This window comes from Actinobacillus capsulatus DSM 19761, assembly GCF_000374285.1.
GTDB lineage: Bacteria > Pseudomonadota > Gammaproteobacteria > Enterobacterales > Pasteurellaceae > Actinobacillus > Actinobacillus capsulatus.
This window is the reverse complement of sequence record NZ_KB893931.1, coordinates 115,344-173,014: the sequence shown is the minus strand read 5'-3', so window position 1 is coordinate 173,014 and position 57,671 is coordinate 115,344. Positions and strand designations below refer to the sequence as shown.

The following is a 57,671-nucleotide window of genomic DNA, read 5'->3' as shown; positions in this document are numbered from 1 at the left end:
CGAAAAATGGTTATACAGATTTAGGCGACCCAGCGCAACATTTGACCCCGCAAGACAAATTAACCGCAGAAACTCCGTTGTTTGTGCGTGAATACTCAAATTTCTACAAAACCAAACGCGGCTTCCACCCACGTTCAGTTAATTCAAATTCAGCGTGGACGACCACAGGTTTCTTACCGTTTGTCAATATGCCGATTTTGCAATATGCGGTAGAATTAAAAACACCTGCGTTGGTGGTACACGGCGAAAAAGCGCACTCACGTTACTTCGGCGAAGATGCCTTCAAAGCCTTGGGCAGCCAAGACAAAGAACTGGTGATTGTACCGAATGCGTCGCACACGGATTTATATGACGATGTAGCAGGCAAAATTCCATACGATAAATTTGAAGCGTTTTTTAAAGCGAAGTTGAAGTAAGGCGAAGTGGTCGTCTGAAACCGTTTCAGACGACCTGATGACCTCGCTGGGCAGCGGCGCACAGTAGTTGAAATACTGCGTTAAAAATGCTCGTTCATCAACGCATAACCAGAAGGTAAAAATCATGCCAACATTCAGACAATTTTTTCAACTCTTGACTGGCACATTTGCCTTGGGCTTTGCATTACCCAGTTGTGCCGAACAACCGTCTCAACCCAAAAAGGAACATACTATGAATATTCTTATCACAGCCCCCAATCAAGCACCGATTAAAGCAACCCTAGCTGATAATGCCGCAGCGCGTGATTTTTACACACTGCTGCCACTGACTGTGCAGATGGAAGACTATGCTAGCAAAGAAAAAGTGGCTCACAACTTGCCACGCAAGCTCAACACCACAGGCACGCTCAGCGAGCATAATGGTAAAAGAGGCGATATTACCTATTACGCGCCATGGGGTAATCTTGCCGTGTTCTACCGCGACCACGGTAGTGCAGCGTCAGGCTTAGTGTATTTGGGAAACATCAGCGAAGATGTGGACGCGATTAATAATCTGAACGGACAAGTTCATATCAGCATAGACAACCAGTAAAACGAGTAAAGAAGAAACGCAACATGAAAGATGTATTAATTCTAGGTATAGTGGGATTGAGTACCGCCGCCATCATCCCCCCGTCTGCTGCAACAGGCAGACGTTAAACTCACTCTGTTTGTCCGCTCCAATAAGAAACTGCCGCTACAGGAAAATGAACGCATTCGTATAAAAAAAGAAGCCGTTAAAGGCTTCTTTTTGTTGGAATGGAACTCAGAACGGGATATCGTCGTCGAAGTTATCCATCGGTGGCTCTGCTTGAGCTGGTTTCGCTGCTTGTGGAGCAGGGCGACTTGCTGTTTGGTCATAGCCGTAACCGCTGTTACCTTGATTGTAACTTTGTTGTGGGGCAGGTGCTGAATTTCCCCAACCGCCTTGGTTACCGCCGAAATCACCGCCTTGATTACGTCCGCCTAACATTTGTAAAACGTCACCTTGGATTTCGGTAGTATAACGGTCTTGACCGTTTTGATCTTGCCATTTACGTGTTTTTAAACGGCCTTCAACATAAACTTGCGAACCTTTACGTAAGTATTGACCGGCAATTTCCGCTTGGCGACGATAAAATACGATACGGTGCCATTCGGTAACTTCACGGCGCTCGCCTGTATTTTTGTCTGTCCAACTTTCACTGGTTGCTACGCTAATATTTGCAACTGCTTCGCCGTTTGGCATTGTACGCATTTCAGGATCGTTACCTAAATTGCCCACGATGATAACTTTATTAATACCTGCCATAAAATCCTCTGTGAATTGATTAAGTGCTGTAAAATTTTATGCAGTATTCTACCTGAAATTCAAAAAAATGCACGCATTAAAACTGATATTTTGTACAGTTACTTAAAATATGCGATAATAAAAAATATTTTTTTATTGAGAGCAACCGATTATGCAGAACATTGATGTTCGTGGCGCAAGAACCCACAACCTTAAAAATATCAACTTAATTCTCCCTCGAGATAAATTTATTGTGATTACCGGATTATCCGGATCGGGTAAGTCTTCCTTAGCTTTCGATACGCTATATGCGGAAGGGCAACGCCGTTATGTGGAATCCCTTTCAGCCTATGCACGCCAATTCCTTTCATTGATGGAAAAACCGGATGTTGACCATATTGAAGGGCTTTCACCGGCAATTTCGATTGAGCAAAAATCCACCTCGCATAACCCTCGTTCCACAGTTGGGACGGTAACCGAAATCCACGACTATTTACGTCTATTGTTCGCTCGTGTCGGTGAGCCTCGTTGTCCGGATCACGATTTACCATTGGCGGCACAAACCATTTCACAAATGGTGGATAGAGTAATGGAAGAACCGAAAGGCAAACGTTTGATGTTACTTGCACCAGTGATCAAAGATCGTAAAGGCGAACACGTAAAATTATTGGAAAATTTGACCGCTTCTGGTTATATCCGAGCCAGAATTGACGGCGAAATCTGCGATTTATCTGATCCGCCGGCATTAGAATTACAGAAAAAGCACACGATTGAAGTGGTGGTCGATCGTTTTAAAGTGAGAAGTGATATTGCAACACGTTTAGCGGAATCCTTTGAAACAGCATTAGATTTATCCGGTTCGACTGCGATTATTGCCGATATGGACGATCCGAATGCGGAAGAAATTGTGTTTTCGTCCAACTTTGCTTGTCCGCATTGCGGCTATTCGTTACACGAATTAGAGCCTCGTTTGTTCTCATTTAATAACCCGGCCGGTGCTTGCCCGACATGTGACGGTTTGGGGGTAGAGCAGTATTTTGACTCGAATAAGGTGGTTCAAAATCCGGACATTTCGTTAGCAAGTGGTGCGATTAAAGGTTGGGATCGCCGTAGTTTTTATTATTTCGGTTTGTTGAAATCGGTGGCAGAACACAATGATTTTTCACTGGATACACCATTTAAAGAACTGACTAAAAAACAACGTGAAATTATTCTGAACGGCTCAAAAGACGAAATCGAATTTGTTTATGTCAATGATCGCGGCGATAAAGTAAAACGTAAGCATACCTTTGAAGGTGTGTTAAATAATATGGCTCGCCGTTATAAAGAAACCGAATCAAATTCGGTTCGTGAGGAATTAGCTAAATATATCAATAATCGCCCGTGTTTGGAGTGTGAAGGTTCTCGCTTACGTCGAGAAGCTCGCTATGTGTTTTTAGATAAAACCAATTTGCCGATGGTGTCGGAAAAATCGATTGGTGAGGCGTTAGAGTTTTTTGAACAGTTAGATCTTGCCGGTCAAAAAGCAAAGATCGCAGAGAAAATTTTAAAAGAAATTCGTGAACGTTTGCAGTTCTTAGTGAATGTCGGTTTGAATTACCTCTCGCTTTCTCGTTCGGCTGAAACCTTATCCGGTGGTGAAGCTCAACGTATTCGTTTAGCCAGCCAAATTGGGGCAGGCTTAGTGGGGGTGATGTATGTGTTAGATGAGCCTTCTATTGGCTTACATCAACGTGATAACGAACGCTTGCTTAATACGCTTATCCATTTACGTAACTTAGGCAACACTGTGATTGTAGTAGAGCACGATGAAGATGCAATCCGTGCGGCGGATCATATTGTGGATATCGGTCCGGGAGCGGGTGTGCACGGTGGGCAAGTTATTGCACAAGGTACAGCGGAAGAAATTATGCAGGTGGAAGAGTCGATCACCGGACAATTCCTTTCCGGTAAGCAGAAAATTGAAATTCCGGCAAAACGAGTACTTTATGACGCTACAAAATTGCTAACCTTAAAAGGTGCGAGTGGTAATAACTTAAAACAAGTACAGTTGGATATTCCAGTTGGCTTGTTTACTTGTATCACAGGGGTATCGGGATCGGGTAAATCGACTTTGATCAACGATACCTTATTCCCATTGGCACAAAATGCGTTAAACCGTGCTGAAAATAGTGATGTTGCCTCTTATGAATCGATTGACGGCTTGTCACATTTCGACAAAGTGATTGATATTGACCAGAGCCCGATTGGACGTACACCTCGTTCAAATCCAGCGACTTATACCGGTTTATTCACGCCGATTCGTGAATTATTTGCCGGCACGCAAGAGGCGAGAGCGAGAGGCTATAATGTAGGACGCTTTAGTTTTAACGTGCGTGGCGGACGTTGTGAAGCCTGTCAAGGTGATGGCGTGATTAAGGTAGAAATGCACTTCCTACCGGATGTGTATGTGCCGTGTGATCACTGTAAAGGTAAACGTTATAACCGAGAAACCTTGGAAATTCGTTATAAAGGCAAAACGATTCATCAAGTGTTGGATATGACGGTAGAAGAGGCGAGAGAATTCTTTGCGCCGGTGCCAGCGATTGCTCGTAAATTGCAGACGTTAATGGATGTCGGTTTATCGTATATTCGTTTAGGACAGTCTTCGACTACGCTTTCTGGCGGTGAAGCGCAGCGTGTTAAATTAGCGACCGAGCTTTCCAAACGTGATACCGGTAAAACGCTGTATATCTTAGATGAACCGACCACAGGTTTGCATTTTGCTGATATTAAACAGCTACTTTCGGTGTTACATAAATTGCGTGACCAAGGCAACACGATTGTGGTGATCGAGCATAATTTAGATGTGATTAAAACCGCCGACTGGATTGTTGATTTAGGCCCTGAAGGTGGCTCGGGCGGCGGACAAATTATTGCGACCGGTACACCGGAAGACGTGGCGAAAGACAAACACTCGCACACGGCAAGATTCTTAAAAGATATTTTAGCCAAAGGCTAAAGCTAATCATTCAACAAGCGGTTAAATTTCCAGAAAAATTTGCAAAATTTAAAGGGGATTTAACCGCTTGTTTTCGTTATAATAGATTATAAATTTTTAACAAAAGAGATTTTATTTAATGGCTACAATTGCTCAAAATCCGCTCGTTCTTGTGGACGGTTCTTCTTATCTTTATCGTGCGTTTCATGCGTTTCCGCCGTTGACTAATAAAAATGGTGAGCCGACGGGAGCGATGTATGGCGTGTTAAATATGCTGAAAAGTTTGATTACTCAGGTCGAGCCGAGCCATATTGCGGTGGTTTTTGATGCGAAGGGTAAGACTTTCCGTGACGAGTTGTTCGAACAATATAAATCGCATCGTCCGCCGATGCCGGATGATTTGCGTGCACAAGTGCAACCGTTACATACAATTATTAAAGCATTAGGTATCCCGTTGATTTCAATTGAAGGTGTGGAAGCGGATGACGTGATCGGTACGCTTGCGGTGCAGGCGGCAAATGACGGCAAAAATGTGTTAATCAGTACCGGCGATAAAGATATGGCACAACTGGTGAACGATCACATTATGCTAATTAACACGATGAACAATACCTTGCTTGATCGTGAAGGTGTGATTGAGAAATACGGCATTCCACCTGAATTAATTATTGATTATTTGGCTTTGCAAGGCGACGCTTCGGATAATATTCCCGGAGTAAAAGGCGTGGGCGAGAAAACCGCATTAGGTCTATTGCAAGGAATCGGTTCTCTGAAAGAAATTTATGCGAACTTGGATCAAGTGGCTACGCTTTCATTCCGTGGTGCTAAAACACTTGCACCGAAATTAGAAGCGGAGAAAGAAGCAGCATATCTATCTTATTTGCTTGCGACGATTAAGACCGATGTTGAATTGGAAGTAACGCATGAACAATTAGTTGTACAACCACAAAAACGTGACGAATTAGTTGAGTTATTTGGGCGTTATGAATTCAAGCGTTGGCTGAATGAAGTCATGAATGACGCTACCCCCGTCACGCAGAATTCAGCAGAAAAAATCCCTAACAATTATCAAGCGACTGCTTCGGTATCACAAGCGGTTGAAACCGAGCAAACTTTTGCAAAAGTGGAGATTGATCGTAGCCGATATGAAACGGTAACTACAATGGAACAGTTGCAGAGTTGGATTAAAAAGATCAACCAAGCAAAATTAGTGGCGGTGGATACCGAAACTGATAGTTTAGATTCCATGTCGGCAAATTTAGTCGGAATTTCATTTGGTTTGGCTAACGGCGAAGCATGCTATATTCCGTTAACGCACAAAGAACAGGTAACACTTGAGCCTCAGCAAAGCGATCTGTTCGCCGAGCCGGTAGAAGTAGAGACTATTACAAGTTTTGAACTTGCAAAAAATCAGCTAAATTTGACCGCTTGTTTAACCGAACTTAAGCCGTTATTAGAAAGTGAGGATGTACAAAAGATCGGGCAAAACATTAAATACGATCTGACCATTTTCGCAAATCACGGCGTGCAGGTGGCAGGTGTTGCATTTGATACGATGCTGGAATCTTATACGCTAAATAGTACCGGTCGTCATAATATGGACGAATTGGCAGATCGTTACTTAGGGCATAAGACAATTGAGTTTGAAGAAATTGCCGGTAAAGGTAAAAATCAGCTGACATTCGATAAAATTGCGATTGATGTCGCATCTAAATATGCGGCAGAAGATGCGGATGTGACGATGAAATTACATCAAGTGCTTGCGCCGGAATTAGATAAAGCGCCGACACTGGTTAAGTTGTTTAATGAAATTGAAATGCCGTTGGTTGAAGTGCTTTCTCGTATTGAGCGTAACGGTGTATTGATTGATCCGGAAAAATTACTGGTGCAATCGGCAGAAATTGAACAGCGTTTAGCTGAATTGGAACAGTTTGTGCATACTGAAGCGGGTGAAGTCTTTAATCTTGCTTCTACCAAACAATTACAGGAAATTTTGTTTACTAAACTTGGTTTACCTGTCTTGAAAAAAACACCGAAAGGTGCGCCTTCCACCAATGAAGAAGTGTTAGATGAATTAGCAGGACAAGGGCATTTAGTACCGAAATTACTAATGGAACATCGTGGTTTAAGTAAGTTGAAATCGACGTATACCGATAAGTTACCGTTAATGATTAATCAAAAAACGGGGCGCGTGCATACTTCTTATCATCAGGCGGTAACGGCGACCGGTCGTCTTTCATCAAGCGATCCGAATTTACAAAATATTCCGATCCGCAATGAAGAAGGCAGACGCATTCGCCAAGCGTTTATTGCCAACAAAGGTTATAAAATTGTCGCAGCTGACTATTCACAAATTGAGTTACGTATTATGGCGCATTTGGCAAATGATGAAGGTATGATTACCGCTTTCGCTGAAGGTAAAGATATTCACCGCGCAACGGCAGCAGAAATTTTCGGTTTACCGTTGGATCAAGTAACAAGTGAGCAACGCCGTAGTGCTAAAGCGATTAATTTCGGTTTAATTTACGGCATGTCGGAATTCGGTTTATCAAACCAATTAGGCATTTCACGAGCGGATGCGAAAAAATATATGGAACGTTATTTCCAACGTTATCCGGCGGTTCAACAATTTATGACCGATATTCGTGAAAGTGCGAGTGAAAAAGGTTATGTGGAAACCTTATTCGGCAGGCGTTTATATCTACCGGAAATTAAATCCAGTAATGCAATGCGCCGTAAAGCGGCGGAACGTGTGGCGATCAATGCACCAATGCAAGGTACCGCAGCGGATATTATTAAAGTCGCAATGATTGGCATTGATAAAGCGATTCGAGGCGATGAAAATATCAAAATGATTATGCAAGTGCATGATGAATTGGTGTTTGAAGTGAAAGAAGAGCGAGTGGAACACTACAGCCAATTAATTAAAGCGGAAATGGAAAGAGCGATTCAGCTTAAAGTGCCTTTAATTGCCGAAGTCGGCGTTGGCGATAACTGGGACGAAGCGCATTAATTTTGTGAAAAATGATTAATCAATAAAATAAAAGCCAAATGCTTCTTGGTGTTTGGCTTATTTTATTGTATCGTTACGCTAGTACGGGGCTTGTGAAACTTTTACAGAATAGGTTGTCAAAGAGGGACTTGATTCTCTTTGATAGAAGGAAAAAAGATGAAAAAATTAGTTAAGCAATCATTACTTGGTTTGGCGTTATTTTCTATGACAGGTGCAGCATTTGCCGATGCACAGTCTGTTGCCGAATTACAACGTCGTTTAGAGCAAGTCAGCCAATATAGTGCGGATTTTGATCAAACAGTACGTTCTGGCAAAGGTAAACAAATTCAATCGGGTAAGGGTAAATTCCAAGTGAAACGCCCGAATCTGTTCCGTATGGACACTAAATCACCGCAAGAAAATTTAATTGTTTCTGATGGTGCGAATTTATGGTTTTATGATCCGTTTGTGTCACAAGTGACGGTGAATACAGTGCAAGATGCAGTAAATAATACGCCGTTCGTATTATTAACCAGCAGTGATAAAAGCCACTGGGATCAATATGATGTGACGCAAAATGCAGATATTTTTGTATTAAAACCGAAATCGAAAAAAAGTAATTTAAAACAGTTTGATGTGCGTATTGATCAAAGTGGCATGTTAAAAGGTTTCAGCACCATTGAACGAGACGGACAGAGTAATTTATACGTATTACGTAATATTACCGGTGGTGGCGTATCGTCTGATTTGTTCAAATTTAGCGTACCGAAAGGCGCTGAGTTAGACGACCAACGTGGTGGTAAAAAATCTAAGAAATAATCTATTTTACTAGCGGTTTTATTTTCGCAAAATTTTGCCAAAATCAGACCGCTTTCCTTATTTTGGAGATTCAATGAAAATTCTTTATAGTCAACGTGATCCGCAAGAGTGGCAACAGTTTATGGTTTTATTGAAACAGGCGGTGGCAGAAGATAAATTGGAACAGTTTTTTACCTCGTTTTTAACGGCAGACGAACGCAACTCTTTAGGCTTACGTGTGCAAATTGTTGCTGAGCTATTAAAAGGTGAAGTGCCGCAAAGAGAAATTCAACAAAACTTGAACACCAGTGCCGCAACCATTACGCGCGCTTCTAATATGCTGAAAACATTAGAGCCGCAATTTATTGAGTGGTTAAACGAGAAACTTAATGGTAAAGCGTAAACGAAAACGCAAAAAGAAGTCAGTTACAATGTTTAGTTTGATCAAAGGCTTATGCCGTAAAGTTATCAAGTTTTTTATTCCGCAGGAAATTGGCTCAAGAGCTGGTTGGTTGTGGTTCGGCTCAAGCCGTTTAGGGGCGGGACTCGGTGGTGCTTTCGTTACATTTTTGATAGTTTTCTCAGTGTTACCTGTGCCGTTTTCCGCTTATATGGCGCAGAAAAAAGTTGAGCATTTGATTGCCGGTGAGAATTATAAAATTCAATATGATTGGATTAGTTTAGATAAAATTGCTTGGCAAATGCAGATAGCGGTGATTGCTTCGGAAGATCAAAAATTCGAAAGCCATTTCGGGATAGATTTACAGGCTATCGAAATCGCATTGCAGCGCAATGCTAAATCGAAAAAAGTGCGAGGTGCTTCCACTATTTCTCAACAAACCGTCAAAAATATGTTTTTATGGCACGGACAAAGTTGGTTACGAAAAGGCATTGAATTACCGCTAACTTTTGTGATAGAAAATACTTGGGGCAAACGCCGTATTTTGGAAGTGTATTTGAATATCGCCGAATTTGGTGATGGTATTTTTGGCGTGGAAGCGGCAGCGAAGCACTTCTTTAAAAAACATGCGAAAGATCTGACTTTACAGGAATCGGCTTTATTAGCCGCTTCGTTACCTAATCCGTTAGTGTTTCGGGTGAATAAACCGGGGCCGACTATGCGTAAGCGTCAGGCGTGGATAATGCACCAAGTAACGGCATTAGGAGGTCGTCATTATTTGGAAAAGTTGTAGAACAAGCGGTGAAATTTGCAAAAAAATTTGCAATTTCGACCGCTTATTTTTTTATCTTTTTTATCGGGGGCAATATGATTAGCAAACCAACGCTAGAAACCATTCTTTCTCACCGTTCGATTCGTAAATTTACGGAACAACCTATCTCGGAAGAACTATTTCAAACCTTAATTCAGGCTGGGCAACAAGCCTCGACCTCTAATCATTTACAATGTGTCAGTGTAATTCGTGTAAAAGATCAAATCATTCGCCAAGAATTGCGCGAGGTATCGGGTATGGCGTATGTAACTGAATGTGCAGAATTTTTGATTTTTTGCATTGATTTTCATAAACATAAACAGCTTGTACCGGATTCGCAATTAGATTGGGCGGAAGTGAGTGTTATCGGTGCGGTGGATACTGGAATTTTTGCACAAAACGTGTTATTGGCGGCCGAATCGGTCGGCTTAGGCGGCGTATATATTGGTGCATTACGTAATGATGTCGCTAAAGTAGCAGAAGTGTTAGGACTACCGCAATATTGTGTGCCATTAGTCGGTATGTGTTTAGGCTATCCGGCACAAGATCCGGCACTTAAACCTCGTTTACCGGCAACATTAGTTTGCTATGAAGATCAATATCAGCCGTTAGATCAAGCTGAGCTTGCAAAATATAACGAAATTCTGACCGCTTATTATCAGGAGAGAACCGGTGAAGGGCAGCAGTGGCAGGCTGCGATCGATAAAACCTTAAATAAAGCGGTGCGTCCGCATATGTTACCGTTTTTCCAACAACAAGGATTGTTGAAGCGATGAGATTTCTAATGTTGTGCCGAGAGCCTTGTTTATACAGTTGCCAACGTTTACAACAGGCTTGTGAGCAGCGAGGTATCGACTTAGATATTCTCGACCCGAATCGAATGTTAATAAAGTTAGCGGTGGAGCAAGGTCAATCCGTATTGCAGCTCTATTATCAAACGGGTGAAACTTACGATAAAAACCGACCGCTTCCGCAATTATTACCTGATTATGACGCGGTATTGCCTCGTTTCGGTACAACTAGTACGGAAATGGGCTGTCGAGTTTTGCGTTACTTTGAAGCGAAACAGGTAAAAGTATTAAATAATTCGATCGCTTTCACTTTGGCAAGAGACAAATGGCTAAGTTTACAAGCCTTAGTTGCTGCACGAATTGCTGTGCCGGCAAGTTCGTTGGCAGGTGAACTGTGTTCGCTAGACGGACATTTAGCCCAACACTCTATTCCATTAATCACTAAAACGTTATCTGGTTCGCAAGGTGTGGGAGTAATGTTGGCGGAGAGCAAACAAAATGCCCAAAGTGTCTTGGCGGTATTACAGCAAGCGAAACTCGCTTATTTGTTGCAAGACTTTGTCGCAGAATCAAAAGGGCAGGATATTCGAGCGTTTGTCATTGGAGAACGTGTCGTGGCGGTAATGCAACGCTCTGGCAATGAGGGGGAGTTTCGGGCCAATCTTCATTTAGGCGGCAAAGTTCAAAGGATAGTATTAACTGAAGAGGAACAGCAGCTTGCAGTGAAAGCGGCAAAAGCAATCGGACTTAGCGTGGCAGGCGTTGATCTGATTCGTTCTGATAGCGGATTGCTGGTGTTAGAAGTGAATGCCAGCCCGGGGTTAGAAGGGATTGAGCAGGCAAGCGGCATTGATATTGCCGGTTTGATGATCGATAATCTCATTCATTCACTTTAATGCGAAAGCCCCAATGGGGCTTTGTTATTTATCCGATAAATTTTTCTTTCCAATAACCAATCCACTCTTTGAGGGCAATGCTACTATTTTGTAGCGCTTGTGCTTGCGGAATAAACGGTAGAATTCCGATATCAAGCGCTTGATGAGCGGTGGTACTGGCTGCAAGCACGTTAAATCCTTCTCGCTCAAACAGCATTTTTGCGCGTTTCATGTGCCATTGGTTAGTCACCAAAACAATATGTTGAATACCGGCTTGCATCAGAATTGGTTTGCTGAATGTTGCATTTTCTTCGGTAACATTTGATTTTGCCTCAACCCACGTGACGGGAACATGGAAAAAATCGTTCAACTCTTGCGCCATAATTTTTGCTTCCGGCTCCCGTCCTTCCGGACTTCCGCCAGTGACTAAAATAGGTAAACCGGTCTGCTTATGTAAATAAGCCGCATAGCGCATACGTTCTAACGGTGCGGCGGCAATCGCATAATTACCGAATAGCTCATTACTGTCACGCAATCCCCCGCCTAATACCACAATCGCTTGGGCTTTTTTGTAATCTTCAATGGTAAGTTTTTGGGTAAAAGTGACCGCTTGAATTAACTGATGTGAGAAATAGGGCGTGCTACAAATATAGAGAATCGTAATGCCTAACAACGTACAAAAGTAGCTTAATTTTTTAAAGTGTAATTTATGGAGAAATAAAGAAAAAAACCATAAAATCAAAGCGTTAAATGGTGGTAGGATAATGGCGGTAATCAGTTTGGTTAAAAATAGCATAAGTAAACAGGACAATTATTCAATAAGAATATTGTCCGTTATTTGTACATTATTGTCTAGTGTTTATGGACGAACGCCGAGTGTATGACAAATGGCGTAAGTAAGTTCGGAGCGATTTAAAGTATAAAAATGGAAATCTTTCACACCTTCTTTTGAGAGAATTTTGACCATATCCATCGCAATGCTTGCACCGACCAAATTGCGAGTCGTTTGATCATCTTCCAGACCTTGATACATTTTTTGCATCCAACTTGGGATTCGCACATTGGTTACTTTTGCCATTTTTTCTAATTGTTTAAAATTGGAAACAGGCAGAATCCCCGGCACGATTTCAACATCAATACCGACGGTGGCACAGCGGTCACGAAATCTAAGATAGCTATCAATATCAAAGAAAAATTGGGTAATAGCACGATTCGCTCCCGCTTCAATTTTTTGTTTTAAGTAAATTAAGTCAGCTTGTGTCGATTTTGCTTCCGGATGTACTTCGGGGTAAGCGGCAACTGAAATATCAAAATCGGCGACTTCTTTTAATAATCTCACTAAATCTGCTGCATAAAACGGTTTTTTAGCATAGCCTGCCGGTTCGTCTCCTCGTAGCGCAACAATATTGCGAATACCGTTATCCCAATAATCCTGAGCGATTAATCGTAATTCATCGGGGCTGGCATCAATGCCGGTTAAATGCGGTGCAGCTAAAATGCCGGTTTCTTGTTGGATATTTTTTACAATGGAGTGAGTGCGTGTGCGTTCGCCGGAGTTTGCACCATAAGTGACAGAGACAAATTTAGGCTTTAATGCTTTTAAGCGATGAATAGAATCCCATAGCATGGTTTCTATTTTTTCATTTTTTGGTGGAAAAAATTCAAATGAAACGTTAATTTGACCGTTTAAGTCTGCAACACTTTGATTTAAATGATCAATTTCTTTGGCATAGCTCATATGTTGTCCCTCTTATGAATTGTTATTATTAGAATGATGTTGAATTTGTCAGTAGTCTGCTGAATAGCTGTTAAGGAACATTCTATTTTTATCTCTCATTTTGCGTCAATTTCATAATTTTCAGGTTAAATATGAAATTTATTCATAATTTGATGGCTTTGCTCAATGTTGGTTGATCCATATCAACAATACCTCTTTCTAATTAGCAAAATTGTGAAAATTCGTTAGAATGCAGTTATTGAGGTAATATTTTTTTCTTAAAATAATTAACATATGGCTATAAAACATACCATCAGACAGACTCAAATGCAGTGGCGAAAAGCCTCAGTTAGTTCGTCTATCGGTTATATTACTTGCTATCCGTTTTTACAAGCGGTCAAATTTCTTCCTTTTTTACTTACCTTAATTTATTTTCTTTATTTCTATTTTTACCACCGATCACAGCCAGTTACCAATGGAGAAGGGAGTACAAGCGGTCGCATCTTCCAATTTATTTGTAATCTTTTGTCCATTAGTAATTCGTTTATTAGCAAAAAATAAGGAATCCATTATGCAGATAACTAAAATCGCAGTGGCAGGCACACTAGAATCTAGTGATGCGCAAGTCCGCATTGAGCCTGCGAATACGTTAAACATTGAGTTAAATAGCTCGGTGAGAAAACAATTTGGTGATGACATTTTAGCCACCATCAAAGAGGTACTCGCTCAGTTTGATGTAAACGCAGCACAAGTGACGGTAGAAGATAAAGGTGCATTAGATTGTGTACTGCGTGCGAGATTAAAAGCCGCATTATTGCGTGCAACTGACGAACAAATCGATTGGGGGAAAGTTCTATGAGCCAAAAAAGCAAATTACGCAGAAGTATGCTCTTCGTGCCAGGCTCAAATGCGGCAATGATCAGTAATACCTTTATCTATAAACCCGATTCAATCATGTTTGACCTTGAAGATGCGGTGGCGTTAAAAGAAAAAGATTCTGCACGCATTTTGGTGGCTCATGCGTTACAACATCCGCTTTACCAAGAGATTGAAACCGTAGTTCGTGTAAATCCGCTTGATTCGGAATTCGGTTTAGCTGACTTAAATGCTGTAGTACGTGCGGGTGTTAATGTGGTACGTATGCCAAAAACAGAAACCGCGCAAGATGTAGTTGAAATGGACAAAGCGATTACGGAAATTGAAAAAGCCTGCGGTCGTGAAGTCGGTAGTACGTTAATGTTAGCGGCAATTGAATCTCCGCTAGGTATTACGCAAGCAAACCAAATTGCAACGGCATCAAATCGTTTAATCGGTATTGCGTTAGGTGCGGAAGACTATGTGCGCAATCTCAAAACCGAACGTTCACCAGAAGGTATTGAATTATTATTTGCACGTTGTTCAATTTTACAAGCGGCTCGTGCGGCAGGCATTCAAGCGTTTGATACTGTTTATTCAAATGCAAATAATGAGGAAGGTTTCTTAGCGGAAGCGGCATTAATTAAACAGCTTGGTTTTGACGGTAAATCGCTTGTAAATCCTCGCCAGATCGAGTTGTTACATAACTTATTTGCACCAACGCAAAAAGATGTGGATCAAGCGAAACGCATTATTGAAGCGGCAGAAGAAGCGGAACGTAACGGCTTAGGTGTGGTTTCACTTAACGGTAAAATGATCGATGCACCGATTATCGATCGTGCAAAATTAGTGCTTGAACGTGCTAAATCAGGTATTCGTGAAGAGTAGGGGGATAACATGACAACAAGAGAACAGCGTGTTGAAAAGTTCAACGCAGGCAGACCAGTTTATCAAGCAGTACCGAAAGCGGAATCCCTCGTACGTACCGCTAAAGACCGTAAAGTGTGTGATAGCCTAGAAGATGCTATTCGCCGCTCAGGGTTAAAAGACGGTATGACTATTTCATTCCATCACGCATTCCGTGCCGGCGACTTCGTAGTGAATATGGTAATGGAAAAAATCGCGGCAATGGGTTTTAAAAACTTAACGCTTGCGTCAAGTTCATTAATTGACAGCCATTTCCCTCTGATTGAACATATCAAAAACGGTGTGGTAACGAAAATTTACTCATCAGGTATTCGTGGTAAATTAGCAGACGAAATCTCAAAAGGGATTTTAAAAGAGCCGGTAAATATCCATTCGCACGGTGGTCGTGTTCACTTAGTAAAATCGGGTGAATTAAAAATCGATGTGGCATTCTTAGGTGTGCCGATGTGTGATAAATTCGGTAATGCAAACGGCTTTAGCGGTAAAAGCAAATGCGGTTCATTAGGTTATGCACGTATTGATGCGGAATATGCGGATAAAGTCGTGCTTTTAACCGAAGAATTCGGTGAGTATCCATTAAATCCGGCAAGTATTACCCAAGACCAAGTGGATTTTATCGTACAAGTGGACGAAGTGGGCGATCCGAAAAAAATCGGTGGTGGAGCGACCCGTATGACCACAAACCCTCGTGAGCTTTTAATTGCTCGTAAATGTGCGGAAGTGATTTTCGGCTCTGGTTATTTCAAAGACGGCTTCTCATTCCAAACTGGTACTGGTGGTGCATCGCTTGCGGTAACACGTTTCTTAGAAGATAAAATGCGTCGTGAAAATATTACGGCAAGTTTTGGTTTAGGCGGTATCACTTCAACGATGGTGGCATTGCACGAAGCGGGATTAATCAAAAAATTAATCGACGTACAATCATTTGATAAAGACGCGGCAGAATCATTAGCGCGTAACCCAAATCATATCGAAGTATCGGCAAACCAATATGCAAACTACAGTTCAAAAGGGGCATCGGTCGAACGTTTAGATATCGTGGTACTTTCAGCACTTGAAATTGACACTAAATTCAACGTTAACGTATTAACCGGTTCAGACGGCGTGATTCGTGGTGCGTCAGGCGGTCACTGTGATACGGCCTCATCAGCGCAAGTGGCAATCATTGTAGCACCGTTAGTACGAGGTCGTATTCCTTGCGTGGTAGAAAACGTATTAACTTGCGTCACACCGGGTGAAAATATTGATATTTTAGTGACTGATCACGGTGTTGCAGTGAACCCGAAACGCCCGGATTTGATTGAAAAATTAACCGAAGTGGGCGTGGAATTATTCACTATTGAGCAACTTTGTGAATGTGCATACAGCATCACCGGTAAGCCGAAAGAAATTGAAGTAACGGATCAACCTGTTGCGATAGTACGTTATCGTGACGGTTCGGTGATCGATACGGTATATGCAGTGAAAGAATAATTGATATACTATTGTCATTATTGTAGGGCGTGCCGAGCACGCCTTTTTTATTCCTATTTATTGATAAGTAATAAGCGGTATGATTTTTCAAAAATTTTGCAAAACCTTTTCTCTTGAAGGGAAAGAAATTCCTCTCGAACAGCTATTAACGGCACGTGAGGAACGTGCATTCTTACAACAAGAATGCCTTGAAAAATATCAGCAAACGTTATTGTCTGTCACTTTAACCGCCGTAGGTGGAGTGAAGAAAAACGAATTGCTTGACTATATTTTTGCAAGATGTTTGGAAAATCTAAGCGCTTTATTCAAAAAATTGAATATTTCACCAACTGTAGAGTTTATTCGTCCGCTCGTTACAGGGCATGAAGCACTATTTGTGTTGCCGATTGACGCGGTAATGTTAAAAAAAGCTTGTATTGAATTAGAAGACAGTTCATCGCTTACTCGTTTGTGGGATATTGATGTTATTTCTCCAAATGGAGCGTTGTTAAGTCGTGCAGACTTAGGTTTCGCAGCACGTTCATGCCTATGTTGTGCTGAAAACGCCAAACATTGTGCCAGATTACGCAAACACTCTATTGAGCAAATCGTAGCACAAATGCAACAACGCGCTTCAGATGATTTTTTTTCACAGCAGATATCAGAAGCAGTTTACCAAGCGCTATTACAAGAAGTGTATCTTACTCCAAAACCTGGCTTGGTCGATCGCCGAAATAATGGCTCACATAAGGATATGAATGTACAGGCCTTTGAACGTAGTGCATTTACTTTGCGTCCATTTTTTGCTCAATTTGTCTTAAAGGGAATTGAAACAAAAGCGTTACCTGAATCGCAAATTTTGACAGAAATTCGACCGATTGGTATGGCTGCCGAAAATGCGATGTTACAGGTAACTAATGGAGTAAATACGCATAAAGGTGCAATTTTTGCTTTTGGTCTGGTCTGCTGTGCTATCGGACGGTTGTATATTAGACATGCTCCAGACAAAGTAGGATTTTCACAACTATTTGATCTGGTTAGGCAATTTTCAAAAGGGCTAACCACAGAATTACAAAATTATCCTGAAAATTTACCGCTTACTCACGGGGTAAAATTGTATCGAACATATGGATTAACCGGTGCGAGAGGCGAGGCCGAAAACGGTTTAAGCACGGTTGCGAAATGTTTAGCGCAATTTGAAACCCAAGAACAGCCCGATTTACACCAAATCTTATTATGGCTGATGGCATATAATGATGATACGAATGTTGTTCACCGAGGGGGTATAGAAGGTTTAACCTTTGTGAAGCAGCAAGCGGCTGAAATTTTACGAAATGTGGCTACTAAATCAGAAATGATTTCCGCTTTAGAAAAACTTGATAACGAATGTATCCGGCGAAATATTACTTGTGGAGGTAGTGCGGATTTACTTGCATTAATGATATTTTTCCTTTGCATTAAAGGCATAGAGTACAATTGATTATTTAATAAAAAATTTGCAAAACTTAGAGAAATATCAAGGTTTTTAGCATTAAATTGTGTTAAAAATAGCAATGTTACTCTTTAGAGGTATAAGAATTTCTTTTTATATATTTCAATCTTTACACAGAGGTGAATCTATGGCTTTATCAAAAGCACAGAAATTAGCGGTGTTAGTGGCAATACCGATTATATTTTTCTTATTACCCGCACCGGAAGGTCTGCCACTTATTGCATGGCGCTTATTAGGTATTTATATTGCAACGATTGTCGGTCTTGTAATGAAACCTTATGGTGAGCCGGTATTATTACTTGCCGCTGTGGCCGCTTCTGCAGCGACTATCGGTAATACTGAAGGTGCAAGTGAGTTTGTGAAAGTAAGCCACACTTTAGCCGGTTACCAATCTGGCACGACTTGGTTAATTTTTACGGCGTTTACGTTAAGTTCTGCATTTGTGATTACTGGTTTAGGTAAACGTATTGCTTACCATATGATTAGCTGGTTAGGCAGTACGACACTTCGTTTAGGTTATGTGACCGTTTTCCTTGATTTATTACTTTCTCCAGCAACCCCGTCAAATACTGCTCGTGCCGGTGGTATTGTGTTCCCTATCATTAACAGTGTTGCGGTTGCACTAGGTTCAGATCCTGAAAAATCGCCTAAGTTAGCCGGTCGTTATCTTTTATTAAATGTTTATATGGTGGTTAAAACAACCAGTTATATTTTCTTAACCGCAATGGCACCGAATGCGTTAGCGCTTTCATTAATGGCTCCAATCTTAGGATTAAATTTAAACTGGGTTCAATGGTTCTTAGCTGCTTCTGTACCGGGTTTATTATGCTTATTCATCATTCCTTTCGTATGTTATTTAATTGCAAAACCAGAATTAACTAAAGTTGATAACAAAGCGATTGCGAAAAAAGGTCTAGAAGAATTAGGCCCAATGAGCTTCCGTGAAAAATCATTAGCGGTTTTGTTCGTATTGGCGTTATTAGGTTGGATCTTTGCGGATTTCTTACATGTAAACTCGACAACCGTAGCATTAATTACCATGGTACTTTGTGTGGTATTAAGCATTGTATCTTGGGATGATGTACGTAAAAACAAAGCGGGTTGGGATACCTTAATTTGGTACGGTGGTATCATCGGTATGTCGGGCATTTTAGAAAAAGCGAAATTCTTTGAATGGTTAGCAAATACGTTAAGCGCAAATCTGAATTTCGGCGATCACGGTAACATTGCGTTAATCGTTATCTTAGTTTTAAGTGTATCTGTACGTTATCTATTTGCTTCAGGTGGAGCTTATGTGGCAGCAATGGTACCTGTATTTGCGACAGTAGGAAAAGTAGCGGGGGCACCGGTTGAATTATTAGCGTTAGGCTTATTATTCTCTAACTCTTACGGCGGTTCTGTGACTCACTATGGCGGCGGCCCTGGTCCGATTACATTTGGTGCAGGTTATAACGACATTAAATCTTGGTGGACAGCCGGCTTTATTATTGCGTTCGGTAGCTTAATTATTCATGCGACATTAGGTATTGCATGGTGGGAATTCTTATTCTCAGCGGGTTGGCTGCCAACAGTGAATTAATCTACCTAATTAGAGTAAAATAGCGGTGGGATTTTGCAATTTTTTTGCAAAATCCCACCGTTTTTTGTTATGTTTAACAAACTGTTAAAAATTAGATCCAAATCACACAAAATTGCTAATTTTTGCAGTAAAATACTATGGCATTGTTAATAATTTAGAGAAGCGTTGTATTCAGCCGTCTTTCAATTATTAACAGCTAAAGCACACATCAATTTGTCGTATTATTAAGGATAGGCTATGAGCGATTTAAGACAACAAGCGTTAGATTTTCATGAATTCCCCGTGCCGGGCAAAATTGCAGTTACACCAACCAAATCACTTGCGACACAGCATGATTTAGCATTAGCTTATTCCCCTGGTGTAGCAGAACCTTGTTTAGAAATTGAAAAAGATCCGGCAGCAGCGCGTCGTTATACCGCTCGTGGTAACTTAGTTGCAGTAATTTCAAACGGTACAGCCGTACTTGGTTTAGGTAATATCGGTGCATTAGCGTCTAAACCAGTAATGGAAGGTAAGGGTGTATTATTCAAAAAATTTGCCGGTGTTGATGTATTTGATATCGAGATTAACGAACATGATCCGGATAAATTAGTCGATATTATTGCATCGTTAGAGCCAACTTTCGGTGGGATCAACTTAGAAGATATCAAAGCGCCGGAATGTTTCTATATTGAGAAAAAATTACGTGAGCGTATGGGCATTCCTGTATTCCATGACGACCAACACGGTACGGCTATTATCGTAGGCGCAGCAGCTGTAAACGGTTTACAAATCGTGGGGAAAGATATTAGTGAGGTTCGTTTGGTGGTTAATGGTGCGGGCGCATCTGCAATTGCTTGTACCAACCTATTACGCTCATTAGGTTTCAAAAAAGAAAATATTACGATGTGCGATTCTAAAGGGGTGATTTACCAAGGTCGTGGCGATAATATGGATGAAACAAAACAATTCTATGCGATTGAAGATAACGGTTGGCGTACACTTGCAGATGCAGTAGCGGGTGCGGATGTATTCTTAGGCTGTTCTAAAGCGGGAGCATTAAGCCAAGATATGATCAAAACCATGGCAAAAGATCCGTTAATTCTTGCATTAGCAAATCCGGTGCCAGAGACAACACCACACGAAGCAAAAGCTGTACGTGCAGATGCGATCGTATGTACCGGTCGTTCAGATTATCCGAACCAAGTAAATAACGTACTTTGCTTCCCGTTCTTGTTCCGTGGTGCGTTAGATGTCGGTGCAACAACCATTAATGAAGAAATGAAAATGGCCGCGGCACACGCAATTGCGGATTTAGCGAAAGAGCCGGTTCCGTTTGAAGTATTATCAACCTATGGTGAATTATCATTTGGCCCGGATTACGTAATCCCAACACCATTTGACCCACGTTTAATTGTGGCTGTTTCATCAGCGGTTGCTAAAGCGGCTATGGATTCAGGCGTTGCAACTCGCCCAATTACTGATTGGGATGCGTATGCAAAACAAGTAAAAGCGCTAGTAGCTTAATTGTTTAAATAATGAAAAGAGGTGATATTATTCGCTTCTTTTTGTTTTGCATTTTGTCAAAAAAATGCGTAGAATACCCCCTCGGCTTTTTTAGCCGGAATTCTTTTGTGAAATAGCTGGGTCGCCTGCTATTTTTTATATTCACGGAACGTTATGTTCCTTTTTACTTTAAGAGTATCAAACAATGTCATTCAAATTTGAAGCTGAAGTTCGTTCTGCGCAAGGTAAGGGTGCGAGCCGCCGCCTGCGTCACAATGGTCAAGTTCCTGCAATCATCTACGGTGGTAACGCAGAACCTGTATCAATCGTTTTAAACCACGATAACGTAAACAACGCACAAATCCACGATGCGTTCTATAGCGAAGTATTAACTATCGTTGTAGCGGGTAAAGAAGAGCAAGTTAAAGTACAAGCAATTCAACGCCATCCAACTAAGCCAAAATTAGTTCACTTAGACTTCAAGCGCGTTTAATTTTTAAACGTTAAAAGTGAGTAAAAAGAAAGGATTAAGTTTTTTGGAACTTAATCCTTTTTTATTTGCCAATAATTCACCGAACAAGCGGTTAAATATTGGCAAAACTTTGCAAATCCGTTATACTCGCTATTCTGAGTTGGTTAGACAATCGCTGGTTTATTGAAGCCCTTAATTGTTCGCAAGAACGACCTAGTGGGACAAGTAAACGAGAGGAAAGTCCGAGCTACACAGGGCAGAGTGCCAGATAACGTCTGGGCGGTGTGAACCGACGACCAGTGCAACAGAGAGCAGACCGCCGATGTGCATTAGCGCAGGTAAGGGTGAAAGGGTGCGGTAAGAGCGCACCGCGTGGGTGGCAACATTCCACGGCACGGTAAACTCCACTCGTAGCAAGACCAAATAGGAACTCAATGGGTGGCCCGTCCAGAGTTCGGGTAGGTTGCTTGAGCTTGCGTGCGAATGTAAGCCTAGAGGAATGATTGTCCACGACAGAACTCGGCTTATCGACCGACTCAGCCTAATTCTAAAAAAGCGAACAGGGTGACTTGTTCGCTTTTTGTTTTTCTAATAGGGAGACTCAATGAAATTAGTAAAATTATTCAGTATATTTTCAGCGGTATTGTTTAGTCCGGTATTACTCGCACATCCGCATTCTTTTGTCGATTTAAAAAATAACGTCTTGGTAGAAGGGACAAAGCTAAATGCGTTTGAAATGGAGTGGATGCTGGATGAGATTGCCTCAGCAGAATTGATTTATGAAGTAAATAACAGCACGAATAAAGCGGCAACAGAAAAATCAATTACTGATGAAATGACACAGACTGCGATTGAAACGCATTATTTCAGCTATCTTTATGATGCGAAAGACCAATTTATCAAATTTAGTGCGAAACCACTTAATACTCGTTTTAAAATTCATGGCAATAGAGTGGTGTTTTATATTACAATTCCGTTAAGTAAACCGCATGATCTCAAAAATAACCCAATCCGCTTTTACACATATGAACCAAGCTATTATATGGGGATGGAATATAATAGTGCTAACGCATTGTCTATTAGCAACTCACAGTGTAAAGCGACATTAACCCAGCCGAAAATCAGTAATTCTCTTCGTCTATATGCTTCCAGTTTAGATAAAAACCAATCGCCGGAAATGGCAGATAATGAAGACAATTCATTAGGTGCTCAATTTGCACAAAAGGTAACCGTTGTATGCGAATAATAGGTAAATCTGCAATTTGGCTAGCGGTCATATTTCTCGTATTTTTTGCCATTTACCAAAGCTATCCGGTGATGCTTTATCAGGTAATGGTATGGCAGAAAGCATTTAACCAACAGCTTTCCGGTTCGCTGACCGCATTAAGTATGCATTTGCAACAAGCCGGTATAACACTGATGCTTATTAGTTTTCTTTATGGCGTATTTCATGCTTTAGGTCCGGGACACGGTAAATTTATTTTGACTAGTTATCTTTCGCTTGAAAAGACTAAACTAAACCAAGCTATGAAGATCAGCTTATTATCTGCGCTAATGCAAGGCATTGTCGCAGTGAGTTTGGTGACGGTCATTGTGGTGGTCTTTACACTTTCTCGCAGCTACTTTAATTTTACACTTAAATGGGTGGAGCGAGGCAGCTTTGCCTTGATGATTTTGTTTGGTACCTATTGGTGCTATCAAGCATTAAAAAATGTTTCACGGAAAGTAAAAACGACCGTGCAGCAAAAGCCTAATATTCGCAAAATCTCGGCAGCCCCGAATTTGCAAAAAATGAGTCAAATTCGACCGCTTGTTAACGCTAAGCTGCATATTCATTCAGAGAATTGTGGCTGCGGGCATCAACATTTGCCGTCTTCTGATCAAATGCAACGAGCAAAAGATTGGAAAGCTCAACTGATGATTATTCTCAGTATTGGAGCCAGACCTTGTTCCGGTGCGATTTTAGTTTTATTTTTAGCCTATACATTGGATTTATATGCTTGGGGTGTTGCTTCAGCATTGATGATGGCAGTCGGAACAGGTTTAACCCTAAGTTTATTTGCTTGGCTGGTGTTAGTCGCTCGCAATAAAGCGATTCGGTTAAGTTCGTGGTATATCTCTGAACAGACCAGTAAAAAACTGGTACTCTTTTTAAAGATTGCAGCGGGGCTTGGCTTGATTCTGCTAGGTATTACCTTATTTCATAGCAGTTTTATTGAGATTACGACCGGCTCCGGATTATTAAGACGATAACTTTTGTTAATTAATTAGATTAAAAAATCTTTTCAAACGTTAAAAAATCATTACAATGCAATCGTTTCCCTTTTTCTATTTTTAACTTTTTATGAGGCTTTTTTAATGGATTTTATTGTTTCAGGCTTTGAAAACCTGCTGACGTGGATTGTCAATACTGTTGATGAGCCACTCTGGGATATCACCATTCTACTACTTTTAGGTGTTGGGATGTTTTTTACGATCACCACTGGTTTGGTGCAATTACGTTTATTGCCGAGAAGCATCCAAGAAATGTGGGGCGGGCGTTCAGCAGAAGGGAATTCACTTACACCGTTTCAGGCATTTGCAACCGGTTTAGCAAGCCGAGTCGGTGTGGGTAACATCGGCGGTGTGGCAACCGCCATTGCATTAGGTGGTCCGGGCGCAGTATTTTGGATGTGGATAACCGCATTAATGGGAATGAGTTCGGCATTTGCAGAGTCATCACTCGCACAGCTATATAAAACCCGAGATCCAAATGGTATGTTCCGTGGCGGCCCAGCTTACTATATTACACGTGGTTTAAAATTTAAACCGATGGCGATTGCGTTTGCGGTGACATTAATTTTTACTTTCGGTTTTGCATTTAATGCCGTGCAATCTAACTCGATTGTGGCAGCAACTAACAAAGCATGGGAATGGAACGGACAATATATCGGTGTGATTTTAGTGATCGTAACCGGTGTTATTATTTCCGGTGGTGTTAAGCTTATCGGTCAAGTTTCATCAAGAGTTGTGCCGATGATGGCATTATTTTATCTGATTATTGCCGTAATTATTCTTGGAATGAATATTGAACGTGTTCCGTCCGTATTAACTTTAATTATTGATAGCGCATTTGATTTCTCGGCAGCAGCCGGTGGTATGTTCGGTGCATTGGTGTCAAAAACTATGCTAATGGGGATTAAACGTGGTTTATTCTCAAATGAAGCGGGTATGGGTTCAGCACCGAATTCAGCTGCAACTTCAGATGCAAAACATCCGGCAAGCCAAGGCTTAATTCAAATGCTAGGCGTATTTGTTGATACCATGGTGGTTTGTACTTGTACGGCAGTGATTATCTTAATGTCGGATAACTACGGTAATGAAACATTAAAAGGTGTTGAATTAACACAAACCGCATTGCAATACCACTTAGGTGAATTTGGCTTACATTTCTTAGCGTTCATCTTGTTATTATTCTGCTATACCTCAATTATTGGTAACTATGCTTATGCGGAAACCAATATTCGTTATATTAAAAACAAACCTTGGTTTGTTTGGGGCTTTAGAATCATTGTGCTATTCTTCGTTTATTTTGGTGCGGTGCGTGACGGCGGTATCGTTTGGGCGTTTGCCGATACGGTGATGGCATCAATGGCGGTGATTAACTTAATTGCAATCTTAATTCTTGCACCAATCGTATGGCGTTTATTGAAAGACTATGTTCGTCAGATTAAAGCGGGACAAGAGCCAGTATTTAAGATTGAAGAGCATCAAGATTTAATTCATCGTGGTGTGGATCCGCTAATTTGGAAATCAAAAAACAACTAATTAGCTAACAAGTCCAATTTGTTTTTTATTTGTAAGGCGATAACATTTATTTACATTTCTTGTAAATAAATGTTATCGCTTTGTATTTCTAGGAGAAAACCAGTGAAAATGAAAAAAACATATTTAGCGTTATTTGCTTCAGCCTTTCCCTCTGCGGCAATTGCGCAAGATGTTGTAGTATTTGGAGATAGTTTAAGCGATGTGGGACAAACAGGATGGTTAAATAAAGCGGCATATAATCAACCGAACGGCACACCAAATGCGCTTTATAACGAACATTTAGCGAAAGCGCTTGGCAGCAGCTTAATCGCATCTTCAAAAGGCGGTTCCGACTATGCTTATAGCGGTGGCGTAGTAGTGCCAACCAATAGTCAATATACTAATGTACAACCTAACGTAGCCATAGCTAAACAAATTCAAAACTATTTGGCAAATGGTGTAAAACGTGATGCTTTGCATATTATGTGGGCAGGTGGCAATGATATACCAATCATTTTAACGAAAGCGATTGCAAGCCAAGATGCTTTACAGACAGTTCAAACTGAAAGTACCGTAGCAGCACAAAATAGCGCGCAGCAATGGGCGACATTAAAACAAGCTGGTGTAAGCTTGCTTGTCGCTCCAACCGTACCGAAAGTGGCTTATACGCCATCACTATTCCAACAATTTGGTACATCTGCAGCAAGTAGTTTTGCTGATCGTGTAGAAGCGGTTAAAAAAGGCGCTGGTGAAACGGCTAAGAAAGCCTTTCAGGATGCATTTAATGCAAATTTAGCCACATTAAATAATAGCAGCCAGACTAATCTTGCAGATTTCGAAAATGCTCGCATACAGGTCTTAGCGAATACGGCTAGTGCGCTTTACCAATCTGAATTAGGTGATGCATTGAGAGCGGTAGTCGATCAGAACTCATTTACCACTACACTTATTCAACAATATCAACAGTTTACAACACAGGCGGCAAGTGCAACAAATTTCCTAAATAGCGTAACGACTCAAGCATTAAATTCAGTGGGCGGTAATATTGTACGAATTGATACGGATGCACTCTTTAAAGATATGCTGAGTAATCCGGCGGATTTCGGGTTAACCAACACCACTGCAACCGTATGTGCATCAACTACACAGACAGTTTGTACGGCAACGGATCAAGCCAGCGCAGACGGTAAATTATTTGCAGACGGTTTCCACCCGGGGGCAGTAGCGCACAAAGTGATGGCGGATTACATTTTAAATGTATTACAAGCACCGATCGAAGTAAGCGTATTGCCACAATTAGCGTTACACTCAACGGAGAAAACCTTTGATTTCGCTCGTCAACAAAGCAACAGTAATCGTTTATTAAACCAAGAAGCGAAAACTGTACAAGGTATCGCAGCATATCAACGTTATAAAGAAGGTGATGAGATTTATGCAGGTTTGAAAGCGCAATTTACCCCACAATGGCAATTCTCCGCATTATTTAGCCAAAGTGATTTAGAAGGTGCAAAAGGTTCAACGAAAGGCAAAATTAAAAGCAAAGCGATTAATACCGCTGTACGTTATGATGCGGATAAATGGTGGGTTGGTGCTGCATTACAATTAAGTGACAATGACTATAAAACCAGTCGTCAAATTCAGCTAGGCAGTGCTAAACGTTCACAAAAAGGTGAAACGAGCGGCACAGTAATCAGTACCGGTGTATTTGGTGGTTATGAATGGCAATTTGATAATAACCAAGTAGCGTTGTTAGCGGATCTTACCAATAGCCATGGTAAAGTAACGGATTTTGGCGAGACGGAAGCGAATGCAATGCGATTAAGTTTTGAAGAACAGCAAATTCGTAGCATGCGTAGTGGCGTTGGTGCGGAATACCGTTATCAACTTGCAGATTGGCAGCCTTATGTGAATGCTCGTTGGGTAAAAGAATGGCATGATTCACCGGCAGAGCTAGTGACAGGCTTTAATAACAGCAAATTTAAAGTTGGTCTGGCGCAGGCGGATAAGAGTTGGGTAAATGTGCAAGCCGGTCTTGATTGGAAAGCGAAATCAAGCCCGTGGCATTTCCAACTTGCGGTACAACGTGATTTAGGTCGTCGTGATAACTTCTCAGGTACATCATTCCATACTCATGTAGGTTATCAGTTCTAGCCTTGATATAAGCGGTTAAATTTTGTGATTTTTTCGGTATTATGTAGCAAATGCATAAATCAGTTTGTAGGGGCGGACCGATGTGTCCGCTCTTGATAGACAATATTCCTTATTGATTTTTCTTGGGCGAACACATCGGTTCGCCCCTACGTTTCATTTATCAATAATTTTGTGTAACAGCTACATAATATCGGATTTTTTTGTAAAAAAGTTACATTTTTTAGCCGCTTGTTTTTTAAGTGTGATCTTGTTCACATATTCAAAATCAGCCGATTGGTTTTCATCGGTAATTTCTTTAAACTAACAATAATTTTTAGTCGGGGTGCCTCCAACGAGGCTGAGATTAGACCCGTGAACCTGATCCAGTTAATACTGGCGTAGGAAACTAATATGCCAATCGTTATTTCTCTATCTTTTCTTTTTTCTTATCATTTTTTGTTGCCATTCATTTAAAACATCACAGTAAGTTTTGTGGTGATTATATCTGTGTTTGAGATAAATAAGCATACATTTATTGTTATGCTGGATAAGACATTTTGCGTCTAACGGTTTACTCACTATCGGTGCATCACCACTAATGTCTACCCGCAGTTGAAGAAGCCGAAAGTTTTGTACAAATCAGCAATGCACTGCTTATTAATATTGGTACAGTAAGATCGACAGAAGTGGAAGCGATGTGCTTAGCCGGAAAAATAGCGAACAAAGCTGGAATCCCTATTGCTTTGGATCCGGTTGGTGTTGCAGCAATGGATTACCGTTACCATACGGTGATGAGATTGTTAGATGAAATTCATTTTTCGGTGATTAGGGGAAACTTAGGTGAAATAGCCACGCTGGCCGAACTAAATTGGCAAGCTAAGGGGGTAGATACAGGTAATGGAACGGCAAATATTGCAGAGATTGCGCATTATGTGGCGAATAAATATCAATGTATAGTTGCTGTTAGTGGAAACGTTGATTATATCAGCGATGGTAAATACTTAGCGAAAATTGCCAATGGTATGCCATTATTTCCCAATATTATGGCTTCGGGGTGTTTGCTTGGATCCGTATTGGCTGCATTTAGTGCAGTTGCGACAAGCGGTCAAATTTTTGAGGCAACTTCCGAGAGCGTAGCAGCGTATGCTATTGCCGGTGAATTGGCAGCGAAAGGATTACCCACTAGTTCCAAAGAAAAACATAATCCGCCGATCGGTTTGGATTTTGTCAAAAAAGCCTGTGATGCGGGAATTCGTAAGCCGATTGTTTCTATCGGTGGCGTTAAAGCTGAACACGTTGCAATACTTAAGCAAAATGGTGCAAACGGGATTGCAGTGATTACGGCGATTAGTTTAGCTTTGGATGTTCCAAAAGCAGTCAACAGTAAACGGTTGCTTGAACAAGCGGTCTTTTTTCCAGATTTTTTTGCAAAATTTCTCGAAAAAACGACCGCTTGCTTTTTTGTGCTTTTCCTTTCCAAAGCAGCGGATTTAAAGTAGAATTGGTCGGTTAATTTCCCTTTTAAATAAATTTATTACAACACAGGACATTTATTGCCCGATGAATATGAAAAACATTCGTAACTTTTCAATTATTGCTCACATTGACCACGGTAAATCAACGTTATCCGACCGTTTAATCCAAACTTGCGGCGGTTTATCGGATCGTGAAATGGAAGCACAAGTTTTAGACTCAATGGATTTAGAGCGTGAACGTGGTATCACAATTAAAGCACAAAGCGTAACGCTCAATTATAAAGCGCAAGACGGCGAAACTTATCAATTAAACTTTATCGATACACCGGGACACGTGGACTTCTCTTATGAAGTTTCTCGTTCGCTTGCTGCTTGTGAAGGTGCATTATTAGTGGTAGATGCCGGTCAAGGGGTTGAAGCACAAACATTGGCAAACTGCTATACCGCAATTGAAATGGATTTAGAAGTTGTGCCGATTTTAAATAAAATCGACTTACCGGCAGCGGATCCTGAGCGTGTTGCGGAAGAGATTGAAGACATCGTGGGTATTGATGCGATGGATGCAGTGCGCTGTTCGGCGAAAACCGGTTTAGGTATTGAAGATGTATTAGAAGACATCGTGAAAAAAATTCCGGCACCGGAAGGCGATCCTGAAGCACCGTTACAGGCATTGATTATCGACTCTTGGTTCGATAACTACTTAGGCGTTGTGTCTTTAGTGCGTGTGAAAAACGGTTCAATCAAAAAAGGCGATAAAATTAAAGTAATGAGTACCGGTCAATCATATAACGTTGACCGTTTAGGTATTTTCACGCCGAAACAAGTTGATACTACAGAATTGAAGACCGGCGAAGTAGGTTGGGTAGTGTGTGCGATTAAAGATATTTTAGGTGCACCGGTGGGTGATACATTAACTCATCATCACAATGCGGCAACCGAAGTGTTACCGGGCTTTAAAAAAGTTAAGCCACAAGTATATGCCGGTTTATTCCCGATCAGCTCGGACGATTATGAAGCATTCCGTGACGCGTTAGGTAAATTAAGTCTGAATGACGCATCGCTTTTTTATGAGCCGGAAAACTCAACCGCATTAGGTTTCGGTTTCCGTTGCGGCTTCTTAGGCTTATTACATATGGAGATTATTCAAGAGCGTTTAGAGCGTGAATACGATCTCGACTTAATTACCACTGCTCCGACGGTAGTTTACGAAGTGATACAAACTAACGGCGAAACCATTTATGTGGACAGTCCGGCAAAATTACCGCCAATCAGTAATATTGCGGAAATTCGTGAGCCGATTGCGGAATGTAATATGCTTGTGCCGCAAGAGTATTTAGGTAACGTGATTACTCTTTGTGTGGAAAAACGTGGTGTACAAACCAATATGGTGTATCACGGGAATCAAATCGCATTAACCTACGAAATCCCGATGGGGGAAGTGGTGTTGGACTTCTTCGACCGCTTAAAATCGACTTCTCGCGGTTATGCGTCATTGGATTACGGTTTCAAACGTTTCCAAGCAGCAGATATGGTGCGTGTTGATATTATGATCAACGGTGAACGTGTAGATGCGTTGGCATTAATCGTACATAAAGATAATGCGCAGTACCGTGGTCGCGAGTTAGTGGAAAAAATGAAAGATTTAATTCCACGTCAACAATTTGATATTGCAATTCAAGCGGCAATCGGTAACCACATTATTGCTCGTTCAACCGTAAAACAATTACGTAAAAACGTATTGGCGAAATGTTACGGCGGCGACGTGAGCCGTAAGAAGAAACTTCTACAAAAACAAAAAGAGGGTAAAAAACGTATGAAATCTCTCGGTAACGTAGAAGTGCCGCAAGAAGCATTCTTAGCAATTCTTCATGTAGGTAAAGACTAATCATTTACCGCTGAACTAGAATCACGGAAGAAAAGCGGTCAATTTTTGCAAAAGTTTTGCAAATTTTACCCGCTATATTCCGTGATTTTGTCGTAGATGGCAGTAGATAAACAAGGGAGAACACAATGGCACAAATTATGCCGATTATTTTTATCGCAATTTTATACGGTGTTTGGAAATGGCTTGATTCAATGCAGTTACCAAACACAATCTCCATTTTATTGGTTTCATTAGTTGTGATTTGTGGCGGATTTTGGGCGTTTTATAAATTTAGTGCGGATCCTCGCCGTAAACTAGCAATTGCACGTGAAGAAAAGCATTTAAATCGCCCGTTAACGGAACAAGAAAAAGCGGAGATTCAACCACGTTCGGCAACCGGTGAGTTTTTTGCCTCGTTATTTGGCGTACTTTTTTTAGTGACGTTATTACGTTCGTTTATTTTTGAACCGTTTCAAATTCCAAGCGGATCAATGGAGCCAACCTTACGCGTAGGGGATTTTTTAGTCGTAAACAAGTTTAGTTATGGCATTAAAGATCCGATTTGGCAAAATACGTTAATTGAGACCGGTAAACCGCAACGTGGTGATGTGGTTGTGTTTAAAGCACCGAAACAGCCTCATATCGACTATATTAAACGTATCATTGGTGTAGGTGGTGACCGTGTTAAATATGATGTACGTACTCAAAAATTAACGGTGACCTACGCAGATGGCCAACAAGTTGTATTTGACTATAGCGTAGGCGTACCAAACCCTGAGTTTTCCTATCATGGTGAAATGCAAGTGGAGCGTACTGAGAAAGGTGAGGTGATTCACCAAATCTTAAATAATCCGCAGCCGTTTAATTATGAACCGTATTTCTTCACACAAGAAGGAATGCCAGCCGGAGAATGGATTGTGCCGGAAGGTCATTACTTCGTGATGGGTGATAACCGAGACAACAGTGAAGACAGCCGTTTTTGGGGCTTTGTACCGGAAAAAAATGTAGTAGGTAAGGCAACTTATATTTGGTTAAGCCTTGATAAGAAGCCAAATGAATTCCCAAGCGGTATTCGCTTTGGTCGAATGTTCAGTTCAATCCAATAACCAGAGAAAGGTGGGTGTAAGCTCACCCTTTAATTTTTTATGCATATTGAACGATTACAAAAAAAATTAGGCTATAAATTTATTAGCCTAGATTACCTTTTACAAGCATTAACTCACCGTAGTGCCGGTGCCAAAAATAATGAACGCCTAGAATTTCTTGGTGATTCGATTTTAAATTTTGCTATTGGTAAAGTGCTATTTGAGAAATTCCCTAAGGCAAATGAAGGTGAATTAAGTCGTATGCGAGCAACACTAGTGCGTGAACAAACACTAGCGATTTTGGCTCGCCAATTTGATTTAGGCGAATATATGAAATTAGGTGCAGGTGAATTGAAAAGCGGTGGTTACCGCCGTGAGTCGATTCTTTCTGACTGTGTGGAAGCGATTATTGCTGCGATTTATCTGGATTCCGGTATGGATAATGCGATTGAGCGTGTATCCGTATGGTATCAAGACTTATTAGCTGAGATGAAACCGGGTGATGCGCAAAAAGATCCGAAAACACGCCTACAAGAGTTTTTACAAGGTCGGAAATTACAGTTACCAACCTATGAAGTGATTGATATTAAAGGTGAAGCACATAATCAAACTTTTAAAGTCACTTGTAAAATTGAAACATTCGATGAAATCTTTATCGGTGTTGGTACCAGTCGCCGCAAAGCGGAGCAAAATGCCGCCGAGCAAGTGCTGGTAAAATTAAACAAATAATCTATAGCGGCGGAATAAAAGATAACAATAAAGTTATTCCGCTGAGTCAAGGAATAACAATGACAGAACAAAATCAACAACCTAAAACCTACTGTGGCTTTATTGCCATTGTTGGTCGCCCGAATGTCGGTAAATCAACATTGTTAAATAAAATTTTAGGTCAAAAAATTTCAATTACCTCTCGTAAAGCGCAGACGACACGTCACCGTATTGTCGGTATTCATACCGAAGATCAATACCAAGCGATTTACGTGGATACGCCGGGGTTACATATCGAAGAGAAACGAGCGATTAACCGTTTAATGAACCGTGCGGCAAGCTCGGCAATCGGCGATGTGGATTTAATTATTTTCGTGGTGGAAGGCACCAAATGGACCGACGATGACGAAATGGTATTAAATAAATTGCGTGCGGCTAAAGCACCGGTGGTCTTAGTGATTAATAAAGTTGATAATATCAAAGAAAAAGATGAGTTATTGCCGCATATTACCGAACTTTCTCAAAAATTTGATTTTGTGGAAATTTTACCGATCTCTGCACAACGTGGTAAAAATGTCCATATTCTGCAAAAAATTGTACGTAAATCATTACGTGAAGGGGTTCACCATTTCCCTGAAGAATATGTTACCGACCGTAGCCAGCGCTTTATGGCATCGGAAATTATTCGTGAAAAATTAATGCGTTTTACCGGTGAAGAATTACCTTATTCAGTTACGGTTGAAATCGAACAATTTAAACTGAATGAGCGTGGTACTTATGAAATCAACGGTTTGATTTTAGTAGAGCGTGAAGGTCAGAAAAAAATGGTGATCGGTGCGAAAGGTCAAAAAATTAAAACGATTGGCACTGAAGCTCGAGCTGATATGGAACGTTTGTTTGATAACAAAGTTCACTTAGAATTATGGGTGAAAGTGAAAGCTGGCTGGGCAGATGACGAGCGTGCATTACGTAGTTTAGGCTATATGGACGAGTAGTTTCTGAAATAAATCATGATAGAAAATTGGCATCGAGGATTTGTTTTACACCGCCGTGAATATAGTGAAACAAGTTTGTTGGTAGATTTTTTTACCGAAGATCACGGGCGTATTACCTTACTTGCCAAGGGGGCAAGACGGCCTCGTTCGCCGCTGAAAGCCGTATTACAACCATTTACGCCGTTGCTATTGCGTTGGAGCGGAAAAGGTGAATTAAAAAACCTAACCAAAGCGGAACCCGCTTCGTTAACTTTACCAATGCAAACCTTGGCGCTGTACAGCGGCTTTTATGTGAATGAAGTGCTTGCAAGAGTTTTAGAAAATCAGACCGCTTATCCGGCGCTTTTTCAGCACTATTTGCAGTGCGTAACACACTTAGCAACTCAGCCTGATAATCTTGAAGCGATTTTAAGAACCTTTGAATTTCACACCTTAAAAGCATTAGGTTACGGTGTGAATTTCAGCGTATGTGCTGCAACCGGTGAGCCGGTATCGCCATCAATGACTTATCAGTTTAAAGAAAATCAAGGCTTTATTGCCTCGCTGTTGCAGAATAATGCTAGCTTTTTGGGCAAAGATTTATTGGCTTTCGAACAGCTGGATTTTTCTGATAAAGCCACCTTACAAGCAGCAAAACGCTTTACCCGCATTGCTCTCAAACCTTACTTAGGTTCTCAACCACTAAAAAGCCGAGAGCTGTTCCAAAGTATCTTACCTAATAAACTTAAAAGCGGTTAAACGCTAAAAAAGAGCAAATAAAAGCGGTCTGAATTTGTAAAAATCTTGCAAATCTAGACCGCTTATTTATATCTCTATTCTATCTTTAGTTAATACTACGTCCTACATCATCCGTTTCACCAATAGCTTGTTTGAATGAGCTGAGGAGTGAGGCTTTATCGTTGGCAGAGTAGTAATTACCATTGCCTACACAATGCTGCCAAGCTTGTTTTGCTTTTGATGCGTAACCAAATTCTACAAAGACAATCTTAGTATTTTTATCTTTATTTAAAGTATTTAGTTTATTTCTGATAATATCACACATACCATTTGTTACTTTTTTAGGTTGAGTGTCTGTTAGATAAGTTTCAATAGTAGTATTACCAAATAATACTTCTTTCTTTCCAGATAAAAATTCTTCTTGTTTTCCATAAATTAGATTTTCTGTAATCCGTGTATAGTTTAAGAAAGGTACATTATTGTTAGGATCCCCTTTTACAATTTCATCATTTCCATCAGATAATACAAGAATTACTCTTTTAGTTTGTTCTTTTAATTGTTCAGTTCTGCTTCCGTCCTTAATCATATTATTAGCAGCAACCAATACTCCAGAACTAGCTAATGTTGCGCCATTAGCTTTAATAGATTGAACATAACTAGTAAATTCTGACTTATCTGAGCGAGAAAACCACTTTTGGCTATTAGTCTTCATATCTTTAAGACAAAATGCATTTTTGGGAAAAGTAACATTATAGTTTTGCTTTCCATTAATATTATTTAATGTTTCCTCTGTACTTATTTTATAAACTAAATTATTAATTAAATCTGCTCGGCTATGTAGTGAGGTTTGTTTATTTAGTATATTTTTAATATCCTGAGCTCTAGATGAACGTTCTGTGCTCCAAGAATATGGAAGAGCACAATTATTTTTATCAATTTCTGCGCCGAATGCAAAAGGAGTTACGTAAATTCGATTATTTTGATTAGCATCTTCACTTAATAGTGTTTTATCTGCTAGTTCAACTAGTACGTCTTTTAATATGCTTATTTTACTTGGTTTACCAGTTTTTTTTGTCTCATTATTATCTAAATCAAAATTCATCGAACCGGATAGATCCGCGACTACCATTAAATCAATCGGGATATTAAAAGTATTCTTTTTAATTGCTCTAGATTGGCTTGCTACATTAACCTGTTTAGGAATAACCTCTAGATTACCTACTTTTAGAGGAAACCAAGATTTATGTTCGACAGTACCACTAACGGTGCATGTCACCTCACTAGAACTAGTATGACCTTTACCACTGGTATTATTTATGGTTTTACATAGTGGAGTTAAGTGCATATTTTTTTCATCTGTTTGCGGTAAAAAAGTTTTGACAAAAGCAGTAACGATTGCATGATCTCGCTTACCTACTTCTGAAGAAATATTAAAACTTTCGTCGCTTGGATTAGAGCCACCTAATTTGTAATCAGTCATTTTTCGACCACTATTGTTTTCCGCAGTCAGTGATAATACCGCTTGCTCCAAACTATCAGAAAGACGGGCTTGATCTTGAATAATACCGGCACTTTCAAGAGAAACAAAAATAAGTGCAAGAATTGGGAGTGCGAGTAATCCGCCCATAACGGTATATACGCCGGACTCATCCTGAATAAAACGTCTGGCTTGAGATAATGAGGTTATTTTCATAAGAATCCATCCTTATTGATTTATTAACGACCGACACCTAAAGCTGATGCACGTAACCAGCCGGATTCATAGTCTTGTTTTGCTAATGTAAGTCCTTTAAATAAGTTAGTCATTTTGCGACAGACCGTTACGTAATAGATTGCCGCATAACGGTTTGAACCTTTAAAGTTCTCGGTAAGCGGTGCCGCATCAGTAATATTTGTACTATAAGCAGCTTTGCATTGATTGCTGGTTGAAGATGTTGAGAATTTCAATTTCTTCTCCGGACGAGTAGCACTACTACTTTTAGGATCTTGAGGTTTAATCGGTTCAAAGCCATAGTATTGCACGGTCACATCAATCAGCTTCTCATCCGTTTCGCCCATTAACTTAACAGCAAGTTTTTTTAACTTCTTAACATCTTCTTGAGTTACTTCTTCCTTACCGCCGTCCGAAATATTACGTTCTTTAACGACATTTAAAAGTGAATAAGACGTGCGTTGTAATTTTCCGGCGGTCGATTGCAAAATCGTAACGTCCACTAAGAAAATAAGTAATACTGAAAACAGGAAGAAAATAAATATAAATTCTACGGTTACCGAACCTTGATTATTATTTAGAAGTTGCTTTATCTTTTTCATATTCTTGAAGTACCACGATATTACGGTGAAATAGAGGTTCAACTGCGCCTTTTGGAACCCAGAAGAATAACGGTTTGTATTTATACTGAAATGAGTATTGTGCAAAGGCAGAACCTTTTGATTCGTCTTTAAGTCGTTGTTCAACCAAATCATCAAAGGTATTAGCATACTTCACGTTCACTTCTGTAATGGCATCTTGACTCAGAAATGACCAAAGGCGGCCGTTATTTTTTAGGCTGTCATTAAACAATTTTTGGTAGTCGCTGCCCGCAGGATTTTTTCTGGTTACACGGGAAGCTTCAGAAACAGATAAATCTAAATAAGACGAAAGAAGGGCAATCCGACACCCTTCTGCGATCATAAAAAGGACGAGAATAAAGAGTCCAATCGTTAGACTGAACTCAATAGTTGCTACGCCTTTTACATTACGGATAAAACGAGAAAGCGTATTTTTCATTATTAGTGACCTACTATCGGTGATTTTTTAGTTTTCTTTAATGCGTTGACTAAATCCTCCGGTGACGAATTTAGTTTTTCTTTACGAATAATATCTAATGCATATTCGGTGTCACCGGCTTTAACTAACGCAAAGACTAGGTTGTGAATTAAACGAGAATCGGTTGAACCGTTTAAATATTGTGGCAATAACAGATTTACCGCATTTTTGTAGTCATTATTTAAAATACTTAGCATTGCTAAATTGTTGATAGCAATCGTGTCGTGAATAAATAACTCGCGAGATTTATTCAAGTCTTTCTCTGCATCCGCTAATTTGCCTAACTGCGCCAAGCTAATACCACGCAAGTTGTATGCTTCGCTATTTTTTGGTGATAACGCAACAAGATCACTTGCAGCTAAATACGCTTCATTGTAATCACCGGCTTGAATCTGATTGCGGATATACAATAACTCTACATCATCATTAAATGAGAGTTGAGAAAAGCGTAACGGTTCTAAATAAAGTAGAGAAGACTTACTATCACCGGCTAAGTAGTAGCTTTTCGCAAGTTTATATTGCAGTTGTGGATCTTGATTTAATTTAAGTTGTTCACGGTATAACGAAATTAACGCACTATAGTTTTTAGTATCTTGGTAAAGTCTTTCTTGTTGATCTACACTCTGTGCTGCAGAGGTTGAAGTTGTAAGACTTGAACAAGCAGATAAAGACAATAATACGGTTGAAACAAAAATTGTTTTAAGTAATTTAGAAGACATGTGGTAAAACCCTCATAGCACCAGGTGCAACAATCAGAATAATAATAGGGAACATAATGAATAGAATCAGTGGAATACTCATCTTGGCTGAAAGTGTTCCGAGCTTTTCTTCCATTACAAGTAATTGCATTTCACGAATATCGGCAGATAGTTGTGTTAAATGCTCATAAAGCGAAGAGCCGAAATTTAGGCTCTGCTGCATTACCGTACAAAACATTCGAATTTCTTTGGTTGGTAGCGAAATTGCCATATCTTGTAATGCGGCGCTTAAGCTAGTGAGTTCCGCTTTACGCATGATGCGTAGAATCACGTAGGTTAAGTCTGCATTTAAATGTTCGAAGTCGATTGCCACTTGTTTAAATGCCGCTTCGATACTAATACCGGTCTGAACATTAACCGCAACCAGATCGATAAAGCCGGGGATATCGTTCATAATGCGTTTAATCTTACTTTTCAGAATCGCACCGATAGTGATACTCGGTAACATAATTGCCAATATTACCACCACGGCACAACCTAATAAAAAGGTAGTTTGATCTTCGCTGACAAAGTAGTTAATCAAAGTAAGTAGGGCGATAACCAACATTTTCACTTTGATATTTTTATCCACTAAACCAAGGAATTTAAGTAACGGATTTTTATTAACAAGTAATAATTCCAGTTCAACTTGTTGTTTGGTTTTCCCTTTTTGGCTGTTATCTTCGACATTATCCGTCGGGCGTACACCTTCTAAGATTTCTTTGTTACGGTCGATTTTCTTTTTATGTGAAAATGCTACAATTAAAACGAAACCGCCGAAGAAGATAATACCAAGGAAGAATAGAATAAGATTCATTAGGTCGATTTCCTCATTAGCCACCAGATAATAAATATACCGAGTAATTCACTCCCCATCACGTAATAAAGAATAATTCGACCGCCAGGATCGTTTACTACGAAGTCAAAGTTCTCCGGTGTGGTTACTTTCATAAACAATAAGAATGCAACCGGAAAGCAAGCAACGATTGCCGCAGACATTCTTGCTTCCGAAGTCATCGCTTTCTTCTTTTGTTCCATTTTGTTTGAATCCGCAATCGCGCGTCCTAAACGAGAAATCACCTCACGCATTTGTCCGCCTCGAGAAAGATTGGTACGAATAATGCTAATAAAGAAGTAGAACTCTTTATAAGGATAGCGAGAGAAACTATCATGAAAGACCGCCATTGCATCTTCACCACGCACTAAACGCTTGTAAATCATTGTGAATTCTTCCCCAATAGGACCGGTAATATCTTTACCGCAGCGTTCTAACGCTTGTAAAAGGCTGATACCGGAAGAAGTAGCGGAGTTAAGTACCTGAATCACTTCGGGGAACTTCTCGTTAAACAATTTTCTATTGCGGCGTTGACCTAACTTCCATACGGCGAAAATAAAGCCAATTAATTCCACCACCATAAAAATTTGGTTGTTAAAGCGAATAAATTGGGTATTGAGATAATACAAGCCGATAAAGATCAAAAAGTGGATAATGATATTTCGGACAAGATTATTTTTGTCACCGGAAGTAAAGTAATAGAACCATAAATAAACCGTCTTTTGCAGCTTTTTAGCGGTTTTGTCGAGTTTTTCGCTAAAATTGGTTTCACGCGCATTAATTTTTTTAGTCGTTTTAAACCAAGCGGAAGCAGTAAACATTAACAATAACGCACCAAAAGCAAGGACAAAATAATAGAGTAGTGCCATTACTTCTCCTTAAAGATATTTTGTAGCTCATTGCTTAAATTAAACATTTGGGCATTTTGATAAACCGCTGAACGCGTCAATAAGCCGTGATTAATAAACTTCCCAATAATCTTGTTATTCTCATCACGGTATTTACTAGGCTCGAACGAGAAAATATCTTGTAAGACAATTTGTCCGTTTTCCATGCCGAAAACCTCAGTAATATTGGTGACCTTACGAGAGCCGTCATTCAAACGAGACGCCTGAATAATAATATTTACTGCAGAAGAAATATTACGGCGAATCGCCTCAAGCGGTAGGGAAGCATTCGCCATCATCACCATATTTTCCAAACGAGCGGTTGCATCTCTTGGGCTATTGGCGTGCAAGGTTGACATTGAGCCATCATGGCCAGTATTCATCGCTTGTAACATTTGGAATGCTTCCGCACCACGACACTCACCCACGATGATACGTTCCGGACGCATACGTAACGCATTGATTACCAAATCTTGCATCGAAACTTCACCGGTTTTTTCCACTCCGGCTAAACGAGTTTCCAGTCGAACTACGTGCGGCTGTTCCAAACGCAGTTCCGCCGTATCTTCCAGCGTTAGTACACGTTCAGTCGGTGAAATATAGTTGGAGAGCGCATTAAGTAAGGTCGTTTTACCTGACCCCGTACCGCCTGACACGATGATATTGACTCGAGAACGTGCGGCAATAATTAGGAAATTTGCCATATCTAACGTCATTGATCCGAAATTAACCAAATCTTGTAATGACTTTTTCGATTTGGAGAATTTACGAATTGAAATCGATGTACCGTCCAATGCGATCGGCTGAATAACCACGTTTAAACGGCTACCGTCAGGTAAACGAGAGTCAACTAACGGCATTCCTTCATCAATACGGCGACCGACTCGAGCGACAAGGCGCTTTGCAATGTCGGTTAATTGCTCATTATTGATAAAGGTTCTGTTGGTTTTCTCAAGAATACCGGCACGTTCAACCCAGATATTATCCGGCCCATTCACTAAAATATCGTTGACCGTTTCATCTTCCATTAACTCACGTATCGGGCCATACCCATCAATTTCATCTGCTACCAAACCTGCCATATAAGTGGCATCAGCCGGTGTCAGATAAATCGCATTACTGTTAGCAATGCGATAAAGAGACTGAGTAAGTTCTTCAATTAATTTATTACGCTCGTTTTGGATTTCATCGAGTTTTTCCACGTCTAAATTACTGAGTAATTCAGTGCGGAAGAATATTTGTTGTTCTTTCGTTAGCATAATAATCGTTATTTAAAGAGTTTTTGGAATAAGGAAACACCTACTTTTTTATTACGTTGAGCTGCTTGGCGAGAGAGGATGCCAATGACTTTCATCGCGAGTGTTGTCATTTCCTTTTTACCTTGGCGACTTAAAGTGGATGTTAACACAGTATCTTTATTGGTGGACTGCTTGTTATAGGGAATCACCCCATCTACTTCGCATTTTAATAAGCGTTCAATATCTGTAGTAGCCATCAGTTTTGCCGTTTCTTGTTTATGATCGGAAATACAGATAAAGGTACGAATTAATCTGCCACTATTCGCTTTCATTCGCTCACATTCATCTAAAAACTGCTTTGCTACACGTAGAGAGCTAATCTTACGTTCCACGACCAATACAAAAGTATTGCTGTGTTGTAATATGCTTAGGTAGTCTTCTTTGTTTACGTTAAAAATCGGTTGGTCGTAAACAATGAAGTTATATTTATTCAAGGTCTCGCTAGCTAGTCTGAACGGAACGCCACGATATAAATCTAAATTTGCCGTGTATTCCGCTACATCACTTTGCAGCTTTTTATCAAATAGCAAATCTAAATCTTGAGAACCGTTTGAGCCTTGTGCCAGCAACACAGGCACTTTTTTCTCGGTAGAGATGGCTTGTGCAATATGCGAGCTAATAAAACTTGCCCCGATACCACCTTTACAACCTAATACGGAAATCTTGATGGTATGGCGCACTAATGGAATATTCATTCCACCCAAGATACGAGCAACCATTTGGGTTAATTGCGTTTCACTGTTGAAATACAGTATGCCTTGTTCTAATAGCTTTTGCGAAAGTGAAATGGAGTCGCTTTCCCCAACCACACAACACCATACGTTTTGCGGGATAATGCTGTGAATACGACCGGTAATGTGGGGAAGCTCGGTTTCGTTTTGAATATCAACGATAACGCCTAAAGTTTCTTCAGCGGAAAATGCCAAATTCTCTGTACTAAAAAAGTTTGCATGAATCAGTTCAACATTTTCGAGTCCGCGAGAACGAAGATGTTGGGCAATATGATTCTTAATGCCATTTTTTTCAGAGATAATAATAATTTTGCGGATGCTATCAACACCTTCACCGCCATGACCTTCTTGATCGAGCAATAACATAATTAAATCCTTTTAGTTATTATTTGAATAGGGATTGTTGTCAAGCTAAATTCTCTTATATTGATTAGATAAAGACCTCTCCGTACACAATATAAAAGCAACAATCCCGCGAAGTCCTAATATTTAAGTTGCACTTGGTTATTATGTTTGAGTGTACAATCGTGATATGAATCGAATCCCATATGATCTTCAGCCGTTTCTACCTTACATTGCGAAGTTCGCTTAGCAATTTGGCGAATTTCTACATAAAGCGGATAGAGGCTATTTTGCGTTTTATAATGTTCTATGTGGATAGCCGGTTTAACACGCAATTCTTTTAAACGCTTGCTAATATTTTTAGCTAATGTTTTTGCCGAAGTTTCATGTGAAATAATGTAGATAACTTGGCTATTTTTATCACTGGACGAATGGCGTCTCACTTCTGACACTAAGTTTTCAAATGCCACATCTGATTGATTCGCTAATACAAAACGTTTCACTACCAGTGATTTATTCGAAACCAACTCGCTATGAATCGGTTGTACCGGACGAGTGGTTTTAGGTAATTCTGTACTAGCCATTGCATAGGTAGTTAGTGTCAGACCTAAACCTGTACAAATTGCGATTAATTTTTTCATTGGATAAACCCACCATTTTTTAGGAAGTTAGACGTTAATGTTTTGTGATAAACGTTTTTCAATGATGAACTGTTAAAGAAACGTTCCATTGTGCCGGTGTTTTCAAATGTCGGATAAAGCACTTGTGAGCCGTCAACCGGTTTTACAAGGTTAACCGTTGCGACAACAACCAATTCTTTACTCTCACGAGATGAATTTGCACTGCGGAAAAATGCACCTAAAATTGGCACATCGCCTAAGAAAGGCACTTTTTTAATCCCTTCAATATCTTGCTTGTTAAGTAACCCACTGATAATAAAGCTTTCACCGTTACCTACTTCAAAAGTAGATTTTGAACGGCGAGTATTAAAAATCGGGATATGGTTATTATCAATTTCATAGTTACCGGCAATGGAGCTGACCGATTGTGATAACAATAAACGGATACGATCGCTTTTTTGCACTTTCGCACCTACGGCAAGTTTGATACCGAATTCTTTATAAATTACGTTTAATTCGCCGTCTCTGTTTCGTTGTACGAAAGGCACTTCACCACCGACCAAAATATCTGCAGTTTCGCCAGAAAGCATTGATATATTCGGTTCAGCTAAAATTTTGCCGTTGTTTTGGTTGTCTAAAGCGCTTAATAACACATTTAAATTATTCGAATTTACCAATGCTAATTGACCGCCGCTTCTACCAAAACCACCACTAATTGCCGCACCACTTAAATTGCGGAAAAAGTTACCGCTTAGGTTGTTCCAATTAATCCCGATTTCGTCTGAGAAGGTTTTATTCACTTCTGCGACGGTTAGTTTCACATTAATTTGCGTTGCGTCTTCTTCGTTAGCGTTATTAATAATGCCTTCGTATTGGTACTTGTCTAAGAAAGGAATGGCATCCTCTGAACCTTCGACTTTAGCTTCAACGACTTTTTTACCAGCTCCGAGTGATTCGCCGACGATACGATTGATCTCTTCGCTCTCTGCGGCGTTTTTTGCTTTTCCTTCAATAACATAAGCTTTACCAATTTTTTTAACTGAAAGATTACTGTTTGGGAAGCGAGTTTGAATTTGTGCATTGGCAGCTGCAATATTATTAATAGCATTATTTACATTAACGAAATCTTCGGTTAACGGCGTGCCGTCCACATCAAACGCTACGATTTCGGCACGCCCTTCCGCTTTGGCATACAGCATGAAGGTGTTGTCATCTAATATTTCATAATCGGCAACATCTGGTGAAGAAACAAACACAGTATCGATTTTGGCATCGGTTTTAATTAACTGGCTTTGCCCCTGTTCAAGGGTGAAGGTTTTTGCCGATGCTGCATGAGAAAATGCAAATAAGCCCAGCAGTGCAGAGCAGATCAATGTTTTCGGAAATAAATTAGTTCGCATTATTTTTTCCTCGTAATTGGCGAATAAACATACCTCGATGATTAATAGCTTTTGCTCCAGCATCGGTTGGTAACACAATTAATTTGGCTTGTTTATCAAGTGAATAAAATGCTTTCAGCATTGCGGCGTCTACTTTTAAGCTGATGTAGCCTAAGAAATTTTTTTTCTGTTCGCTTGAATCTTTATTTTCTTCCGCTGTAAAGGTTTTTACCTGTAATACGGTAAGGTTATCGGCAAGTTTTACTAAAGAGCCTTGGTCTCTTTCTCGGTGAGTGAGATCGGTTTGTTGGCTAAACACCGAAACGCTGTCGCCGCTGCGTACCGAATCTAAAATATATTGCTCGGCGCTTTGAATATACACACGATAGGCAACTTCTTGATGCGGGTTAATGCTAAACAAAATAAAGCGAGGGTCATCCGGTGTAATCAGTAGCTCCGGTTGTAGCAATGAACCAGCCTTGATATTTTCGGCAGCGATAAAACCTTGCAGCGTTGGTGTGGTTGCCGTTTCAAGTAAACTTTTTAAGTCAGAACTGAGCAACGGACTAGTTTCCGGCACAGTTAATTCCGAAAGGGTATAATCTTCCGCTTGAATTAATGTTCCTTTGGTTAAATCCCGATTTAAGGTTGCGGTGGTAATGACTTTGGTTGCTACTTCCGGCTGCTTTGCCGCTTCCGCATTTGCTGCAGCCGTTTCACTTTTAGGAACGCTATCTTCTGCATTTGGCAGCATAAATAGTCCACCAAAGCCGATAACGAGAATGAAGGTCGAGATGATAAATAGCACTCTATAGTTCATTAGTTATTTCCTTAAGTTTAAATTTTAATAGTTAAAAAAAGTAGTAGGGTGGTAAGAAAGCCAACACTAATTGCGATACCGTAAGGTAGTCCTTTTTCTTGGATGGACTGTCGGTAAAACAGCCAGCCGATAATAATGAGCAACAAACCCGTACAAGCGGTTAAAAAAAGGAAAAAAATTGCAAAATGTGATGGAATTGCCAACATCAACACCGCAAACAATTTCACATCGCCAGCGCCGATAATGTTGAACAGAAAGAGTATGAAACCGATGGCTAAACAAAGCAAAGCAGGTTGCCAAAACAGAGTGCCGTGCATTAAATAGCTAAAGGGAATAATAACCAACAATAATGCCATAATGATTCGATTACTGATAAGCCGATAACGTAAGTCTGTCCAGCAAAGAGTTATCAGTAAACAAATGATTATGGCAAGAAGGAAGGTTATAAAGAGTGTCATAAGTGATATCCTTATCGTTTATACCCTTTACCGGCGCCTTTAAGACGTACTTAAAAGCGCCGTTTTAACCAACTCGGCAAGCTGGTTAAATTTTTTTAAGGTTTCATCCGTGAAACTCGCCTCACCATATAAAATTGCCACAACACAAACCGCTATCGCAAAGGCAATTAAGCCGTATTCAAGAGCGGTTACGCCTTGTTGTTGCTGATAAAACTTTATAGGTTTTTTCATTTTATTATCGAAAGGCTTTGAGATACTTTACTTACTAATTCTTTTTGCTTATGTTTAATTCACCGTTAACATTACCAATAGATTTCGTAAGTGCATCAAATTTTTCTTTTAGCTTAGCAATAAATCCACTGTCGTTATAGAACACCGCAATAATTAAAATTGCTAAAGCAACAGCAATTAAACCGTATTCGATTGCGGTTACACCTTGTTGGTTTCGTTTAAAGTTGCGAATACCTTCAGTTACAGCGATATAAGCTTTTGTGGTTAATGTTGATAACATTTTTAATAAACTCCTTATTATCAAAAATTAAAAAATGAAATGATTTTGCCAATACATGAAATCCGTTATGCATTGGCGGAGCGTATAATAAATTCAGTTTTGTAAATTGTAAACATTAAGTTCAATTTATGTAATATTAGGTATGATTTATATTTTAAAATTATGATATAAAATTGTTTACATTTTGTTACATAAAATAATATTTGTGATTTTTAGTAGGTTTTGTTTGCAAAAGTCAGCAAAATTTAGGAAGAAAACTACTTTTCTACTAATCATTATTTAAATTAAATGTTATGCAAATGTTAAGAATAGGTAAACAAATTGCGTGCTTTTGGTTTTGATTTGAGCTGGTCTAATTAGTTGTGTATAAAAAAAGAAAATGGTTTGTTTGTTCAAAAATTAATCTTTTTGTGCGTTTTATTTTCAATGGTAAGTTAAATAATTAGTTAGTTTAATTTTATGTAATTGAATGTAAGTTAATATTGGGAGCTATTTTGGGGCTAATTTATGAGCATTTAATGAGGGAAGGGGGGAATCAAACGAAATCTTAATGGCGAAATAATCGTCTGCTACTCAATATTTTGCTTCTGTGATATGCTTACCACTGATGCTACGGCTTTAAATTGAACAATCAAAAGGAGAGCTGCGATGTCAAAACACCTCACCGAACAGCGTTTTATTGATTTTCCAATTCATGAAAATGTAATTGCGGCACTTGATAGTAAAGGATTTGAATTTTGTACGCCTATTCAAGCGAAAACATTGCCGATTACTTTAGCTGGCAATGATATTGCCGGACAGGCGCAAACCGGTACGGGTAAAACTATGGCATTTTTGGTTGCAACTTTCCATCATTTATTAACTAACGATATTCAAACGGCAACTAATCAGCCTCGTGCTTTAATCTTAGCACCCACTCGTGAGCTTGCAGTGCAAATCGGTTCGGATGCCGAGCTATTGGTGAAACATTCCGACTTAAAACTTGCGCTAGCTTACGGTGGAGACGGTTATGACAAGCAAGTGCAAGCGATTGAACAAGGCGTAGATATTTTAGTCGGGACGACCGGACGTGTGATTGATTACGTTAAACAAGGCGTGATCAATTTAGATAAAGTGCAAGTGGTAGTGTTGGACGAGGCGGATCGTATGTTTGATCTCGGTTTTATTAAAGATATTCGCTATTTAATGCGTAAATGCCCGAAACCGGCGCAGCGCTTAACGATGCTCTTTTCTGCGACCCTTTCGCCACGTGTACGAGAGTTAGCTTATGAAGATATGAATAATGTGCAATATATTGAAATTGAACCGTTGCAACGTACCGGATATCGTATTAAAGAAGAGCTGTTTTATCCGTCAAATGAAGATAAAATGGCGTTGTTGCTGACTTTATTAGAAGAAGAATGGCCGGATCGTTGTATGATTTTTGCCAACACAAAACATAAGTGTGAAGAAATTTGGAGCTATTTAGTGGCGGACGGTCACCGTGTGGGGCTATTAACCGGTGATATTGCACAGAAAAAACGTCTGGCACTGTTAGATAGCTTTACTAAAGGTCAGTTAGATATTTTGGTGGTAACTGATGTTGCCGCACGTGGTTTACATATTCCGGAAGTCACTCATGTCTTTAACTATGATTTGCCGGATGATCGTGAAGACTATGTGCATCGTATCGGGCGTACCGGACGTGCCGGCGAGAGTGGTCATTCGATTAGCTTTGCCTGTGAGCGTTACGCAGTGAATTTGCTGGCAATTGAAGAGTATATCGGTCATCCGATTCCGGTCAGTCAATATGACGGCAGTGCGTTATTAGCGTTGCCGAAGCCGGCTCGAGTGGCTCGCGGCCCAAAACATTCGGCTGCTAAACGTCGTTAATTTTTCTATATCAACAGAAGCCTCCGCAAGTTGCTATTGTGCGGAGGCTTCTTTTTTGCAAAAAAATCCTGAAATTTAACCGCTTGCAATACTTAAAAATTACTTTTACAAATCTCAGAATTTATTGTAAATTTGTGCGCTTTTTATTGAGGTCATACCACTTTTGTGGTGTTTAAGGGGTCTATCAAGTGCTTGATAGACGTTTTGGAGTAGAAATGAAAAAACTAAAATTAACATTATTTACCACTATTCCTTTTTTACTCAGCGCTTGCGGTTCTGTTGATACAGAAACGGTACTGGAAGATCTAGGTAATTTAGGTAAGCTTTTCGAAGCGAAAGAACGTCAGGGTGTACAAGTGACAAAAGGCTATTCGGAGCCAAAAGCGCTAACCTATACTCAACAAGAAAAACAGCCAAAAAATTTGGAAAAACAAAGGGTTACGCATAGAAGAATTAATACAACACAATGCAAGGATGCAGATGATTGGTATTTGGACGGCTATCGTGTCGGTTATTCATTTACCACACAAAAAGAAGCGATGTATCAGCAACGTGTGAATTATTGTAAAGGAATGCTATCCAACGCCAATCAGTTCCAACAAAATTGGGAAAAAGGCTTTAAAGTTGGGGTGAAAAAAGCATAAAATGGCGCGGTTCAACTTATGATAAACGTCATTATTTAAGAGTATTCAATATGGCACAATACGCACTCGCCCAAACGAAAACAGGGCAAATTATTTCATTAAATTCAAAAATGGTAAACCGTCACGGCTTAATCGCTGGTGCAACGGGGACGGGTAAAACGGTCACGTTACGTAAATTTGCAGAAGCCTTCAGTGATGACGGCGTACCGGTTTTCTTGGTCGATGTAAAAGGTGACCTTTCAGGGCTTGCACAAGCGGGCAGTTTATCCGGCAAAATTGCAGAGCGTGTCGAACAATTCCAATTAGGCGGTGAGAGCTATTTAAGCGGTTATCCAGTTTCCTATTGGGATGTGTTCGGTGAAACGGGGATTCCGCTTCGCACCACGATTTCGGAAATGGGCCCGATGTTGCTTTCTCGTTTATTAAATTTAAACGAAACGCAAGAAGGCTTATTAAACTTGGTTTTCCGTGTAGCGGACGATCGTGGTTTATTACTTATTGATTTAAAAGATTTACGTGCGCTACTTAGATTCGTGGCGGAAAATGCTAAAGAATTCCAAGTGGAATACGGTAATGTTTCGGCGGCAAGTGTCGGTGCGATTCAACGTGCGTTATTGGCACTTGAAAATGAAGGTGCAACTGATTTATTCGGCGAACCGGCGTTAAATCTACAAGATTGGATGCAAACTCGTGACGGAAAAGGCGTAATTAACGTACTCAATTCAGAGAAGTTAATTAATTCGCCTCGTATGTACGGTGCGTTTTTATTGTGGTTTATGGCAGAATTGTTCGAAACCCTACCGGAAGTCGGTGATCCGGAAAAACCGAAATTTGTGCTGTTCTTTGATGAAGCGCATTTATTGTTTGACGGTGCGCCAAAAGTATTGGTGGACAAAATTGAACAAGTGGTGCGTTTAATTCGTTCGAAAGGGGTTGGTGTGTATTTTGTGACGCAAAACCCGTTAGATTTGCCGGATTCGGTATTAGGTCAGTTAGGTAACCGTGTGCAACACGCACTACGTGCCTTTACCCCACGTGATCAAAAAGCGGTAAAATCAGCGGCGGAAACCTTCCGTGCCAATAAAGGCGTGGACGTGGTTGAAGCAATTACTCAACTGGGTGTGGGTGAAGCGTTGATTTCTGTGCTAGACGAAAAAGGTATGCCGACCCCAGTGGAAGTGGCATATATCTATCCGCCGAAAAGCCAATTAACCCCGTTATCGGCGGCGGAGCGTGATACATTAGTGAAACAAGATGACTTGTATGCTTATTACAGTCAATATGTTGATAATGAATCGGCGTATGAATTATTGAATGCGCAAGTTGCTCAAACTCAAGCGGCTCAGCAACAGGCTGAAGCGCAACAGGTGGAAGAAGACAGTAATTTCTTCGGCGGTATGATTGCTTCAATTTTCGGTACGAAAAAGAAAAAAGATCAAACCATCGCTGAGCAAGTGGTGAGTGAAGTGACTAAATCGGTAGCGAAAAAGCTGACTAACCAAGTTTCTAAACAAATCATGCGTGGGCTCTTAGGCGCAATTACTAAGTAGTTGTTGGTTTATAACGATATTGCCTGCTACAAGCTGCTACAAGCGGTTGTTTTTTGAGATATTTGGTTTTGTACAAAAAGTATATAAAAACTAAAGTTCATTTTCAATAAAAATGCCTTTAACTATTATGAGTTAAAGGCATTTCTTTTTGGTTAAGATTTTTTGTCTTTCAGTAATTGAAAAATCAGAAACATACATTGTTTTTTATCTATAAATATGCAAATTATTGTCCCATAAATATAGAGTTTTGTCCCGAGTAGTGCTATGATGTAGAGTTCATAGAACAAGGGGAGTGTTGTAATGAAAAAACAAAATGTTTTGAACTTGATAAAATATCATGTTGAAAGAAATGAAAATGCATTTAGAAATGAAGCAATAACAATAGCAAGATATTTTGATAGTATTGGGGACTATCAATTATCCGAATACATTATGGGATTCATCTCTGAATCAAACCTATATGCTCCGCAGAGCAGCGATTTTGAAAGTGAATTTTTAAAACAAGTAGAAACGAGAAGTTTAAATGCTCTTAATTTGCCGCTAGAGATATCGGAGGATATTAAAGGGATAATTAATGCCGTAAATCACAATGTAGGTATCAACAAATTTTTGTTCGAAGGTTTACCCGGAAGCGGAAAAACAGAGGCAGTTAAGAATGTTGCGAGATTACTTAATAGATCTCTTTTTATAGTAGATTTTGGACATCTAATAGATAGCAAGCTCGGACAAACAAATAAAAACATTACAAATGTTTTTAGAGAAATAAATATGCTTCCAAACGCTAATAAAATAGTAGTTCTATTTGATGAAATTGATGTAATAGCTCTAGATAGAGTTAATTCCAATGATGTTAGAGAAATGGGAAGGGTGACATCTACTATTTTAAGAGAATTGGATAGATTAACCGATCTTAATAAAGAAATAGTGATTATTGCTACTACTAATTTATATTCTAACTTTGATAAAGCGTTAATTAGACGTTTTGATGCAGTTATTAATTTTAATAGGTATAGTAAGAATGATTTAATAGAGATTTCCGAATTCTTTTTCTCATCATTTATTAAAAATTTTAAAGGAGCATCAAAGGATACAAGACTTTTCAAGAAAATATTGTGTGTTGCAGAAAAATTACCCTATCCGGGTGAATTAAAAAATATTATTAAAACATCACTAGCATTTAGTGATATTGGATCCGAATATGATTATTTGAGACGGTTGTATAATACTTTAGTAGGGAATTTAGATCAGAAAGACTTAAATCAACTTCATGAAGAAGGGTTTACGATAAGGGAAATAGAAAAACTTAAAGGTGAGTCAAAAAGTACCGTATCTAGAAAATTGAATAAAGAGGAAATAGATAATGAATAATGTATTAGAATTAAAAGGAAAACGCTTTATTCAAGCATCAAAAACTAGCAATGGCGGTGGAATTGTAATGAATAGCCGAAAAAATGTATCAAGTGAACATTTATTAAAGCTTCAATCACAGCTACGTCAAATTAAAGAATTTTGGGATAAAGAGCTAAAGCCTTTTGAGGGAATTCTAATTAGTGTTTGTTATAATAAAATTATTGCTAAAAGTAATCGTATAAATGGGATTTTTAAAGGTAAAGATTCTAATAAAACTATTGTAGGAGTTAAGTTTAATAAAGAAAAAACTAAACATATAATTACTTATTTTCTTGATTTAAAAGATTTGAATTCTAGTATAGATAAACTTTCTAAAGCTTCTGAAATTTTAACAACGGAATTTTCAGGTAACATAAGCAAGAAGATCTTGGAGAATATTTCTAATAAAACTAAATTTAAAAGTTTGTCTCTCCCAATGACAGGATTTAAACAAGTCATTGCGGATGCTTCTTATATTGATGCTTTTGAAGTTGAACTGCCAAACATAGAACTGGAGCAAAGTATAATAACGCTTTATGACGTTAAGGAAGATGTAAAAACACTATTTGAAGCATTAGGTATAGAGCTTTTGAGTACTAGGATTTTAGATAATCAAACAGTATATTTGGAGAAAAAACAAGTAGAAGTACTTTTTGAGAAAGCTCCTTATCTCGTTTCTATGGCAACTGTAGATTTGACCACATTATCTCCTGATGATTTTATTAATAAATATCAAAATAATATGATGGAAATACCTTCTCCATCTATAGAACCTACTATAGGTGTTATAGATACATTATTTGATTGTAATGTATATTTTAGTGAATGGGTAGAGTACCATGAAATGGTATCAAAAGACATTCCTAGAAATTCTAATGACTATCGTCACGGAACAGCAGTATCATCGATTATCGTGGATGGAGCAAAATTAAATCCGTGGTTAGATGATGGGTGCGGTAGATTTAAAGTAAGGCATTTTGGAGTAGCCGTAGGTGCTGAATTTTCTTCTTTTTCTATTATTAAACAAATTAAGAGTATCGTTTTAAGTAATACAGATATAAAAGTGTGGAATATTTCTCTTGGTAGTAATCAAGAAATTAATGATAACTTCATTTCAGCCGAAGCGGCTGTTTTAGATCATATTCAGTTTGAAAATGATGTGATATTTGTTGTTGCGGGTACGAATAAACCGAGTGAAGAAATTGTTAAAATAGGCTCTCCTGCAGATTCAGTGAACAGTATAGTTGTAAATTCTGTAACAAAGAGAGGCTTATCAACCAAGTACTCTAGAAAAGGGTTAGTTTTATCATTTTTTGCAAAACCGGATGTGAGTTATTATGGTGGAAGTGAGGAGCAATATATTAAGGTCTGTGAACCGCTAGGAGTGGCAAATGTAGCAGGAACCTCATTTGCAGCACCTTGGATTGCTCGTAAATTGTCGTATTTAATAGATGTATTGGGATTAAATAGAGAAGTTGCTAAGGCTCTAATTATTGATTCTGCTAGAAATTGGAATGAAAAGCCAAGCCCTGAAGAGGTCGCGTTATATGGACATGGAATTGTTCCTATTCATATTAATAATATAATTCAAACTAAAGATGATGAAATTAAATTTGTAGTATCCGATATTAGTGAAAAATGGAATTCATATAATTATCATTTCCCAGTTCCACTTAAAAATAATAAATATCCATATATTGCAAGGGCAACGATGTGCTATTTCCCATTATGTGATAGATCACAGGGGGTAGATTATACAAATACTGAACTTAACCTTCATTTCGGTCGGATTGGTAAGGATAATAAAGTTAGTGATATTAAGGGAGATAAGCAAAATAGAGATGAAGAGTTGAATGGAGAAAAAAATTATCTTTTGGAGGGGGAAGCAAGGAAGCAATTTAGAAAATGGGATAATGTAAAGTATATTGCAGAGAGCGCAACTAAAAGAATGATTCCTAAAGATTCTTATAACAATAAGAATTGGGGAATGGAAGTGAAAACTAATAATAGATTAGACCCAAAAGATGGAATAGGTGTTAGATTTGGAGTAGTAGTAACTCTCAAAGAAATGAATGGCATAAATAGAATTGATGAGTTTATTAGAAACTGTACATTAAATGGTTGGTTAGTGAAGATAATTGATATCCAAAATAGAATTGATATTAATGAAAAAGTTAATGAAGAAATAGAATTTCACTAGTAAAGGTATAATTATTTGCTATAAGATAAAAAGTCGGTAATGATTATTTTAGCTATCTTTACCGACTTTTTATTTAAAAATTCTTTTTATAAATTAATATGTTATACTTTATGTAATATGTATCTTCAAAATCCTCCTGAATGATTTGTAAATCTGACCCTGTTAAAATATTAATTTCTGACCCTTTAAATCATGTCTGTTTATCTTGAGAATGACGCACTGTTTTCTGTAAATAAAAAGGATAAGCATAATGAAAGCAAAACTAAAAACGTTGGCTCTAATCGCAAGTACAACATCGGCATTATTAAGTGCGAACACAGCTCAGGCGGAGGGGCGTTTAACCGTTTATTGTACGGTGCAAAATGAGGTGTGTGAAAACTTAACTCAAAAGTTTGCGAAGCAATATCAGGTTGAAACGCAGTTTATCCACGGCGGTACCGGTACGATTTTTGGCAAAATTAAAGCGGAAAAAGACAATCCACAAGCGGATATTTGGGTTGGCGGTACGATTGAGCCGCATTTCCAAGCCGGAGAACTCGGCTTATTAGAAAGTTATCGTTCGCCAAAACAAGCGGAGATTCTGCCGCAATTTAAATCACTAATGGAAAAACGTGGAGATAAAACCTCAATTATCTATATGTTAGTGTTGGGCTTCGGGGTAAATAGTGAGAAGTTACAGAAATTGGGCGTGAAAGCACCACAAAACTGGGAAGATTTGTTGAATCCGCAATTTAAAGGCGAAATTCAACTGCCGGATCCCAGATCTTCAGGGACGACTTACACGATTATGGCAACACTTATTCAGAAATTGGGTGAAGAAAAAGCCTTTGAGTACCTTAAAAAATTAAACGAAAATGTGTCACAATATGTAAAAAGTAATTTAGTTACGGCAAATCTTTCTCGTGGCGAAAGTAGCGCAAGTATCGGCTTTGTACACGCTTATGCCACGGAAAAGGAAAAAGGTGCGCCGGTTGAAACAGTGATTCCGGAAGGCAAAGTCGGCTATGCGTTAGGCGGGGCAAGTATTATTAAAAATGCACGTAATTTGGAAAATGCGAAATTATTTATGGATTACGTGTTAAGTGCGGAAGCGCAAGAATTACCATGGCGAGAACATGGTGTGTATCAGATTCCGACCAATGTGAATGCGAAGGCTTCGCCAAGTTCGGTAGATCTGAAAAAACTCGACTTATTGGATTTCGATTTTGATAAATTCGGTTCGAGTCAGGAAGGTAAGCGTTTAATTGATAAATGGCTTACCGAAATTAAATTAGCGAAATAATTTTCTTTGATAACAAGCGGTTGAATTTTCCTCAATTTTTACAAAAACATTTGCAAAATTTCGGCTAAATTTAACCGCTTATAAACCACGCTATGTCGTGGTTTCTTTTTTTGAATAGCACAAACCCTTTATGTTACAACGTTTTTCTCATTCTTATCTTTGGATCTTATTAGCATTGCTTGCCTTTGCTTATTTGCCCTCGCAGGCATTAGATTACGGGTTATTTGGTGCAAGCAAAGGCGAACTTGTTGCGGCAATGGGCTGGAGTAACGTTAATATCAGTTGGCTTTGGTTTGGCGGTTTACTGATTTTTCCAGTGTTTCGTTACATCAAAGATCTCACTTTACGCAGCCGAATTGAATTAGGTTTGGTGCTGTTACTCACATTTTTTGTCTTATCATCTGCAGTCTATCTCAATTATCGTTTTGGCTATGCGATTATATTTCTCACTTTAGCTTTATTAGCGATAAGCAGTAATGCGTTGGCGACTTTAAAGGTGTTACAAGCCGATCGTTTTATGATTGTGAGCTTGTTAGCTGTGGTATTGACAATAGCGCTTTTTATTTTATATCCGATCACCACAATTTTTAGCACGATGTTCAGCGAAGGCAATGCGCTTGTGATCCTAGAGCAAAGCTATCTTTTACGTATTATTTGGAATTCGTTAAGTGTATCGGCAACCGTGGGCATGTTATCCACTGTTCTTGGTTTATGTTTTGCGCTTTATACTACTCGAATGGCAAGCAAACGTACTCGCTTGCTCAGTAAATTCTTTTCGGTGTTGCCGATGGTCACACCGCCTTTTGTGGTGAGTTTGGGCATTACGTTAATGCTCGGGCGTTCCGGTTATCTTACCGGCTTTTTGGTGGAATATTTCGGTTTTAGTGCAAATTGGCTGTATGGCTTTACAGGGATTGCACTTTCGCACACTTTGGCGCTTACCCCGATGGCGTTTATGATTTTAGAAGGCACGTTAAAGTCATCTAACGTGGTGTTGGAAGAGGCGAGCTATACGTTACGAGCAAACAGTTTGCAAACCTTTCGCTTTGCATTATTACCGTTGCTTAAACCGGCATTAGCCAATTCGTTTTTAGTGATTACCGTGCAATCACTTGCCGATTTTAGTACGCCGTTTGTGTTGGGTGGTAATTTCGATGTTTTGGCGAGCCAAATTTATTTTTACCTTGTCGGCACGCAATTGGATTATGCGGCGGCAAGCGGTTTAGGTGCGATTTTACTCGGCTTTTCATTGCTGTTTTTTCTGATTCAGTATTGGTGGATTGGTAAAGGGTCTTATGTCACGGTATCCGGAAAGGGGTATCGAGGTACATTCCAGCCTTTACCAAGCGGTCTAAAAAGCCTAATTTTTTGCATACTTGCCGCTTGGGTCGGTTTTACCGTTTTGCTGTATGGTTCGATTTTTTACGGCAGCTTCACCGTAAATTGGGGCGTGGATCATAGCTTTACCTTAGAAAATTATCGCAAGCTATTTGGGCAAGGATGGGATCAAGGCGGTTTTCCGTCATTGATTCAAACCGTGTTGTTTTCTCTGATTGCTGCGCCGATTAGTGCGGTATTGGGCTTATTGATCGCTTATCTGCTTACTCGCCGTATGTTTGTCGGCAAGCAAAGCTTGGAATTCGTTACCTTACTTTGTTTTGCCGTACCGGGGACGGTTGCCGGTGTGTCTTATGTGGTGGCGTTTAATCATTCGCCGCTTTATCTCACCGGCACGGCGGCGATTATTGTATTGTCAATGGTAACACGCAATATGCCGATTGGTATGCGAGCCTGTATGGCGGCATTGCAGCAATTGGATAAATCACTCGATGAAGCTTCGTTTTCATTAAGAGTGAGTTCACTGAAAACCTTATTGTTTGTGACGTTACCACTATTAAAGCCGGCATTTTTATCGGCATTGGTGACGAGTTTTGTTCGTTCGATGACCACAATTAGTGCGATCGTGTTTTTAGTTTCACCGAGTACTAGAGTGGCAACCTCTTATATTCTGAATCGAGTGGAAGACGGTGCTTACGGATTGGCGGTGGCATACGGTTCGGCTTTGATTATGGTGATGATGCTGATTATCGGCTTATTCGGTTGGCTGATGAAAGATCAACGACAGTTTTAATTTCTTTCGTGTATTGCTAACAAGCGGTTGTTTTTACTCAGACTTTTGCAAGTTTTGGATTAAAAATGACCACTTATTGGTTTTGGCTATTACTTTGTAAATAAAAAATTGAAGGAACAGCGTGATTTCTATTTGAAAGCAATGTATGATCTTAGGATATGATTGAGAATTATTTTCAATAAGTAGAATCTATTGATTTGGGTATTTTCTATTAATTATTTTATGGAAGTATTGGTATGAAATTCAAATATAGTGTGATTTATAGCGCATTATTTACGTTACCGACAATCGCATTTGCTGATGAAGCTGCAACGCTTGAACAAGTCAACGTCAGTGCGCAATTTGAAAAAGCGAAAGCAGCAGGCGATAAACAAAAAGAAATTGTGAATTTAAGTTTGCTTGGCAGACAGACTGCCTTTACTTCACCGATTTCTGTAGTGAATTATGATGAGAAAGCGTTTGAAGATAAAGCGCCTCGAAATGTGGTGGATGCGATTGCCAAAACTGATGCTTCGGTAATGAATTTTGGCGGTGAAACCAATACGCTCTCCGGCGTGTATGTGCGTAACTTACAATTAGATATGCGTCAAGTGAGTGTAAACGGTTTGGCAGGTTTATATTCGACTTATAATTCCCCAACTGCAGCGGTGGCTTCGGCACAATTGATTAAAGGTGCTTCCACTGCAACTACCGGTATGGATCCGGAAGGTTCTGCCGGTGCGTCAATGAATATCGAAACCAAACGTGCAACCGATGAGAACATTAATAAAATAGGTTTCGGCTGGTATAGCAATAATCGTTTACAAGAATCGTTCGATTTCGGTCGCCGTTTCGGTGCGAATAAAGAATGGGGTGTACGTGTAAGCGGTAAATACCGTGACGGCAATACGGCACGTAATGATTATGATGAAATGAATAAAGAATTAGCGATCGGCGCTGATTACCAAGGCGATAAATTACGCGTCGGTTTGGATTATATGTATAGCAAACGTGATACTGATGGCGGACGTGCACGTTTACAGGACTTGCAAAATCTCGCTTATACCGTTCCTGCTGCGCCAAACG

50 protein-coding genes, 1 other RNA gene, 1 pseudogene and 1 riboswitch (2 of these 53 cut by a window edge) are annotated in these 57,671 nt (G+C 39.6%); of the genes and pseudogenes, 35 read left to right on the top strand and 17 right to left on the bottom strand.

Annotated features, from left to right (window positions below):
- Window positions 1-416: the end of an alpha/beta hydrolase gene (locus tag C228_RS0102190; protein ID WP_018651076.1), read on the top strand. The gene continues 712 nt to the left of window position 1, outside the view; only the last 416 of its 1,128 coding nucleotides appear in the window; its start codon lies beyond the left edge, outside the window; its stop codon occupies window positions 414-416.
- A 232-nt stretch (window positions 417-648) separates the two neighbouring features.
- A complete protein-coding gene (locus C228_RS13170) occupies window positions 649-1,008 on the top strand; it encodes a cyclophilin-like fold protein (protein ID WP_039770632.1) in 360 nt (119 codons plus the stop codon).
- Between the two features lie 213 nt (window positions 1,009-1,221).
- Here the strand turns inward: C228_RS13170 and C228_RS0102180 are convergent, their stop codons facing one another.
- Complete coding sequence (locus C228_RS0102180) at window positions 1,222-1,746, bottom strand: single-stranded DNA-binding protein (protein ID WP_018651074.1); 525 nt, start codon at window positions 1,744-1,746, stop codon at window positions 1,222-1,224.
- Window positions 1,747-1,897: 151 nt separating this feature from the next.
- Between C228_RS0102180 and uvrA the strand changes: the two genes are divergently transcribed.
- From uvrA to C228_RS0102140, 7 genes are all read left to right on the top strand, one after another.
- Complete coding sequence (gene uvrA / locus C228_RS0102175) at window positions 1,898-4,726, top strand: excinuclease ABC subunit UvrA (RefSeq protein WP_018651073.1); 2,829 nt, start codon at window positions 1,898-1,900, stop codon at window positions 4,724-4,726.
- Window positions 4,727-4,844: 118 nt separating this feature from the next.
- Window positions 4,845-7,718 (top strand): DNA polymerase I, encoded by a 2,874-nt coding sequence (polA, locus tag C228_RS13165; RefSeq protein WP_018651072.1) that lies wholly within the window; start codon window positions 4,845-4,847, stop codon window positions 7,716-7,718.
- 156 nt (window positions 7,719-7,874) lie between these two features.
- A complete protein-coding gene (lolA, locus tag C228_RS0102160; RefSeq protein ID WP_018651071.1) occupies window positions 7,875-8,516 on the top strand; it encodes an outer membrane lipoprotein periplasmic chaperone LolA in 642 nt (213 codons plus the stop codon).
- Between the two features lie 73 nt (window positions 8,517-8,589).
- On the top strand, window positions 8,590-8,898 hold the full coding sequence (gene trpR / locus C228_RS0102155; protein WP_018651070.1) for a trp operon repressor: 309 nt from the start codon (window positions 8,590-8,592) through the stop codon (window positions 8,896-8,898).
- Between the two features lie 28 nt (window positions 8,899-8,926).
- Entirely contained in the window at window positions 8,927-9,688 is a 762-nt protein-coding gene (mtgA, locus tag C228_RS0102150) for a monofunctional biosynthetic peptidoglycan transglycosylase (protein WP_026313146.1), read from the top strand.
- Window positions 9,689-9,762: 74 nt separating this feature from the next.
- Complete coding sequence (nfsA, locus tag C228_RS0102145) at window positions 9,763-10,482, top strand: oxygen-insensitive NADPH nitroreductase (protein WP_026313145.1); 720 nt, start codon at window positions 9,763-9,765, stop codon at window positions 10,480-10,482.
- Window positions 10,479-11,393 (top strand): ATP-grasp domain-containing protein, encoded by a 915-nt coding sequence (locus C228_RS0102140; protein ID WP_026313144.1) that lies wholly within the window; start codon window positions 10,479-10,481, stop codon window positions 11,391-11,393. Before nfsA ends, C228_RS0102140 begins: the two co-directional genes overlap by 4 nt.
- 28 nt (window positions 11,394-11,421) lie before the next feature.
- Here the strand turns inward: C228_RS0102140 and C228_RS0102135 are convergent, their stop codons facing one another.
- Window positions 11,422-12,168 (bottom strand): YdcF family protein, encoded by a 747-nt coding sequence (locus C228_RS0102135; RefSeq protein ID WP_018651066.1) that lies wholly within the window; start codon window positions 12,166-12,168, stop codon window positions 11,422-11,424.
- 63 nt (window positions 12,169-12,231) lie between these two features.
- A complete protein-coding gene (gene metF / locus C228_RS0102130) occupies window positions 12,232-13,110 on the bottom strand; it encodes a methylenetetrahydrofolate reductase (RefSeq protein WP_018651065.1) in 879 nt (292 codons plus the stop codon).
- A gap of 550 nt (window positions 13,111-13,660) precedes the next feature.
- On the opposite strand from metF, the gene citD reads away from it, so the two are divergent.
- From citD to recO, 18 genes and pseudogenes are all read left to right on the top strand, one after another.
- Window positions 13,661-13,948 (top strand): citrate lyase acyl carrier protein, encoded by a 288-nt coding sequence (gene citD, locus C228_RS0102125; RefSeq protein ID WP_018651064.1) that lies wholly within the window; start codon window positions 13,661-13,663, stop codon window positions 13,946-13,948.
- Complete coding sequence (citE, locus tag C228_RS0102120; protein ID WP_018651063.1) at window positions 13,945-14,832, top strand: citrate (pro-3S)-lyase subunit beta; 888 nt, start codon at window positions 13,945-13,947, stop codon at window positions 14,830-14,832. Before citD ends, citE begins: the two co-directional genes overlap by 4 nt.
- 9 nt (window positions 14,833-14,841) lie before the next feature.
- Entirely contained in the window at window positions 14,842-16,344 is a 1,503-nt protein-coding gene (gene citF / locus C228_RS0102115; protein ID WP_018651062.1) for a citrate lyase subunit alpha, read from the top strand.
- A 79-nt stretch (window positions 16,345-16,423) separates the two neighbouring features.
- Window positions 16,424-17,803: a triphosphoribosyl-dephospho-CoA synthase CitG gene (gene citG / locus C228_RS0102110; protein ID WP_018651061.1), complete on the top strand. Its 1,380-nt coding sequence runs from the start codon at window positions 16,424-16,426 to the stop codon at window positions 17,801-17,803.
- 139 nt (window positions 17,804-17,942) lie between these two features.
- Window positions 17,943-19,394, top strand: a complete 1,452-nt coding sequence (locus tag C228_RS0102105) for an anion permease (protein ID WP_018651060.1) — start codon at window positions 17,943-17,945, stop codon at window positions 19,392-19,394.
- A 237-nt stretch (window positions 19,395-19,631) separates the two neighbouring features.
- On the top strand, window positions 19,632-20,900 hold the full coding sequence (locus tag C228_RS0102100) for a malic enzyme (RefSeq protein WP_018651059.1): 1,269 nt from the start codon (window positions 19,632-19,634) through the stop codon (window positions 20,898-20,900).
- Between the two features lie 184 nt (window positions 20,901-21,084).
- Complete coding sequence (gene rplY / locus C228_RS0102095; RefSeq protein ID WP_014991616.1) at window positions 21,085-21,372, top strand: 50S ribosomal protein L25; 288 nt, start codon at window positions 21,085-21,087, stop codon at window positions 21,370-21,372.
- Between the two features lie 135 nt (window positions 21,373-21,507).
- An RNA gene (rnpB, locus tag C228_RS13880) (RNase P RNA component class A) lies at window positions 21,508-21,894 on the top strand.
- A gap of 61 nt (window positions 21,895-21,955) precedes the next feature.
- A complete protein-coding gene (locus tag C228_RS0102090; RefSeq protein WP_018651058.1) occupies window positions 21,956-22,597 on the top strand; it encodes a DUF1007 family protein in 642 nt (213 codons plus the stop codon).
- Window positions 22,588-23,604 (top strand): nickel/cobalt transporter, encoded by a 1,017-nt coding sequence (locus tag C228_RS0102085; protein WP_018651057.1) that lies wholly within the window; start codon window positions 22,588-22,590, stop codon window positions 23,602-23,604. Before C228_RS0102090 ends, C228_RS0102085 begins: the two co-directional genes overlap by 10 nt.
- A gap of 105 nt (window positions 23,605-23,709) precedes the next feature.
- Complete coding sequence (locus C228_RS0102080; RefSeq protein ID WP_018651056.1) at window positions 23,710-25,158, top strand: alanine/glycine:cation symporter family protein; 1,449 nt, start codon at window positions 23,710-23,712, stop codon at window positions 25,156-25,158.
- 108 nt (window positions 25,159-25,266) lie between these two features.
- Window positions 25,267-27,288, top strand: a complete 2,022-nt coding sequence (locus C228_RS0102075) for an autotransporter domain-containing esterase (RefSeq protein ID WP_039770651.1) — start codon at window positions 25,267-25,269, stop codon at window positions 27,286-27,288.
- A gap of 308 nt (window positions 27,289-27,596) precedes the next feature.
- Window positions 27,597-27,689: riboswitch (TPP riboswitch) on the top strand.
- Window positions 27,690-27,905: 216 nt separating this feature from the next.
- Window positions 27,906-28,664: pseudogene (gene thiM / locus C228_RS14720) on the top strand (hydroxyethylthiazole kinase); the annotation flags it as partial.
- Between the two features lie 169 nt (window positions 28,665-28,833).
- Window positions 28,834-30,627, top strand: coding sequence for a translation elongation factor 4 (gene lepA / locus C228_RS0102065; protein ID WP_026313141.1), 1,794 nt, complete (start codon window positions 28,834-28,836; stop codon window positions 30,625-30,627).
- Between the two features lie 125 nt (window positions 30,628-30,752).
- Complete coding sequence (gene lepB / locus C228_RS0102060) at window positions 30,753-31,712, top strand: signal peptidase I (protein ID WP_018651052.1); 960 nt, start codon at window positions 30,753-30,755, stop codon at window positions 31,710-31,712.
- A gap of 39 nt (window positions 31,713-31,751) precedes the next feature.
- Window positions 31,752-32,420 (top strand): ribonuclease III, encoded by a 669-nt coding sequence (rnc, locus tag C228_RS0102055; RefSeq protein ID WP_018651051.1) that lies wholly within the window; start codon window positions 31,752-31,754, stop codon window positions 32,418-32,420.
- Between the two features lie 59 nt (window positions 32,421-32,479).
- Window positions 32,480-33,394, top strand: coding sequence for a GTPase Era (gene era, locus C228_RS0102050; protein WP_018651050.1), 915 nt, complete (start codon window positions 32,480-32,482; stop codon window positions 33,392-33,394).
- A 15-nt stretch (window positions 33,395-33,409) separates the two neighbouring features.
- Complete coding sequence (gene recO, locus C228_RS0102045; RefSeq protein ID WP_018651049.1) at window positions 33,410-34,132, top strand: DNA repair protein RecO; 723 nt, start codon at window positions 33,410-33,412, stop codon at window positions 34,130-34,132.
- 85 nt (window positions 34,133-34,217) lie between these two features.
- Here recO and C228_RS0102040 read toward each other — a convergent pair whose 3' ends face one another.
- From C228_RS0102040 to C228_RS0101975, 14 genes are all read right to left on the bottom strand, one after another.
- Window positions 34,218-35,804 carry a tight adherence protein G gene (locus C228_RS0102040; protein ID WP_018651048.1) on the bottom strand — a complete coding sequence of 529 codons (1,587 nt, stop codon included), beginning with the start codon at window positions 35,802-35,804 and terminating at the stop codon, window positions 34,218-34,220.
- Between the two features lie 23 nt (window positions 35,805-35,827).
- Window positions 35,828-36,424, bottom strand: coding sequence for a tight adherence pilus pseudopilin TadF (gene tadF / locus C228_RS0102035; protein WP_018651047.1), 597 nt, complete (start codon window positions 36,422-36,424; stop codon window positions 35,828-35,830).
- On the bottom strand, window positions 36,396-36,881 hold the full coding sequence (locus C228_RS0102030; RefSeq protein WP_018651046.1) for a TadE/TadG family type IV pilus assembly protein: 486 nt from the start codon (window positions 36,879-36,881) through the stop codon (window positions 36,396-36,398). The genes tadF and C228_RS0102030 overlap by 29 nt, the downstream gene beginning before the upstream one ends.
- Window positions 36,882-36,883: 2 nt before the next feature.
- The gene (locus C228_RS0102025) at window positions 36,884-37,639 is read right to left on the bottom strand and encodes a tetratricopeptide repeat protein (protein ID WP_018651045.1); all 756 of its coding nucleotides are present in this window, start codon (window positions 37,637-37,639) and stop codon (window positions 36,884-36,886) included.
- Window positions 37,629-38,474, bottom strand: coding sequence for a type II secretion system F family protein (locus C228_RS0102020; protein WP_018651044.1), 846 nt, complete (start codon window positions 38,472-38,474; stop codon window positions 37,629-37,631). Before C228_RS0102020 ends, C228_RS0102025 begins: the two co-directional genes overlap by 11 nt.
- Complete coding sequence (locus tag C228_RS0102015) at window positions 38,474-39,361, bottom strand: type II secretion system F family protein (RefSeq protein ID WP_018651043.1); 888 nt, start codon at window positions 39,359-39,361, stop codon at window positions 38,474-38,476. The genes C228_RS0102020 and C228_RS0102015 overlap by 1 nt, the downstream gene beginning before the upstream one ends.
- Complete coding sequence (locus C228_RS0102010) at window positions 39,361-40,638, bottom strand: TadA family conjugal transfer-associated ATPase (RefSeq protein ID WP_018651042.1); 1,278 nt, start codon at window positions 40,636-40,638, stop codon at window positions 39,361-39,363. The genes C228_RS0102015 and C228_RS0102010 overlap by 1 nt, the downstream gene beginning before the upstream one ends.
- Before the next feature lie 8 nt (window positions 40,639-40,646).
- Window positions 40,647-41,774 (bottom strand): CpaE/TadZ family protein, encoded by a 1,128-nt coding sequence (locus C228_RS0102005; RefSeq protein WP_018651041.1) that lies wholly within the window; start codon window positions 41,772-41,774, stop codon window positions 40,647-40,649.
- 116 nt (window positions 41,775-41,890) lie between these two features.
- Window positions 41,891-42,391 (bottom strand): hypothetical protein, encoded by a 501-nt coding sequence (locus tag C228_RS0102000; RefSeq protein WP_018651040.1) that lies wholly within the window; start codon window positions 42,389-42,391, stop codon window positions 41,891-41,893.
- Window positions 42,388-43,770 carry a type II and III secretion system protein family protein gene (locus C228_RS0101995; RefSeq protein ID WP_018651039.1) on the bottom strand — a complete coding sequence of 461 codons (1,383 nt, stop codon included), beginning with the start codon at window positions 43,768-43,770 and terminating at the stop codon, window positions 42,388-42,390. Before C228_RS0101995 ends, C228_RS0102000 begins: the two co-directional genes overlap by 4 nt.
- Window positions 43,760-44,569 (bottom strand): SAF domain-containing protein, encoded by an 810-nt coding sequence (locus C228_RS0101990; RefSeq protein WP_018651038.1) that lies wholly within the window; start codon window positions 44,567-44,569, stop codon window positions 43,760-43,762. The genes C228_RS0101995 and C228_RS0101990 overlap by 11 nt, the downstream gene beginning before the upstream one ends.
- A gap of 17 nt (window positions 44,570-44,586) precedes the next feature.
- A complete protein-coding gene (locus tag C228_RS0101985; protein WP_026313140.1) occupies window positions 44,587-45,027 on the bottom strand; it encodes an A24 family peptidase in 441 nt (146 codons plus the stop codon).
- A gap of 39 nt (window positions 45,028-45,066) precedes the next feature.
- Window positions 45,067-45,258: a Flp family type IVb pilin gene (locus tag C228_RS0101980; RefSeq protein WP_018651036.1), complete on the bottom strand. Its 192-nt coding sequence runs from the start codon at window positions 45,256-45,258 to the stop codon at window positions 45,067-45,069.
- 34 nt (window positions 45,259-45,292) lie between these two features.
- Complete coding sequence (locus C228_RS0101975; protein WP_018651035.1) at window positions 45,293-45,538, bottom strand: Flp family type IVb pilin; 246 nt, start codon at window positions 45,536-45,538, stop codon at window positions 45,293-45,295.
- A gap of 648 nt (window positions 45,539-46,186) precedes the next feature.
- Here C228_RS0101975 and rhlB point away from each other — a divergent pair.
- From rhlB to C228_RS0101935, 8 genes are all read left to right on the top strand, one after another.
- Window positions 46,187-47,410, top strand: coding sequence for an ATP-dependent RNA helicase RhlB (gene rhlB, locus C228_RS0101970; protein ID WP_018651034.1), 1,224 nt, complete (start codon window positions 46,187-46,189; stop codon window positions 47,408-47,410).
- Window positions 47,411-47,625: 215 nt separating this feature from the next.
- Window positions 47,626-48,054 (top strand): hypothetical protein, encoded by a 429-nt coding sequence (locus C228_RS0101965; protein ID WP_018651033.1) that lies wholly within the window; start codon window positions 47,626-47,628, stop codon window positions 48,052-48,054.
- Between the two features lie 50 nt (window positions 48,055-48,104).
- The gene (locus C228_RS0101960) at window positions 48,105-49,604 is read left to right on the top strand and encodes a helicase HerA-like domain-containing protein (protein WP_018651032.1); all 1,500 of its coding nucleotides are present in this window, start codon (window positions 48,105-48,107) and stop codon (window positions 49,602-49,604) included.
- A 300-nt stretch (window positions 49,605-49,904) separates the two neighbouring features.
- Window positions 49,905-50,972, top strand: coding sequence for an ATP-binding protein (locus C228_RS0101955; protein WP_018651031.1), 1,068 nt, complete (start codon window positions 49,905-49,907; stop codon window positions 50,970-50,972).
- Window positions 50,965-53,193: a S8 family peptidase gene (locus C228_RS0101950; RefSeq protein ID WP_018651030.1), complete on the top strand. Its 2,229-nt coding sequence runs from the start codon at window positions 50,965-50,967 to the stop codon at window positions 53,191-53,193. Before C228_RS0101955 ends, C228_RS0101950 begins: the two co-directional genes overlap by 8 nt.
- A gap of 250 nt (window positions 53,194-53,443) precedes the next feature.
- Window positions 53,444-54,475 (top strand): ABC transporter substrate-binding protein, encoded by a 1,032-nt coding sequence (locus tag C228_RS0101945; protein WP_018651029.1) that lies wholly within the window; start codon window positions 53,444-53,446, stop codon window positions 54,473-54,475.
- A gap of 130 nt (window positions 54,476-54,605) precedes the next feature.
- On the top strand, window positions 54,606-56,606 hold the full coding sequence (locus C228_RS0101940; RefSeq protein WP_018651028.1) for an ABC transporter permease: 2,001 nt from the start codon (window positions 54,606-54,608) through the stop codon (window positions 56,604-56,606).
- 236 nt (window positions 56,607-56,842) lie between these two features.
- Window positions 56,843-57,671, top strand: partial view of a TonB-dependent siderophore receptor gene (locus tag C228_RS0101935; RefSeq protein ID WP_018651027.1) — the 5' portion only. The gene runs 1,310 nt beyond the window's last position; only the first 829 of its 2,139 coding nucleotides appear in the window; it begins with the start codon at window positions 56,843-56,845; its stop codon lies off the right edge, out of view.

What these genes read in the sequence shown, in the direction of transcription:
- C228_RS13170 (WP_039770632.1), top strand. Translation starts at nt 649, where the DNA reads ATGAATATTCTTATCACAGCCCCCAATCAAGCACCGATTAAAGCAACC.
- C228_RS0102180 (WP_018651074.1), bottom strand. Translation starts at nt 1,746, where the DNA reads ATGGCAGGTATTAATAAAGTTATCATCGTGGGCAATTTAGGTAACGAT.
- uvrA (WP_018651073.1), top strand. Translation starts at nt 1,898, where the DNA reads ATGCAGAACATTGATGTTCGTGGCGCAAGAACCCACAACCTTAAAAAT.
- polA (WP_018651072.1), top strand. Translation starts at nt 4,845, where the DNA reads ATGGCTACAATTGCTCAAAATCCGCTCGTTCTTGTGGACGGTTCTTCT.
- lolA (WP_018651071.1), top strand. Translation starts at nt 7,875, where the DNA reads ATGAAAAAATTAGTTAAGCAATCATTACTTGGTTTGGCGTTATTTTCT.
- trpR (WP_018651070.1), top strand. Translation starts at nt 8,590, where the DNA reads ATGAAAATTCTTTATAGTCAACGTGATCCGCAAGAGTGGCAACAGTTT.
- mtgA (WP_026313146.1), top strand. Translation starts at nt 8,927, where the DNA reads ATGTTTAGTTTGATCAAAGGCTTATGCCGTAAAGTTATCAAGTTTTTT.
- nfsA (WP_026313145.1), top strand. Translation starts at nt 9,763, where the DNA reads ATGATTAGCAAACCAACGCTAGAAACCATTCTTTCTCACCGTTCGATT.
- C228_RS0102140 (WP_026313144.1), top strand. Translation starts at nt 10,479, where the DNA reads ATGAGATTTCTAATGTTGTGCCGAGAGCCTTGTTTATACAGTTGCCAA.
- C228_RS0102135 (WP_018651066.1), bottom strand. Translation starts at nt 12,168, where the DNA reads ATGCTATTTTTAACCAAACTGATTACCGCCATTATCCTACCACCATTT.
- metF (WP_018651065.1), bottom strand. Translation starts at nt 13,110, where the DNA reads ATGAGCTATGCCAAAGAAATTGATCATTTAAATCAAAGTGTTGCAGAC.
- citD (WP_018651064.1), top strand. Translation starts at nt 13,661, where the DNA reads ATGCAGATAACTAAAATCGCAGTGGCAGGCACACTAGAATCTAGTGAT.
- citE (WP_018651063.1), top strand. Translation starts at nt 13,945, where the DNA reads ATGAGCCAAAAAAGCAAATTACGCAGAAGTATGCTCTTCGTGCCAGGC.
- citF (WP_018651062.1), top strand. Translation starts at nt 14,842, where the DNA reads ATGACAACAAGAGAACAGCGTGTTGAAAAGTTCAACGCAGGCAGACCA.
- citG (WP_018651061.1), top strand. Translation starts at nt 16,424, where the DNA reads ATGATTTTTCAAAAATTTTGCAAAACCTTTTCTCTTGAAGGGAAAGAA.
- C228_RS0102105 (WP_018651060.1), top strand. Translation starts at nt 17,943, where the DNA reads ATGGCTTTATCAAAAGCACAGAAATTAGCGGTGTTAGTGGCAATACCG.
- C228_RS0102100 (WP_018651059.1), top strand. Translation starts at nt 19,632, where the DNA reads ATGAGCGATTTAAGACAACAAGCGTTAGATTTTCATGAATTCCCCGTG.
- rplY (WP_014991616.1), top strand. Translation starts at nt 21,085, where the DNA reads ATGTCATTCAAATTTGAAGCTGAAGTTCGTTCTGCGCAAGGTAAGGGT.
- C228_RS0102090 (WP_018651058.1), top strand. Translation starts at nt 21,956, where the DNA reads ATGAAATTAGTAAAATTATTCAGTATATTTTCAGCGGTATTGTTTAGT.
- C228_RS0102085 (WP_018651057.1), top strand. Translation starts at nt 22,588, where the DNA reads ATGCGAATAATAGGTAAATCTGCAATTTGGCTAGCGGTCATATTTCTC.
- C228_RS0102080 (WP_018651056.1), top strand. Translation starts at nt 23,710, where the DNA reads ATGGATTTTATTGTTTCAGGCTTTGAAAACCTGCTGACGTGGATTGTC.
- C228_RS0102075 (WP_039770651.1), top strand. Translation starts at nt 25,267, where the DNA reads ATGAAAAAAACATATTTAGCGTTATTTGCTTCAGCCTTTCCCTCTGCG.
- lepA (WP_026313141.1), top strand. Translation starts at nt 28,834, where the DNA reads ATGAAAAACATTCGTAACTTTTCAATTATTGCTCACATTGACCACGGT.
- lepB (WP_018651052.1), top strand. Translation starts at nt 30,753, where the DNA reads ATGGCACAAATTATGCCGATTATTTTTATCGCAATTTTATACGGTGTT.
- rnc (WP_018651051.1), top strand. Translation starts at nt 31,752, where the DNA reads ATGCATATTGAACGATTACAAAAAAAATTAGGCTATAAATTTATTAGC.
- era (WP_018651050.1), top strand. Translation starts at nt 32,480, where the DNA reads ATGACAGAACAAAATCAACAACCTAAAACCTACTGTGGCTTTATTGCC.
- recO (WP_018651049.1), top strand. Translation starts at nt 33,410, where the DNA reads ATGATAGAAAATTGGCATCGAGGATTTGTTTTACACCGCCGTGAATAT.
- C228_RS0102040 (WP_018651048.1), bottom strand. Translation starts at nt 35,804, where the DNA reads ATGAAAATAACCTCATTATCTCAAGCCAGACGTTTTATTCAGGATGAG.
- tadF (WP_018651047.1), bottom strand. Translation starts at nt 36,424, where the DNA reads ATGAAAAAGATAAAGCAACTTCTAAATAATAATCAAGGTTCGGTAACC.
- C228_RS0102030 (WP_018651046.1), bottom strand. Translation starts at nt 36,881, where the DNA reads ATGAAAAATACGCTTTCTCGTTTTATCCGTAATGTAAAAGGCGTAGCA.
- C228_RS0102025 (WP_018651045.1), bottom strand. Translation starts at nt 37,639, where the DNA reads ATGTCTTCTAAATTACTTAAAACAATTTTTGTTTCAACCGTATTATTG.
- C228_RS0102020 (WP_018651044.1), bottom strand. Translation starts at nt 38,474, where the DNA reads ATGAATCTTATTCTATTCTTCCTTGGTATTATCTTCTTCGGCGGTTTC.
- C228_RS0102015 (WP_018651043.1), bottom strand. Translation starts at nt 39,361, where the DNA reads ATGGCACTACTCTATTATTTTGTCCTTGCTTTTGGTGCGTTATTGTTA.
- C228_RS0102010 (WP_018651042.1), bottom strand. Translation starts at nt 40,638, where the DNA reads ATGCTAACGAAAGAACAACAAATATTCTTCCGCACTGAATTACTCAGT.
- C228_RS0102005 (WP_018651041.1), bottom strand. Translation starts at nt 41,774, where the DNA reads ATGTTATTGCTCGATCAAGAAGGTCATGGCGGTGAAGGTGTTGATAGC.
- C228_RS0102000 (WP_018651040.1), bottom strand. Translation starts at nt 42,391, where the DNA reads ATGAAAAAATTAATCGCAATTTGTACAGGTTTAGGTCTGACACTAACT.
- C228_RS0101995 (WP_018651039.1), bottom strand. Translation starts at nt 43,770, where the DNA reads ATGCGAACTAATTTATTTCCGAAAACATTGATCTGCTCTGCACTGCTG.
- C228_RS0101990 (WP_018651038.1), bottom strand. Translation starts at nt 44,569, where the DNA reads ATGAACTATAGAGTGCTATTTATCATCTCGACCTTCATTCTCGTTATC.
- C228_RS0101985 (WP_026313140.1), bottom strand. Translation starts at nt 45,027, where the DNA reads ATGACACTCTTTATAACCTTCCTTCTTGCCATAATCATTTGTTTACTG.
- C228_RS0101980 (WP_018651036.1), bottom strand. Translation starts at nt 45,258, where the DNA reads ATGAAAAAACCTATAAAGTTTTATCAGCAACAACAAGGCGTAACCGCT.
- C228_RS0101975 (WP_018651035.1), bottom strand. Translation starts at nt 45,538, where the DNA reads ATGTTATCAACATTAACCACAAAAGCTTATATCGCTGTAACTGAAGGT.
- rhlB (WP_018651034.1), top strand. Translation starts at nt 46,187, where the DNA reads ATGTCAAAACACCTCACCGAACAGCGTTTTATTGATTTTCCAATTCAT.
- C228_RS0101965 (WP_018651033.1), top strand. Translation starts at nt 47,626, where the DNA reads ATGAAAAAACTAAAATTAACATTATTTACCACTATTCCTTTTTTACTC.
- C228_RS0101960 (WP_018651032.1), top strand. Translation starts at nt 48,105, where the DNA reads ATGGCACAATACGCACTCGCCCAAACGAAAACAGGGCAAATTATTTCA.
- C228_RS0101955 (WP_018651031.1), top strand. Translation starts at nt 49,905, where the DNA reads ATGAAAAAACAAAATGTTTTGAACTTGATAAAATATCATGTTGAAAGA.
- C228_RS0101950 (WP_018651030.1), top strand. Translation starts at nt 50,965, where the DNA reads ATGAATAATGTATTAGAATTAAAAGGAAAACGCTTTATTCAAGCATCA.
- C228_RS0101945 (WP_018651029.1), top strand. Translation starts at nt 53,444, where the DNA reads ATGAAAGCAAAACTAAAAACGTTGGCTCTAATCGCAAGTACAACATCG.
- C228_RS0101940 (WP_018651028.1), top strand. Translation starts at nt 54,606, where the DNA reads ATGTTACAACGTTTTTCTCATTCTTATCTTTGGATCTTATTAGCATTG.